Source organism: Flavobacterium gyeonganense, assembly GCF_029625295.1.
Lineage (GTDB): Bacteria > Bacteroidota > Bacteroidia > Flavobacteriales > Flavobacteriaceae > Flavobacterium > Flavobacterium gyeonganense.
This window is the reverse complement of the sequence record NZ_CP121112.1, coordinates 2,537,542-2,595,212: the sequence shown is the minus strand read 5'-3', so window position 1 is coordinate 2,595,212 and position 57,671 is coordinate 2,537,542. Positions and strand designations below refer to the sequence as shown.

Sequence of the window (57,671 nt, the reverse complement as noted above, 5' to 3'; positions counted from 1 at the left end):
AAAAACGTAACCAATTTTTGTAGATACATCAAAACGTTCTGTATTGATTTCTGAACCCCAGTGATTCGTTGTTCCACGATCGGTATCTTTATCAAAATCTACTTCACCCGTTTGTTTTTTATCATTCATATACCTGAAATTGATAAAACTCACCAAACCGCTTTCAGGATTATAATATTGATAACGGTTCAAAAGATTGATTTGTTTGCCTAGCGGATTATCTAAGAATCCGTCATCGTTCATGTCATTTTTTGCTACACGCGTATTTCCGTGCAGAAATAAACTTGTCGCCCATTTGTCAGATAATTTTTTATTGAAATGGGTATTCAATTCAAAACGGGCATCAGTAGAGCCATAAGCATTCAGAAAAAACGGAATGTCACTTAAAGGCTTTAAAAGTTCCGTATTGATTTGTCCCGAAATACTTTCGTATCCGTTAATTACACTTCCGGCACCTTTCGTAATCTGGACGCTTTCAATCCAGGTTCCCGGTGTAAAAGACAATCCATAAGCCTGGGAAGCACCACGAACCGAAGGTATATTTTCTTCAGTAATCATTAAATACGGACTCGTTAAACCCAGCATTTTTATTTGTTTGGTTCCCGTTAAGGCATCAGAAAAATTCACATCGATTGATGGGTTCGTTTCAAAACTTTCTGCCAGATTGCAGCAGGCTGCTTTAAGCAATTCCTTGCTCGTGATCACGGTTGTATTAGCAGTAACCGTATAGGATTTTTTAAGTGATTTTTGCTTTTTGGTAACTTTTACTTCCTCTAAATCTTCCTGTGAAAACACAGAAACGGAAAGCAAAATCATCATAAAAAGCATGATATTTTTTTGCATAAAAAAAGATTTTAATGTTAATCAGAAACTGTCTTTTAATTTCCTGAATACAGAAGGAAAAACCAAAACAGTATAGTACAAACCAAATATGGCTTGATTCTAAACATTAAAATCAGGCGTAAAAAATATATTGATGATAGAGTTGATATAAAGGAGGAGCATTCGCATCAGCATAATACGAAATGACTTCTTTACTTTTAAAATTTGGAACTGATAAAAAACCAAGCGTTTTAAAATCCTGAATTACTGCCAGAAAAGCAATCTGAAAAAAGAAAACTTTAAAAGTAGCATCATCTGATTTTTTTTCAAATTTAACCACCTTGTCTTTACAGCAGGAAGATTTTTTTCTTTGTCTCCACAGCACTTTTTTTCAGGAGAAATCTTACTTAAGGAAACCGAAGCGATTTTTCCTCCGCAATAATGCACATCAAAAGCAAACCCAATGTTGGATACCAACAATAGGAACGCTAAAAATACTCCCGTGCACTTCTTTAAATTCATAGTGCAAAATTATTTAAAAAGTCCGGATAAAAAGCTAAATGAAATGTTATTTTTTAAGATTTTGCTTCTGATAGTAAAAAGCAGCCACAAACAATAGCAAAAAAATTGGCTGAATAATAAATCTTCTTACATAAAAAAGCAGCCAGTTTGCATTGGGGAAAAATTCGAGAATGATAAAAAAAGCAGTCAAAAGAAGTACTAAAAAAAACATATATAAAAATGCACTAAACTTGAAGATTTCTTTATCCCTGAACAAGGTATAAATAAGCACTAATGACAAAATAGTATTCAAAGCATAACGAAACAAAAGTCCTGCAAAAAGTTTTAAATTGTCAACCTGAGGAAATGGAAATCCTTTAAAATCAGACTCAAAATAAACCAGAAAAGGATCATAAAACAATTTATTTTCGAAAGCTCTGACGATCCCTAAACACAAAACAACCAGAATAGTAATTATGATTTTGAATTTATTTTCGGAAAGTTTATTTAGCATATTTTGAAAATTTATTTACCCAGAAAACCCATAAAGCGAAAACAAGTCCATAAATAATTAACGGAAAAAGAACACCGTGCAAAAGATGTACTTTTTCAGGATAGCGAAATAACAAAACAGCCAATAACGCAATTCTGATCACATTTAAAATATAAATAAAAAGAGTTCCTGATAAGATAAACAATACAGTCATTTTAAGTTTTCCGGAAAAAGCCAGCACAAATGAAACAAACAAAATCATTACGCTTACTGCATTACACCCTTCTACAATTCGAATAACATAATGCTTATTGTACCAAACTTCTAAATAAGCTCCCGATAAACTTTTCTGAATCAGAACATCATAATTAAAAACATCCATTAACCAATAGACATTAGAGCCAACAACAGCAGTTATTCCGTCAATATTATCTGACTCAAAACTATTCAGATAACTTTTATAAACTAAGGTAAGTAAAATATAAGCAGCAAAAAAAGTCCCTATGAAAATTAGGAATGGTTTAAATTGTACTAAATATTTTTTCAAAAGATTTTTTTTTCAAATTTATGTATTTTTTGAGTTCAGCTTTAAATACTTTTGTATAAAATTTTCACATCATGACATTTCAGGAATTACAGCCAAAAATTTCAGCTATTGCAGCTGAGACAAATACAACCAGAGACGAGAAATTACTTGCAGTCTGTCAGCTATTAAGCGAAAGTATAGACTATTATAATTGGGTTGGTTTTTATTTTGCTAATCATGATAACAAAACTTTACATTTAGGACCTTATGTAGGTGCAGAAACAGATCATACCGTTATTCCATTCGGAAAAGGTATTTGTGGACAGGTCGCTGAAAGCAATGCCAATTTTGTTGTACCGGATGTTAAGGCTCAGGATAATTATATCGCCTGCAGTTTTACTGTAAAATCAGAAATTGTTGTACCTTTATTTGTAAACGGAGTAAACATTGGACAAATTGATATTGACAGTCACGTAATAGACCCTTTTACAGAAGCTGACGAACGATTTTTAGAATTTGTAAATCAGGAAGTTGCCAAATTATTTTAGAAGTCCTATTTTTATTACAAAAAATAGATCTAAATGAAAAAAAGCCTTTTCATATTATTCTTTCTTTTAATTTCAGTTACTCTATCTGCACAAATTAACATGGTCTCGAAAAAAATTTTTCTTGACTCATTGTATCGTGAAACTACACCCGAAAACCAAATCTACACACGTGTCATTACAAACTATTCCCAAAAAAGCGTACGCTATGTGGTTACTGATTTTTATAAAAACGGAAGAAAGAAAATGACAGGCGCCACTCTAGACAGAGATATCCTGAAAAAAGATGGTGAATTTATCTATTACTACAAAAATGGCGCAAAGGAATCTGTTATAAATTATACTGACAATCATAAATCCGGAAAAGAAATCACCTGGTACGAAAATCAAAGCAAAAAGTGCGAGAAGCAGAATTCCTGGGATCCTAAAACAAAAACAGCTCAAACTTTAACCCTTAATTTTTGGAATGAAAACAAAGAACAAACCGTAGTTGATGGAAATGGAGAATATGAAAATACAGATAACTTTATAACAGAAAAAGGAACTATTAAAAATGGTTTAAAGCAAGGCATCTGGCAGGGAAGTGATGCCGAACGTAAAATTACATTTACTGAAAATTATGATAAAGGAATTTTAGTTTCAGGTGTAAGTGTAGATCAAAACAATGTCAAACTCTCTTATTCCACTTTGGCTGAAAAGCAATTTGGTAAAAAAACAACTCCAAAATCAATCAAATAATTCGCTCAATAATCTATTAAACAAGTTGTTAAATTGTATTAAAAATAATACATTCGCTTTTTAAATAACCCAAAAATTTATGAAATCGATTTTGTATTCTTTGTTATTTCTTATTATTCCAAAAATAGTTTTTTCGCAAGTTCCACAAAACAATGAATTAATCCTTTCTCCAGACGATAGTTTTATTTATTTAGACTCAACCGCCTCAGAAACCAAATCAAAAGATTACATGTATGTAAGAGTCGTGAAAGATGCTAAATTAAAAAAAGAAAATTATATTGTTCAGGAATATTATCGCTCAGGATCTTTACGAATGCAAGGAATTTCAACAACTTATACCGGAACCCCGAAAGAGGGCGAAGTAACCTATTATTATAAAAATGGCACAAAAAAATCAGTTACAAATTACATTAAAGGGCGAACTAATGGCAGAAGTACTGAATGGTACGAAGATGGAAACAAAAAACTTGAAGGAGAATATATTGAAGATAACAAAAAACGCACAACGAATTTTAAAATAAATGAATTTTGGGATAAAAATGGTGTCCAAAAAGTAACAAATGGAAACGGATTTTTCGAAGATACAGACGAAAATCAATCTTCAAAAGGAGCAGTAAAAAATGGATTTAAAGACGGAAATTGGGAAGGTTCGTCCCTAAACCCCAGACTTACTTATAAAGAAAAATATAATGAAGAAAAATTAATTTCTGGCGAAAGCTGGGACAGATACAATGTGTCTTACAAGTACACCGAAACTGAAATCAGACCGACACCAAAAGGAGGTATGTCAAGTTTTTATCAGTATGTTGGAAAAAACTATAAACTACCCAATATGCCTCAGGGTACTAAAGGAAAAATCTATGTTACATTTGTAGTTGACAAAGAGGGAAAAGTAACAGAGCCGAGAATTATTAAAGATATCGGTTACGGCACTGGAGAGGAAGCTTTACGAATTTTAAATAATTACGATGGTTTCAACCCGGGAGAACAAAGAGGACAAAAAATGAAATGCTTATACTCATTGCCCATTACTATTCAATCTGCAAATTAAAATAATTCATAATTTATAATTCATAATTCATAATTATTATTTATTTTTGCACCCGTCTTACAAAAGATGTACGACATACATAAAAATCATTAAATAATATTGGAATGTATTTAACTAAAGAAAAGAAAGAAGAAATTTTCGCACAACACGGTGGTGCAACAAACACTGGAAGCGCTGAAGGTCAAATTGCATTGTTCACTTACAGAATTTCACACTTAACTGAACACTTGAAAAAAAATCGTCACGATTATAACACTGAGCGTTCTCTTGTCCTATTAGTAGGTAAAAGAAGAGCTTTGTTGGATTACTTGAAAAAGAAAGATATCAACAGATATCGTGAGATTATCAAAGTATTGAATATCAGAAAATAATCAATATAGAAAAGAGGTGCGAGAGTGCCTCTTTTTGTTTTTACAAAATACAAGTCTTACAGGACTTTATACAAGAAAAAAAGTTTGGTTTTTCATTGGGTTTTAGATAACAACAACTACACACAACAACAACCACAACACAACTAAAACCCATTGTATAATCAAAAGGAAAAAATTTATGATTCCACAATTATTTGTAGAAAAAATCGATTTGGGTGATGGCAGAAGCATCACAATCGAGACAGGACGTTTAGCAAAACAAGCTGACGGCTCTGTAGTAGTAAGAATGGGAGATACGATGATACTTGCAACAGCAGTTTCGGCTCGTACCTCAAACCCAGGCGTTGACTTTTTACCATTAACGGTAGATTATCGCGAAAAATTTGCAGCAGCTGGTCGTTTCCCAGGAGGTTTCTTTAAGAGAGAGGCTCGTCCAAGCGACAGTGAAGTATTAACAATGAGATTAGTAGACCGTGTATTACGTCCGCTTTTCCCAGACGATTACCATGCTGAAACTCAGGTTATGATTCAATTAATGTCTCATGACGAAGAAGTTATGCCAGATGCTTTAGCTGGTTTAGCTGCTTCTGCGGCATTAGCAGTTTCAGATATTCCATTTTACAACTTAATTTCTGAAGTACGTGTTGCACGTATCGACGGAAAATTAGTGATCAACCCAAGCAGAGAAGATTTAGAAAGATCAGACATCGACATGATGATTGGTGCTTCTATGGATTCTGTTGCCATGGTCGAAGGTGAGATGAAAGAAATTTCAGAAGCTGAAATGATCGAAGCAATTAAATTTGCTCACGAAGCTATCAAAGTTCAAATTCAGGCTCAATACCGTTTGCAGGAAGCTTTTGGTAAAAAAGAAATTCGTACTTACGAAGGTGAGAAAGAAAACGAAGAAATTTACAAGAAAGTAAAAGCTGCTGCATACGATAAAATTTATGCTATTGCAAAAGTTGGATCGGCTAAACATGAAAGAGGAGCTGCATTTGCTGAAGTAAAAGAAGAAGTAAAAGCTTTATTTACCGAAGAAGAATTAGCTGCTGACGGAGATTTAGTTTCTAAATATTTCTACAAAACAAACAAAGAAGCTGTTCGTAATGTGGTTTTAGAATTAGGAGTTCGTCTTGATGGTAGAAAAACTACAGACATCAGACCAATCTGGTGTGAAACTGATTATTTACCAAGAGTACACGGTTCGTCTTTATTTACACGTGGAGAAACTCAGGCTTTGGCCACAGTAACTCTTGGAACTTCAAGAGAAGCTAACCAAATCGATTCTCCATCTGAACAAGGTGAAGAGAAATTCTACTTACACTACAACTTCCCTCCTTTCTCTACTGGTGAAGCAAAACCACTAAGAGGAACTTCAAGAAGAGAAGTTGGTCACGGTAACTTAGCTCAAAGAGCATTAAAAAATATGATTCCTGCAGATTGTCCTTATACAATTCGTGTTGTTTCTGAAGTTTTAGAATCTAACGGTTCTTCTTCTATGGCAACAGTTTGTGCCGGAACAATGGCATTATTGGATGCCGGAGTTCAAATGGTAAAACCAGTTTCTGGTATTGCTATGGGATTAATTACTGACGGTGACAAATTTGCTGTATTGTCTGATATTTTAGGTGATGAAGATCACTTAGGAGATATGGACTTTAAAGTAACGGGGACTGCTGACGGTATCACGGCTTGCCAAATGGATATCAAAATTGATGGTTTACGCTACGACATTATGGAGCAGGCTTTGGCTCAGGCACGTGACGGACGTTTGCATATTTTAGGAAAAATAACGGAAACTATTGCAGCTCCAAGAGCTGATGTAAAAGCACACGCGCCAAAAATCATTACCAGAACTATTCCTGGAAACTTTATTGGAGCATTGATTGGACCTGGTGGAAAAGTAATTCAGGAATTACAAAAAGCTACCGGAACTACAATTGTGATCAACGAAGTGGATGAACAAGGTGTTATCGAAATTTTAGGTACAGATCCTGTTGGAATTGAAGCAGTATTAGCAAAAATTGCTTCTATTACTTTCAAACCACAAATGGGAGAAGCTTATGAAGTGAAAGTAATCAAAATGCTTGATTTTGGAGCTGTTGTAGAATATACTGCCGCGCCAGGAAATGAAGTATTACTTCACGTATCTGAACTAGCCTGGGAACGTACTGAAAACGTTGCAGACGTAGTTAAAATGGGAGATGTTTTCCAAGTGAAATACTTAGGAGTTGATCCTAAAACCAAAAAAGAAAAAGTGTCTAAAAAAGCACTTGTTCCTAGACCTCCGCGTGAGGAGAAAAAAGAGTAATCAGATCTTAGTTTACTAAAGGTTTATTCATAGAAAACCCCAAATTCATTTATCTGAATTTGGGGTTTTTCGATTCAATACGTTTCTTTTTATTTCTTAAACTGCCAGTTAAAAAAAGGAAGTTTACGCTTTCCATTTGTATTCCAAAGCCCAAATTGCACTCCTCGCAATTCTTTAGAATTATTAAACAGACCAATCTGAATTCCATTATGTCTTCGTGAAACATTCGAAAGCCCAATCTGAATTCCATTCCCAAAATCAGATAAATTAGCTAAACCTGAAATACTTAACCCGTTGAAATTTTTAGTATTTAATATCCCGCCAACAGAAAAACCATTCATTTTATTCATCCCTGAAAATATTGAAATATTGATTCCTCTCACTTCTGCCCCTCCCATAAAACCACCCGAACTCACATTTAATCCATTTACTTTTATATAACTTTTTATGTTGTCATCAAAAAAAGCGACATTGCTTATAACATTGTCATTAATCCCCACAAATAATGACTCAAATGGAACATTTATAGAAAAAGAAATGAGAGCTAATGATATAGGACTGGCCTCAATATTTAGCCCATTAATTACCTGGAGTGTAATATTTTGATTTTCAAAATGACCAGCACCCAGAGCAAAACCATTTACTTTATTAACTCTTTTAGAAATTGGCGACAAACTGAAAATTTTAATACTGTCATTTCTTAAATTATTATCAGATTTCCATCTGAAATAATCCAGCTTTATTTCTTTTACATCTAATATTACAGAAGAATCTAAAGCAATATTGTTTACCTGTGTATGATCTGTCACTTTTGAAAAATTATGCTGTCCAAAACTCAACACACTGAACATTATTATAATTAAGGTATATTGAGATCTTCCTGGTTTTAAAACTCCTTTTTTATTTAATGTTTTCATGATTTTTTATTTTAATCAAACATTAAAACCTTTTCTTATTATAAAATTAACGCTTGCCCATTTTGTGTAAATGCTTAAAATGCGAAAACATCATTTCAAATAAAGTCTTATGGTGATACGGCTGTTTGAATTCTTTTGTCGTATGTTCAATTATTTTATTTATTTCACTGTAGTTCGTGTGGCAGATATTAGGAAAGAGATGATGTGCCGCATGGCAATTTGACCCACCGCTTAAAAACCTTGCCCAGCCTTTATCGGCATCCCAATCACAACTAGTGTATAATTGATGAACCGCCCAGGTATGCTCAAGAAATTCTCCTTCAGGCTGTGGATAATCTGCTCCATCAAAAAAATGCGTCCCCACAAGCATTATAATAAACACCATCGATGTAAAAGCACTAGCGGTTAGAAAAGTCAGCACAATAAAAGTCCAGGAAAAGTCAGCGTACAATAACGGAAGTACTAACACTAAAGAAAAATAAAACACTTTATACAGTAAAAATCTAAAGTATAATTCAGCCTTTGAAACTCCTCGTTTCATCCAGTCGTATTCATCTGAAAACAAATACACCCAATCGCTCATAAAAACAGAATGTAGTAAAGTAAACATATAAACAAATGGCGCATAATATGCCTGATATTTATGCTTTGGTTTCCAGGGATGCGTTGGGCTCAGCCTCAAAAATGGATTTTTATCTATATCAATATCACTCCCTTCAACATTTGCATACAAATGATGGGATCGAATATGTCTTAATCCCCAAAGTAAAGGATCAATTCCTACTGTCAGAAAACTAAAAAAGTGTAAAACTGAATTTGCTCTTTTATTTCGGAAAGCTGTGTTATGAGAAGCATCATGACCAAAACTAAATCCGATCAATAATCCTGACAATTGAAAAACTACATATAAAAGCCAAAAAATAGTTTTATTACTATTCAGGAATAACAACGAATACGACGAGTAGCAGATTAGAGTCCAAAACAACCCTTTAAACCAAAATCCTGCATCTCCATGCGAAACGGTTTTATCTTTGAGTTTATCATTAACTTTTTCTTTTAAAGCAAGAAAAAATAGCTTTTCATCTGCCGATTTATTGAAATATTTAGCTTTCATAATTATTGATTATTTTAAATTACAGAGCAAACCTATTGCAATTATCACATCTGTATTTGCAAAAACTAATAAAAGTATTTTCTATATTTGTGATTATCACAAATTATGAAGCATCAGGAATCTTTTTTAAAAGCAATTAGAAGTAAAGTTTCTAAGTCTGATTCGTTAATAGACGAAATCGCCGCTATCCTGGAAATCAGTTACGATGCATCACACCGAAGAATCTCCCAAAAGAGTAAATTCTCTATCGACGAAACCATCAAACTAGCTAGTCATTACAATATTTCTTTGGACAATTTATTTTCGAAAAAAGAAAAGGTCATTGTCGAAAAAACAATTGAGATTGAAACCTTAAAGGACATGCTGCAGTATTTCAAATCATCTGCTGAACAGATAGCATTTTTAACCAAAAATCCAAAAACAACCTTGTTTTATTCCGCGAAAGACATTCCGCTATTTTATTTTATGGACGGTACAATTTTATCAAAATTTAAAGCTTTTGTATGGTTAAATCTTTTAAACACAAGCCAAAAGAAAGTTACTTTTGAAAATTTCGTAATCGATGAATCTTTTTCGGAATACATGCAAACACTAAAAAAAACGTATGAAAATGCTAGCGTAAATGAAGTTTGGAATGACACTACCATTAACAGCAGTTTACAGCAAATTTTATACTTTTATGAATCAGGATTACTGAATCTGAAAAGTGCAAATGCATTATGCAAAGACTTAAAAAGGATTGTAAATTTAATTCAGGAAAAATGCAATGCTTCTAATGCTAATTTTGCCCTCTATTATAATGAACTCATATTGTTAAATAACAATATGATGATAGAAACTCCTGAAAAACTTACCATGTTTGTTCCATATACCCTGCTGGGATATTTCATTACTGATAATGAAGAAAGCTGCAAGAATGTACATCAGTTTTTCAAACAACAAATCATTAATTCAAAACCGTTAGGGCAATCCGGTATTAAAGAGCAAAACTTATTTTTTAACCGGGCAATCCGAAAAATAGATTATTATCTGGAAAGAATAAATTCTCAGGTAGATTTATTATTTTAAAAAATATTTTTATTTATTGTAACTTTTTTGATACTCCTTACGTATAATCATTTGTACACTTTAAAAAATAGGGAGACAACAACATGAGACAACTTAAAATCACCAAGCAGGTAACCAATCGTGAAACTGCATCGTTAGACAAATATCTACAAGAAATTGGAAAAGTTGACCTAATTACCGCTGATGAAGAGGTAGAATTAGCACAAAGAATAAAGGCCGGTGATCAAAGAGCATTAGAAAAACTAACAAAAGCCAATCTACGTTTCGTAGTATCTGTGGCCAAACAATATCAAAATCAAGGATTAACACTTCCTGACTTAATTAATGAAGGAAACTTAGGTCTTATTAAAGCCGCTCAACGTTTCGATGAAACTCGTGGTTTCAAATTTATCTCTTATGCAGTTTGGTGGATTCGTCAATCGATTCTTCAGGCATTGGCTGAACAATCCCGTATTGTTCGTTTACCATTAAACAAAATTGGTTCTATCAATAAAATCAACAAAATGTATGCTTTATTAGAGCAATCTAACGAGCGCCCGCCTTCTGCTGAAGAAATTGCAAAGGAACTTGATATGACTGTAAACGATGTAAAAGAGTCTATGAAAAACTCTGGACGTCACCTATCAATGGATGCCCCTCTTGTTGAAGGAGAAGATTCTAACCTTTATGACGTATTACGTTCTGGAGAATCTCCAAATCCGGATAGAGAATTAATTCACGAATCTCTTCGTACTGAAATCGAGCGTTCCTTAGAAACATTAACTCCAAGAGAAGCTGATGTTGTTCGTTTGTATTTTGGACTTGGTGATCAGCATCCGATGACTTTGGAAGAAATCGGAGAAACTTTTGACTTAACCCGTGAGCGTGTGCGTCAGATTAAAGAGAAAGCAATTCGTAGATTGAAACACACTTCGAGAAGTAAAATCCTTAAAACCTATTTAGGTTAAACAATATTTGTTTCAGGTTAAAGTTTCAGGTTACTTTTTGTAACTTGACACATGAAATATGAAACCTTTGTAACGCAAACAACAGTTTGATTGACTGTTCGTTTTTTGATTGATGATTGAAACTCCGGCTGATTACCGGAGTTTTTTATTTTTTATAATTACCTTTGCAAAAAATAACGCATCACAACTAACAACAATGAAAAACACTCTTATTGCTCCTTCTGTTCTTGCAGCTGATTTTGCCAATTTACAACGTGATATTGAAATGATTAATAATAGCCAGGCTGACTGGTTTCATATTGATATTATGGATGGAGTTTTTGTTCCTAACATTTCTTTTGGAATGCCTGTTTTAGAAGCAATCTCAAAACATGCAAACAAAACAATCGATGTACACCTAATGATTGTCGATCCTGACCGTTACATCAAAACTTTTGCAGATCTCGGAGCCAATAATTTAACAGTACATTACGAAGCCTGTACCCACTTACACAGAACTTTACAAGCTATTAAAGCCGAAGGAATGAAAGCGGGTGTTGCAATCAATCCTCACACAAATATAGATTTATTAGAAGATGTAATAAATGACATTGACTTAGTTTGTATTATGAGTGTAAATCCTGGTTTTGGAGGCCAGTCGTTCATAGAAAACACTTATGACAAAGTAAAAAAACTAAAAGCATTAATTAATCGTAAAAACGCTTCAACACTAATCGAAATTGACGGCGGTGTAACCAATAAAAATGCAAAACAATTAACAGAAGCAGGAGCTGATGTATTAGTTGCAGGAAGCTTTGTTTTTAAAGCAGAAAACCCAATAGCAACTATTGCCGATTTAAAAGTCCTTACCGCTTTTTAAGTTTTTTAAATTAGGGAAGAAATCAATTCCGGTCATTTTTTCTAAAGTTTCAACGGGAACTACAAACTCGTAAATTCCCTTTTGGCTTTTTTCATTCGGAATCAAAAAAGCAATTGCCTTGTGTTCCTTTCCTGATTTAGCCAAAACAATTTTATAAAAATATTTAGGAACAGAAACCTTTTCTGTTCCTATTTTTTTATCAGAATCCCTTAAAATTCCTCCGGTAACTACATAAATAGCATTATACTTTCCAGCCCAATAACGAACTTTATTTTCTAGACGATTCCAGATTCCGCTATTAAATTCATGGTTCTGAGGTGAAATATTCGAAGTATAAAATGTATCGTCGTATGCTTTTTTATCAAACTCCATATCTCCTGCAGGGCAAAGATGCCCTTTATCGTATCCGGATTTTTTGTAATTCCTCCAGTCTGCCGATCTGGTGGTCACCTTCGGGTCTTCAATAAAATAAGGCCTTTTAAAATCATTATCTTTCAAATACTCTTTCTTTAATTCATATGCCACCCATTCTGCCTGTTCAAATTTTTCATTGTATGACAAAGTATAATAATCATGTTTTACAATTTGCTTTGTTGTAGAAGTTGGAAGATAATCAACAGTATAACCTGATTGAGAAATATTTTGTTTGTAATCAACCAATATATTTTGAGCCATCAATACTTTATTTTCATCTTTTTTACAAGAGATTACACAAAATGTAATTAAAAATAAACCGAGTATTTTTTTCATGTATGTAATTAAATATGTTTTCAAAAAAAGCTCCATAAATCAAGAAATATGGAGCTTTAACTTTTTATGTAAGTACAATTAATATTAAGACTTAACAACTTTGTCTTTTTTTAATTTAGAGGAATTGGTTTGCTTATTAACATTACCTTTAGGCTGTAGATCGTCTAATACATTTAAAGCCTCCTCAACATATATGTCTTTTGACAAAGCCTTATGCCATGCTTCTCTTTTTTCTTTTAAAGAAGCATCTTTAGCTATTTCAAGATTTTCATAAGGCAATGATTTAAAAACCAGATTATTTTTATAATCAGCAATTGGTTTGTATTTTTTGCCTTCGCTTTCAACTTGCTCCTGTGTGGCTTTGAAATTTTTAATATTTAAGCTGTATGTGTTTTCTTTGTTTTTAACATCAATCCATTTCGCATTATCCTCTATTAATTTAAACTGAGGATTTTGAGCAATTCTAATTTTACTATTGGATATCGCCTGACTAAAGTTTTCATTTGAATTCCATACATTATAGTTTGCAGGATCAATTTTATCCCAAGGCATTGCATTATCCATATCGCGCTCACCCATTTTTAAATAAGCGTAACGATCCGGCATGACAACATCGCTTTTTACTCCTTCAAGTTGAGTTGAACCTCCATTGATTCTATAAAACTTTTGAGCAGTTGCTTTCAAGGCTCCAAAATCACCAAAATCACTATTACGAACAAACTGATTCAAATCGATAACAGTCTGAACAGTACCTTTTCCATACGTTTGTTTACTACCAATGATTACACCTCGTTTGTAATCCTGAATTGCTGCTGCCAATATTTCAGATGCTGAGGCAGAAAAACTGTTTACCATTATTACCAATGGTCCATCCCACTCAATTTTTTTATCTTTATCGTATAAAACCTCTTTCTTTTTGCCCGCTGATTTTACCTGAACAATTGGACCTTCTTCGATAAAAAGCCCTGCAATATCAACTACAGTCGAAAGTGATCCGCCACCATCATCACGCACATCAAGTACAATTCCGCTAATATTTTCTTTTTTAAGTCTTTCAACTTCCAGCGCAATATCTTTACCCGCATCGCGGCCGTCTTTGTTTTCAAAATCGATATAAAATTTAGGTAAATAAATTACACCATATTTCAATCCGTTTTTTTCAACAATACTTGACTTAGCGTATGTTTCTTCTATCTCAACTACATCTCTGATAATTGAAATAACTTTGATACTTCCGTCTACCTTTTTAACAGTAAGTCTTACTTCTGTACCTTTATGCCCTTTGATTTTTTTCACAACATCATCCAGACGCATACCTACTACATCTACAGGCTCTTCCTTTCCTTGTCCTACCTTCAGTATCAAATCGCCTGATTCAAGCTCCTTTCCTTTCCAGGCCGGACCACCGGAAATCAATTCATCAATTTGTGTGAAATCGTTTTTCTTAGTCAAACGGGCTCCAATTCCTTCTAATTTTCCACTAATATTTACATCAAAACGATCTTTTTCTTCTGGTGCAAAATAGCTGGTGTGCGGATCAAAACGAGTCATTATTGAGTTTACATAAACAGAAAACCAATCTTGCTTATCTAGATCTTTTATTAAACTAAAATTATCATCCAATGATTTAAGAGAACTTTCACGTGTTTCTTTCTCTAAAGCTTCAAAAGATTTTACTTTATATGACGGATCTGTTTTCTTTTTATCTTCTTCTAACTTTTGCTTTGTTACCAAAGAAGAAAGAGTTGATAATTTAATCTGCATTCTCCATCTTTCATTAATTTCAGTAGTACTTTTTGCATATGGGATTTTTTCATAATCTGCATTAAAAGTTTCATCAATATTATAATTGAATGGCTGTGCTAAAATCGTTTTATATCTTTTTTTGCTTTCTTCCATACGTTTCATTAATCTGGCATAAGTAAGATTAAAAAACGTCAAATCCTTGTTGATGAACTGATCATCCAGCATTAATTCATACTGTCTGAATTCATCAATATCAGACTGCAGAAAAAATCTTTTTGAGGGATCCAGCGCATCAATATAATCTTTGAAAATTCCTTTTGAAAATTCATCATCAATTGGCGGCGGATTATAATGCCCTTTTTCTATAACAAATGCCAATATTTCTAAAAGCATTTTATCTTTATTAGGATCCGGATCTACAGTTTTATCTGCATTAACCTTGAAAGCAAACAAGGTTACAGACAAGCATAATACGGCTATAAGGATTTTATAATTTCTTTTCATAAATTTAATAATAGCATTCATCAATTTTTTTCTCTAAGTTATAGTAAAAATCAAGCCAATAAAGCCAACCCTTCTATAATTTTTTGTTAAAGATATAAAAATCTTTCAATCACTAAAAACATTGATAATTTAGTTGACAAATTTTAATTTATTTGTTGGTATTCTATGAAAATCTGTACCTACATTTGTGTTAAATCTTTATTTATGAAAACTAAAAAGCCTTTAATATTAGTTACCAACGATGATGGCATTACTGCTCCTGGTATAAGAAGTTTAATAGAAATTATGAAAACTATTGGAGAGGTAATTGTTGTTGCCCCCGATAAACCTCAAAGCGCAACCGGGCACGCTATTACTATAAACAATACTTTATACCTTAACAAAATATCTAAAGAAAATGATCCGATTACAGAATATAGTTGCTCAGGAACTCCTGTAGATTGCGTAAAATTAGCCGTAAATGAAATTTTGAAAATGAAACCTGATTTATGTGTATCCGGAATCAATCACGGTTCAAATTCTTCTATAAATGTAATTTATTCCGGAACCATGAGTGCGGCTGTTGAAGCAGGTATTGAAGGAATCCCTGCTATAGGCTTTTCATTATTGGATTATAACTGGAACGCAAATTTTGAGCCCGCCAAAACATTTATAAAAAAAATAGTTTTGGAAACTCTTGAAAAAAAATTACCACAAGGCGTGGTTCTAAATGTTAATATTCCAAACCTGAAAGAAAAAGAAATCAAAGGCATTAAGGTCTGCAGACAGGCAAAAGCAATGTGGGTAGAAAAATTTGATAAAAGACAAACGCCTTTTGGAAAGGACTATTACTGGCTTTCTGGCGAATTTGTAAATCAGGATAAAGGAGATGACACAGATGAATGGGCGTTAGAAAATGGCTATGTTTCTGTAGTTCCTGTTCAGTTTGATTTGACTGCCCATCATGCGATTCAACAACTAAATACATGGAATTTAAATGAATAAAAAAGACATACTAATTGGCTTCATTGTCGGAATTTTGACTTCTTTAATTGGAACTTGTTTGTTCATTACTTTTTTTACAGATTTTGATATTCTATATGCAATCAAGACCATTAAAGAGAATGGCTATTTAGGAAAAGTAATTACATTAGGTACCACTTTAGATCTTGCTGTTTTTGCAATTTTGTTAAAAAGGAATAAAGAATCTATGGCAGGAGGCGTCATCTTTGCAGTGATTGTTTTGGCATTCTCAACTTTACTGATTTAAGTTACTATCTTTGTGTTCCTTTAAAAAAATACTAAAAGTATGAAATACTACATTATTGCAGGCGAAGCTTCTGGTGATTTACACGGTTCTAATTTAATGAAAGCCTTATATCAAGAGGATCCTGAAGCTGAAATTAGATTTTGGGGAGGGGATTTAATGCAAAAAGCAGGCGGAACTTTAGTAAAACACTATCGTGAATTGGCTTTTATGGGCTTTGTTGAAGTCGTTTTTAATTTAAAAACGATATTAAACAATATTAAATTCTGCAAAAAAGATATTTCAGAATTTCATCCTGACGTTATCATTTTTATTGATTACCCGGGATTTAATATGCGAATTGCTAAATGGGCAAAAACATTGCATTATAAAACACATTATTACATTTCACCTCAAATTTGGGCCTGGAAAGAAAGCCGGATTACAGCAATAAAAAATGATGTAGATAAAATGTTCGTAATTTTACCTTTCGAGAAAGGCTTTTACGAAGACAAACATGGTTTTCCGGTAGAATTTGTCGGACATCCTTTAATTGATGCTATTCATAATCAGCCTGCTTTCGATGAAGTTATTTTTAGAAAAGAAAATCAATTAAGTGATAAGCCAATTATTGCGGTCTTACCTGGCAGCCGAAAACAGGAAATCACAAAAATGCTAGCCGTGATGTTAAGCGTTGTTGATGATTTTAAAGATTATCAATTTGTCATTGCCGGTGCTCCCAGTCAGGATTTTGAATTCTACCAGCAATTTATTTCAAGTAAAAACATCAAATTCATTTCGAATAAAACGTATGATTTATTACGTTCTTCAAGAGCCGCTTTAGTTACTTCAGGAACTGCAACTTTAGAAACTGCACTTTTTAAAGTTCCTGAAGTAGTTTGTTATAAAGGAAGCTGGGCATCGTATCAAATCGCGAAAAGAATTATTACTTTAAAATATATCTCACTGGTTAATTTGATTATGGATGAAGAAGTCGTAACCGAATTAATTCAAAATGAATGTAACACAAAAAGAATCAAAGAAGAATTACAAAAATTATTAGATCCGGATTATCGTAAGGAAATATTAAAAAAATATAATCTTTTAGAACAAAAGCTTGGAGGAATTGGAGCCAGTAAAAAAACAGCCAGTCTTATTGTCGCTGATTTAAAAAAACAATAAAAATTTTCATTTTGAAAAAGGCATTTTTACTAATACTGTTTCCTATTTTGTTGATATCATGTAAAACAGGTTCAATCTCAAATAAAGAATCTAAAAAAGACACAAAATATGTAGTAAATAAATTAATTGAAACTGCAACTAATAATATTGGAGTTGTTTATAAACCTGCTGGCACTACAAAAGCTGGTTTTGATTGCTCAGGTTTAGTCTTTTCTACTTTCAAAACAGAAAATATTGAACTTCCCAGAAGTTCTTACGAACAATCGAAAATTGGAAGAGTAATAAAATTCGATGATGCAAAAAAAGGGGATTTAATTTTCTTTAAAACCAACAAAAGCAAGCAAATTAATCATGTTGGGCTTATAACAGAGGCAAGTCGTGATGAAATAAAATTTGTCCACTCCTCAACTTCAAAAGGAGTAATTATTTCGTCAACAAAAGAGAATTATTATAAAACTTCATTTGTTCAGATCAACAGAATACTCGAATAGTTTTAATTAAAAAAAATGATAATTTTCTTACATTTTTTAATACTTTTACATTATGAAAGTATTAAATTACCCTTTGAGTAAAATCACCATTTTTTTTATAATTGGCATTCTAGCTGGTTATTATTTAAATCCTGATTTACTTTATATAAGTTTTGCTCTTTTTTCAGCCTTACTATCTCTTATAACTTCTTACTTCTTATCACAAAAGAAAAAGAAACTTGTAACGTTTTATACCCTGAATACTTACTTGGCAGCATTTTTTATTGGCTGCCTCACCTTGTTATTTCATACGGAGTCTTTACAAAAAACAAATTACACAAATTGCAAAAATGTTTTTGAAAAGCCACAACAAATAACATTCTGCCTGCGTGAGAAATTAAAAGGCAATGACTATAACGACAGATACATAGCGATCATTAGCCGAATTGAAAATCAAAATTACACAGGAAGAATTATTGTAAATATCCAAAAAGACACCTTACCTAACTCACTTTTAATTGGGAACACAATTCGTTTAAAAACTACATTACAGCAAAATAGCAGTCCCAAAAATCCGAACCAGTTCGACTATGCCCGGTATCTGAAAGACAAACAAATTTATGCGCAGGTTTTTGCTACTAAATCGGAAATAAAAATTAATAAAACAATAAAAAAAGACATTTGGTATTACACGGCAAAATTACACTCTAGGATTGTAAATAACCTTAATAAGCAACATTTTGCTCCTACTGAAATGAATGTTGCTTTAGCTCTTATCCTGGGTCAAAGACAAGAAATATCTTCTGAAATTATTCAGGATTATCAATTTTCTGGTGCTACACATATCCTTTCGGTTTCAGGGTTGCATGTCGGTTTTATAATGTTACTGATTGGTTTTGTTCTAAAGCCAATTGGAAATACACGAAAAGGCTCTTTTATAAAACTAATTGCCATTCTGACGGCTCTATTTATCTTTGCAATAATTTCAGGTTTATCCCCTTCTGTACTGCGTTCAGTAGTCATGTTTTCATTTCTTGCGATTGGCAATCATCTTCGAAGAAGCGACAATACTTATCATACTTTATTAGTTTCCCTTTTTTTGATATTACTTTTTGAACCCTATTTTTTATTTGATGTAGGTTTCCAACTAAGTTATCTGGCATTATTTTTTATTATTTGGCTCCAGCCTGTATTAAAAAATATATGGAACCCTAAAAACAAAATTGTAATGAACATCTGGAATGTTTTGACGGTTTCGTTTGCAGCACAAATTGGCACTTTGCCACTCTGTTTATATTATTTTCATCAGTTTCCCGGATTATTTTTTGTGACCAATATTGTTATTATCCCGATTTTATCTGTCGTAATGATTGTTGGGATATTGGTAATGATTTTAGCCGTTTTTAATGCCACTCCGGAATTTCTGATTCAAATTTTAGAAAAAAGCATTTACCTCTTAAATAAGGTTATTCATATTGTAGCTTCATTTGATTCTTTTGTAATAAAGGACATTAGTTTTAACAATTACTATTTATTTTCATTTTACTTATTTATAACGTTTGCCATTATTTGGATAAAAAAACCAACCTATTTAAAACTATGTTGGACATTATCAGCTGTAATTATTTTACAAATCTCATTTATAATGACTAAAAAAGATATCCAGAGCCAACAGGAAATTATTATTTATAACATGAAAAAAGAAACAATCATTTCTGTAAAAAAAGGAGAAAACATTACTTTGATGGGTAATAAAGATTTTTTGAAGAAAACATCAAAAAACGGTATTTTGAATTCCTATCTGGTTGGCAATTTTAGCTCTTTAAAAAAGAAAATACAAATCAAAAACACACTATATTTTAATAACAATAAGATTTATATTATTGATAGTACAGGAATTTATCAGGATAAAATACAACCTGACATTTTACTTTTAATTCAGTCACCAAAAATTAATCTGGATCGGATTTTAAAAACATTACATCCTAAGATAATAATTGCTGATGCATCAAATTCATATACTATTCAAAAACATTGGAAAGAGAGTTGTTTAAAACAAAAAATCCCTTTCCATCCAACGAATGAAAAGGGATTCTACAAAATATTGAATTAAATTTTATTCGCTTGGATGTAAAATTGCATCCGATTCAGAAATCCATGCTTTTGCACCTCCGGGCTTATATCCAATTTTGCCCAGTGCCTGAAATGTTGTCTTACTTTTTCTAATAGAAGCGTTTGCAAAACAAACTTCTGGCAAATCCTGAACACCAAATGCATTTTTAAGTTTTACATTTTGTTCTTTATCAGCATCCGATGCATTGATGTCAGATAAATCTAATTTAACCAAAATGACATTATCTCTTGACCATACTGCAAAGTCAGGAGTTTTAAAAACTTCATTCTGAAGATTCGTTGGTGCACTTGAAGAAGTAAAAAAGATCAACATTGGTTTATTTTCTTCGTTGCTTGCAGTTATTGCAGCTTCCATAGTTGTCTTCCAAACTATATTTTGGGCTTGGAAAGTTAGTGACCCTAAAAACAAAATTAGCAGGAGTATTTTTTTTATCATAGTATAAAGATTTGGTTTGTTAGCAAAACGAAATTAACATTATATTTTAATTCTGCAAGGTTTTTTAGCATTAAAATTATATAATATGTTTTTTTAAATACAATATTTTATTAAAATCAAATACAACCTAAAAGAATTAAAAAAATGAGATAATTTTTCCTACTAAACAAAAAAAATCCTCTCGCTTTATTTATGCGAGAGGATTCATAATATTGTGAGAAATATATTTTTTACATTTTTTGTGATTTAAGTATTCCGTCAGCAACTGCCAGCCAGGCTGTTGGGCCACCAGCAACATAACCTGTATTGCCAAGACCTTTGAAGTTTACTTTTCCATCTTTGCTTTCGGCATTTGTGAAATATACGGTTGGAAAACCCTGTATGCCAAACGCTTGTTGTAATTCGGCATTTTGATTTTTAATTTCCGGGGTTTGGGCTGTTCTTCTAGGATAATCCAACTCTACCAAAATTACATTTTCCTTCGCCCATTTTTGAAATTCGGGTGTTTTCAGCACTTCATTTTGCAAACGGATACACCAGCCACACCAGTCACTTCCCGTAAAAAACATCATCAAAGGTTTTTTTCTTTATTGCTGATTGCTATTGCTTCCCTAACATCTGTGTGCCAGTTTAAATCCTGAGCTTGTAAAGCAAGAGATCCTATTATAAAGAAAGCTAGTATAAATATTTTTCTCATTTGGTTTTTAATTTTTTTCAAATTTAAACAAAATAATAAACTTGGTTATCGCACACCATGCATTAATTTCTTAATCACAGGAGTCATTAAAATTGAAAATAAAGCAACCAAAATTGATATAATAGTGAGCATCCAAAAGAAATAACTTAATCCATGCTCATTGGCTATTTTATCAATATTCTCTCCGAACATACCGGCACCTTTCATACCTATCGCTACTGCTAAATACCAAACACCAAACATAAAAGCAATCATACGGGCAGGAACCAATTTACTCACATATGACAGCCCTACAGGAGAAATGCAAAGCTCTCCCATAGTGTGAAAAAGATAAACCAGAATCAGCCAAATCATACTTACTGAAGCCGTTTTTGCACCCGGTTCTATACCATTGGCACCAAATGCAACACAAGCCATTCCTAATGCCAGTAAACCCATTCCGATTCCATATTTTAAATTCGCTGAAGGGTTGTATTTACTCTCCCACCATTTAGAAAATAATGGTGCTAATGAAATAATAAATAGCGAGTTTAGAGTTGAAAACCAAGTTGCAGGAACTTCTGTTAAGGGAACTGTTACCTTATCAATTTTTAACGCCAGTAATGTCTCATCTGATAATGTCAGAAATCCAGCTGTGTAATAATCTTTAACTAGCATCCAGATTGCTATTGCCCAAATGATTACAAAACTAATACTCAAAATAATATTAGCGATAGCATATAATTTAAAAGTCTGCTTAAACAATAAAATCAGAACCCAGGTTATAATCATCAAAGGCAAAACCGTTATTAATGAATTCACAACTAAAAATATAACGCTCCAGTTGCCAACCAAAACACGGTCTGTGTAATCACTGGCAAAAATGGTCAAACTGTTTGGAGATTGTTCAAAAATTGCCCAAAAGAAAATAGTCAGAAAAGCAAAGAAAGTAACTGCTATCAATTTTTCCTTCGTAATTTTAGAATATTGAGTAAATCTGTAAACCAGCAAGAAGATAAAAACAATTAAGGCAGAAAGTATCGCAATTGAATTTCCGTTATCACCCAAAAAAGAAAAAATGTTTATTTTACCTCCTGATATTTTTGCTGCAGGATCACTTACAAGCCATAATAAAGCTACAATTGAAGAGAAGGCTATTGCTGCTAATTGTAATGGCGAAAAAGGATTTCTTTTATCTGTATCCAAAGCTTCAGCTTTTGCCTTACTTTCTTTGCTTGGTTTTAAGCCAATATCTCCAAAAATATTTTGAGAAAGCCAAAACTGAAGCATTCCAAAGAACATAAATATCCCCGCCAGTCCGAAACCATAACTCCAACCCACTTTTTCTCCCAGATATCCACAAAGCAAAATTCCAAAAAAGGCACCTGCATTTACACCCATATAAAATAATGTATACGCTCCGTCTTTCTTTTCAGGACGGTCTTTATACATTTCTGAAACTATTGAAGTCATATTTGGTTTAAAAAAACCATTCCCAAAAACAAGTAATACTAATCCCAGATAAATTGAAAATTCAGTTTCAACAGCCATCGAAGCATGTCCTAAGGTCATTAGTACTGCTCCTACGACTACGGCCCATCGAAAACCTATTACTTTATCTGCGAAATATCCTCCAAGCATGGTAGACAGATAAACTAATCCTACATATGAACCAAAAAGAGCAGAAGCATTTTCACGAGTCCATGCCCAACCGCCATCAATAAACGAAGTGGTTAAAAATAAGATCAGTAATGAGCGCATTCCGTAAAACGAAAAACGTTCCCACATCTCTGTAAAAAATAAAACGAATAAACCCGCAGGATGTCCTAAAACGGTACTTTTAAAAAATTGATCTGTATTGTTCTGACTCATTTAATTAATTATTTAATTCCTTATCAACTCCGTGCATTAACTTTTTAATTAGTGGAGAAAGTGCTAATAAAGCAATTCCGAAACCTAACCCTGTGTAAAAAAGATATTCAAAAAGCACCAGATAACTCTGTTTGGCCAGATTTAAGTCAGGAGCTGTACCATTAGACGTATCAACTGAAGCAATATTTGCCAAAATAGAGGCAATAAATTCTGAACTGGCAGTTGCTAAGAACCAGACTCCCATCATGAACCCTACAATTTTTGCCGGAGATAATTTTGTAACAGCAGAAAGTCCAACTGGAGACAAACATAATTCACCACAAGTATGCAAAAAGTAAGTAAGTATTAACCAAATCATAGCTACTTTTCCGAGTCCGGATAAACTAATCCCTAAAACCAAAGAACCAAAACCTAATCCCACCAGTAGTAATGCCATAGAAAATTTCACTGCTGTATTTGGATTATATTTTCCAAGTTTTACCCATAACCATGCAAAAACAGGAGCTAATAATATAATAAACAAGGCATTAAAACTTAAAAACTGTCCTGCAGAAATAGTGTGCTCAAAAAAGTCTCTATCCAAAATCCTGTCTGCAAATAAATTTAATGATGTGTAAGCCTGTTCAAACAGTGCCCAGAAAATCACTGTAAAAACAATCAAAATTGTCAAAGCGATCAATTGTTCCCTGGCTTTTTTATCTAATTGTGTAATGCTATAATAAACAATATAAACAAACGAAGCAGCCCCGGCAATCATTAAAGAATATGAGACAACTTCATGTCGTTGTACCATTTGCCAAAAAACTAATGCTGATAAAACGCTCACAGCATAAATAATCCATTCGTTTTTTAATCCAAAGGATTTCTTTTCTAATAATTCCGGTACTTTTGATTCTCCTTTTCCTTTCAACAATTTCCTTCCTGAAATAAAAGTCAACAAACCGAAAAACATCCCTACACCAGCAGCACCAAATCCGTAACTCCACCCATATTTTTCTCCAAGCCATACACAAATTAAAGTAGCTAAGAAAGAACCCAGATTTATCCCCATATAAAACAAAGTAAATCCTGAATCTCTTCTTTTATCACCTACTTCATAAAGTTCTCCTACCAATGAAGATATATTCGCTTTAAGAAAACCGACACCAACAATTATAAGAGACAGTGAGAAATAAAATATCTGTAATGCCACATCGTCTCTTGTAATTTCTCCTGTAACTGATTGTGTAGCAGCATTACCCTCATAAGCCATTCCAAGATGTCCTAATACCAACATTATTCCTCCAAAAACAATAGCCTTACGAAAACCTAAATACCGGTCCGCAATAAAACCTCCAATTACAGGGACAGCATATACAAGTGCTGCATAACTTCCAATTAACAGATTCCCGTTTACATCAGTAAAAAGATGGTAACGTGTCAGATAAAAAATCAACAAAGCCTTCATTCCATAAAATGAAAAACGTTCCCACATTTCTGTAAAAAATAATATAAAAAGCGCCTTTGGATGTCCAAAAAATTCTTCCTTTTTTATTGAGTTATTTGCCATAAAGCGATCTATTATAAATTTTCTTTAATAAAGTTAGTCATTTTATTATAAAGCTGAATTCTGGTTTTTCCGCCATAAATACCATGATTTTTGTCCGGATATATCTGAGAATCGAATTGCTTATTTGCCTGAATTAACGCTTCCATCATTTGCATTGAATTTTGCACATGAACGTTATCATCACCAGAACCGTGAATCAAAAGGAATTTTCCTTTTAATTTATTTACGTGGTTGATTGGAGAATTATTATCATATCCGCTTGCATTTTCCTGGGGTGTCTGCATATATCTTTCGGTATAAACGCTGTCATAAAAACGCCAGTTGGTTACCGGAGCAACGGCGATTGCCATTTTGAAAACATCGGCTCCCTGAAAAATACAGTTTGAAGCCATAAACCCGCCATAACTCCATCCAAAAATTCCAATTCTCGAAGCATCTACATATGGATAAGCACCTATTACTTTCGCAGCATCAATTTGATCTTCTACCTCAAATTTCCCTAATTCTTTTTGTGTTACTTTTTTAAAATCAGCACCTTTAAAACCTGTCCCTCTTCCATCAACACAAGCTACAATATAACCTTGCTGTGTAAGCGAAAGAAACCAGTAATCATCAGTATTGTTCCAGTCATTATTTACCTGTTGAGATCCAGGACCAGAATATTGGTACATAAAAACAGGATATTTTTTAGAAGGATCAAAATCTTTTGGTTTTAAAATCCAGGCATTTAATTCATTTCCTTTAGCTGTTTTTAAAACAAAGAATTCTTTTTTGGGCAGATTGTAAGCTTCCAATTTAGCAGCCAGAACCTTATTATCTTCAATTACCTGAATTTCTTTTCCGGTTTTCGCTTCATTTAAAGTATAAGTTGTAGGCTGTAAATTACTTGAAAAAGTAGTAATAAAATATTGGAAATTTGGACTGAAAGTCGCTGCACTTGTACCTGTTTTAGCAGCAAGAGCAATTTTATTTTTTCCATCTAATGAAATACGATAAACGGCTCTGTTGATAGAACCATTTTCTGTAGACTGGTAGAAAATAGTTTTTGTTTTTTCATCGAAACCGTAGTATGAAGTAACTTCCCAGTTTCCTTTTGTAACCTGATTTTTAAGTTTCCCGGCTTTATCATAAACATAAATATGATTAAATCCGTCTTTTTCGCTGGTCCAGATAAAACCATTATCTTTTAAGAATGTCAAATTATCTGTAACATCAACATAAGCCTTGTCTTTTTCATTTAGAACTACTTTTGCGGCAGCTGTGTTTCCATCAATAAATAGCAAATCAAGATTATCCTGGTGTCGGTTTAAAACCTGAGCTGATAAAACATTGTTATCATTTGTCCATTGCAGCCTTGCGATGTAAAAATCATTATACTTTGTTAAATCAACTTTCTTAGTGCCATTTGCGGCTATATCAAAAATATGCAAAGAAACTTCTGAATTTTTTTCTCCTGCCTTAGGATATTTAAATGTTTCGATTGTTGGATATAAATCTTTATGAAACATAGACATCGAAAATTCCGGAACCTGACTTTCATCAAAACGAATGTAGGCTACTTTTTTACTGTCTTTACTCCAGTCAAACGCCCGGACAAAAGCAAACTCTTCTTCATAAACCCAATCCGTAATACCGTTTATAATTTTGTTTTTCATGCCATCAGTAGTAATTGCTGTCGATTTTTTTGAAGCTACATCATATACATAAAGATTATTTTCTTTAGCATAAGCAATTTTAGTACCATCCGGCGAAAAAGTGGGTTCCTGAATCTGAAAGTCGAAAAGTTTCGTTAAAGATTTAGAAGCGATATCATATAAAAAATAATCTGCTGTAAATGAATGACGAAATATCTGATTGGAATTACAGGCAATTAAAATCTTTTTTTCAGAAGCATCAAATGTATAGCTGTCAATTCCGTCTGCAAGTTCAGTATGATTTTTTGTATCTATTAAATTGGATACTTTTTTAAGAGTGGCAAAATCATATAAATCAATCTGCATACTTCTGCTCGCCTGATCAACATTTAAAACCGTATATTGATCTGATTTTTTTAAAGACTGCAATTCGTCCATCCCTTTGGCCCGAAAAGCTCCACTGTAAATATTTTCTATAGTTATTTTTTGTTGTCCAAAAGCGGCAGCAATTAAAAATAAAAGCATTACAGTAATTTTACCTGAATTCATCTAGTAGTATTTAAATATAAAAAGAGCCCAATTTTAGTAAAAAAAACGAACATAATACACATTTTAATTGTTAAATGTTAAAAAAATAAAGTTTGGACTTATTTCACATTTTAAAAAACATTTCAAATAAAAGTCTTAAAATGGTATCTTTGCTCCTATATACTACTTAATATACTGAGAATGAATAACGCTGTTGCCGGATTTTCTAAATTATCCAAAAAAGAAAAAATTAACTGGATTGCAAAAGAATTTTTTTCAAATCCTGAAGAGGCACAAAATATAATAAGAAATTACTGGAATTCAGATGAAAAGCTTCAACAGCTGCATGATGAATTTATTGAAAACACCATTACAAATTTATACATTCCGCTTGGAGTTGCCCCAAATTTTCTGATTAATGGCAAATACAAAACGATTCCAATGGCAATTGAAGAAAGTTCTGTTGTTGCTGCGGCATCAAAATCTGCAAAATACTGGGCAACACGTGGCGGCTTCAAAGCAACGGTAATCGATACTGAAAAAATTGGACAGGTTCATTTTACTTTTAGCGGAGATGCTCAAAAACTAGAAGAATTATTTAACCAAATAAAGCCAAAATTCTTTTCTGACACCCAAAGCATTACTAAAAACATGCAGCAGCGTGGCGGGGGAATTCTGGATATCCAATTAAAAGACAAGAGAAATTTGCTTGAGAATTATTTTCAGCTACACGCCACTTTTGAAACGAAAGACAGCATGGGAGCAAATTTTATCAACTCTTGTCTGGAACAATTTGCCACTACTCTAAAAGAAGAAGCTCAAAACGCAGATATGGATGTTAGGGTTATTATGAGTATTTTGTCCAATTATGTCCCAAACTGTATTGTGAGAGCAGAGGTTTCCTGTCCGGTCGAAGATTTAACAGAAAAACATATTAGCAATCCACGGGATTTTGCCGAACGTTTTGTACAGGCTGTACAAATCGCCGAAGCAGAGCCGTTCAGAGCCGTAACACATAATAAAGGTATTATGAATGGTGTCGATGCTGTAGTTTTGGCAACAGGAAATGACTTCAGGGCAGTTGAAGCTGCTGTTCATGCGTATGCTTCAAAAAATGGACAATATTCAAGTTTATCCCACGCTAAAATAGAAAAAGGAATTTTTACTTTCTGGCTCGAAATTCCTCTGGCTCTGGGAACAGTTGGCGGATTGACTTCATTACATCCATTAGTAAAATTGTGTTTAGAAATTTTGCAGAAGCCCTCTTCCAAAGAATTAATGGAGATTGTTGCCGTAGCAGGTTTGGCGCAAAATTTTGCTGCTTTGCGTTCCCTTACTACAACCGGCATTCAGGAAGGCCATATGAAAATGCACCTTAATAATATAATTAACCAATTTGAAGCCACTGAAGAAGAGCGTCATTTAATTAAGGCACATTTTAAAAAAACTGCCATATCTCATAGTGCTGTAGTAGAATTTATTGAAAATTTACGAAAGTAATAGAAGCTATTCCCGCTATTCGTTTCAATCTTTTGCGCCGAACCCCGGCACAAAAGGATTTACACTACTATCGGGGCTAAAAAACACAGAATGAAAACAACCTTTTACAGCAACGGAAAACTTTTAATTACAGGAGAATATTTAGTTCTTGACGGGGCAAAAGCTTTGGCATTGCCCACAAAATTTGGTCAAAACCTGATTATAGAAAATAGCTCAGACAAGAAAATTCAATGGAAAAGTTACAATGTTGACGGAAAAATCTGGTTTGAAGATATTATTTCGTTCGATGAAATAATTAATAATATAAATGCAGCAACTGAATCTGTAAAAACAACGTTGGTTACTATTTTACACGAAGCCTATCTTTTAAATCCTGTTTTCATAGAGAATGCCAACGGATACAAAGTCACTACAGAACTTACCTTTCCAAAAAACTGGGGACTTGGTACATCTTCTACCTTATTAAACAATATTGCGCAGTGGACACAAATTGATGCTTTTACTTTGCTTAAAAATAGTTTTGGAGGCAGCGGCTATGATATTGCCTGTGCACAAAATGACACACCTATTATCTATCACCTGGAAAACAACTTACCAATTGTAGAACCCATAAACTTTTATCCTGATTATACTCAAAACATCTATTTTGTTTATCTAAATAAAAAACAAAGCAGTAAAAGAGCCATTAACGCGTACTACAATAATAAAAACAATCATTTAGCCAAAAATATAATCGACAATAACAGAATTACAAATGCAGTCATCGAAGCAAAAACAATAAGAGAATTTGCTCATGCATTGGAAAATCACGAAATACATTTGAGTGATATACTAGAAGTGCAGACTATTAAAGAAAAAACTTTTCCCGATTTTAACGGAGTAGTTAAAAGTCTTGGTGCCTGGGGCGGTGATTTTGTGATGGTCGTTTCTAAAGAAAATCCCAAAGCTTATTTTAACTCTAGAGGTTATGAAACTATCCTTACTTATGACGAAATGATATTGTAATAACTGTATTAATAATTTACCTTTTTATCGTTTTCTTTTGTAATTTTTGTTTTAAGCTGCCGAACTTTTTGACTCTCCTGTTCATTAGATTCAATGAGAGTGTTGTGTAAACGTTCTGCCATTTTTTCTATACTGTTCGTAATAGAATCATATACAAGCTCCATTCTGCGGTGTTTTTCTTCCTTTACAGCCCTTAAAACATCTTCTACAAAAACTTTGTCATATTTCTCAGCAACAGAATCCCGGGTATTGGTTAGCCTGATAACATAATCGTTACTTAGAATAGTAACTTTAAAATGTTGTTCTTCATTACTTAAGTAGTATTTACCTCCTAATTCGTCAACATTTATGTCAGTACTGCTAACTTTTAAAAGTTCTGTTATGATTCCAAAAATATGATTTTCAATTTTGGAATACACTTTAGCTTTTTTTCTAAAAAACTTAAACATAAAACAAATTAAATATCTGATTATTAATATAATTATCTATCATATTTCTCGTAATTTACTTTTGTTAAAACAAAAATTCTGACAAATTAAATGCAATAATTTGAATATCCCAAATTTTTTAAATCATATTTCTATTACCTCTATATAACATTAGAAAAACACTTTTAAATACTACAATAAAATCTTACAAAGTAGTTTTAAAACAAAGAAAAACCCGAAATGTATTAATACATTTCGGGTTTTTCTTTGTTTTTATTACTATTAGTAATTAAACTGCAATCTGTTGTCTTCGATTTTAGCGTTATTTTTTAAAGCTAGTAAAATTCTGCTTGCATCAGATGCGCTTTGAGCTTTCACCTTAGATACATACTCAGCATGATTTGGCAATGCTGGTGCTTTAATTGTTTTAATATTTTTCACAACATATACACCTGTATTTCCTTCAATTGGAGCAGATACTTTATTAGCAGCTAATGCAAATGCATTACCTACTACTTTAGGCTCCTGACCCACACCTCCAGGCAATACCGGATTATCTAAAGTAACATTTGTTGCTTGTTGCACTTTTACTCCTGCACTCTTAGCGATAGCTTCAATACTTGAACCTGTCATTTTAGCTTTTAAGATTTCTGCTTTTTTCTTGTTTTTAAGGATTGGCTCTACATAAGGTCTTGCCAGTGTAACAGATACTAAACCTGATTTGTTTTCGCTTTTGTATTGTGCAATTACGTGGCCAATATTTGCTATTTCAAAACGTTTAACATCTCCTTCTTTTGTTTCTTTATCAAATGCCCATCTTACAATAGCACGCTGGTTTCCTAATGGCCCAAAAGATTCATCCATAGCTTTAGCCGTTACAGGAGCTTCAACTTTTAATCCTAATTGTTTAGCAGTAGCATTAAAATCTTTATCAGCAGCATCCATTTCAAATTTAGTTGCCAGTGTAAATACTTTATCAGATGTTGCTTCAGAAGGCTGAATTTTTTGAGCAATTGTAGCTAAACGAATTCCGTCTTGTTTATCTGTAATTTTGATAACGTGGAATCCGAAAGGAGTTTCAACCAAACCAACTTTTCCAATTCCGTTACTGAATACAAAATCATTAAATGGTTTTACCATCTGGTTTGGACCAAAATATCCTAAATCACCACCTTGCTGTGCAGATGAGTCATCAGAGCTTGTAAAAGCAAGCATCATAAAACTATCAGGATTAGCCTGAACTTGTTTTAAAATATCTTCAGCTTTAGCTTTAGCTTCTTCTTTTGTTCTCTTTTCTTTCTGGTTTGGAGTCTGAGATCCTTCATATCCAATTAAGATATGACTTGCTTTTGCGTTAACACCTGCTTTAAATCCTAAAGATTTAGAAATAGCATAGTATTTTCCAAAAACATATGGTCCATAAATCTGACCTGGAGCTAAACTGAATAATTTATCAGCGTCAACTGCAGGTAAAGAATTTTTAGCGATATACGTTGAATCGTAAGGCACGTCTGAATTAGCATTTACAAATTCAGCAATGTTTTTAGCATTTCTAAATCCAGGTAATGTATCATTTTTACCAGTTTTAGCATTGTACTCTACTCTTCCGTTTAATAATGATGTAATTTTAGCTTTAATTTCAGCTTCATCTTCTTTAGAAGGTTTATCTTCTACTAATACATACTGAATTTCACGAGTAGCATCTGCTTTAAATTTTTTCTCGTTTTTCTTCATGTAATCCACAATCTCTGAGTCAGAAATTTTTACTTCACTATCTTTAATAGAAGAATATAAGGCAGCAGCATATGAAAAATCTACTTTATTAGCTTCCATTTCATATTTCAGCTTTCCTTCGCTTGCTGTAGTATAAAGACCTGATTTTACAAGTGTATTGTAGATTTGGAATTTCGCATTTAAGGTAGCATCTTTTTCTTTTTCAGTAATAAACTGAGCTGCTTCAGGATTTGCTTTAAAGTATTCTTTGAATTTTGCAATATCAAACATACCTGCAGCATTCAGGAATATTGGATTTTTACCAATATTAGGATCCGATTTTAAAACTTCCAAAAGGTGTTTCTCTCCTACTCTCAATCCTAATTTATCAAATTGGGCTGACAATAAAGCGATTGAAACTTCCTGATCCCATACTCTGTTTGCAGCTTCAGTAGAAGTAATCCCTTGTCCACTTTTTTCAACATTACTAACTTTAACTCTAAAGTCTTCAAATGAAATATCCTTTCCATCGATGCTTCCAACATCTTTTGAACTTTGACCAAAAGTACCGCTATTGAAAAGATCCTGTATTATAAATGCAAATAATGCAAGTGCAATAACTCCTATCAATAATGCGGAACGCTGTCTAATTTTTGCTAAAACTGCCATTTTTATTATCGTTAATTTTATATTCAGTTTGCGAAAATACAATTATCTGGTTAATAACAATACAACTAGTGTTTTATTTTCGACTTTTTTTAAAATTCTTAAAATAATTATTCTTTTACAGTCATTTTTACTAATTCGATTTTCTTGTTAGAACATTCTTCTATCACGAAGAAATAGTTTCCAATGCTGATTTTTTCGCCTTTTTCAGGAATATCCTTCGCAAAATCTACAATAAACCCTCCTAAAGTCCCATAAGAATCACTTTCGGGAATTTCTAATTTGTATGTTTCATTAAGATAAGCCACATCAAGCCTGGCAGAAAAAAGATATTTCCCTCCCTCTAATTCCTCTTCTATCAATTCTTCATCCAGATCATGTTCATCTTCAATTTCGCCAAAAAGTTCCTCAACAATATCTTCAATGGTAATAATGCCTGAAGTCCCTCCATATTCATCTAAAACAACAGCAACATTTTTTCTTTTTTTGATAAGCAGGCTTAAGGCATCTTTTATCAAAATTGTTTCAGGCACAAACTCAACTGCCATTAAAACTGATTTTATTGATTTTGGTTTCTTAAACAAATCGAAAGAATGCACATAACCTACAATATCATCAAGAGAATTTTGACTTACAATAATCTTAGAATAGCCTGTTTCTATAAATAACGCCTTGAGATCGGACACACTATCGAATAAATCAATGTCCGCAATTTCTGTTCTGGGAGTCATTATATCACGCGCTTTCAAACCTGAAAATTCTAATGCGTTTTGGAAAATCTGAATTTCAGAATCTACTTCTTCATTGTCTTCAACAGCATTCATCTGCTCAGTAATATAATTCCCGAGTTCCGTTTTACTAAAAAACAGCTGTACCTGATCGCCTTCAGTCTTAAAAAATTTTCTTAGAATTAAATCTGAAATCCAGATAAAAAAAGTGGAGACATAATAGAATAACCGATAAAAAATATAAGCAGGAACAGCAAAAATCCGAATTAAGGAATTAGCATAAATCTGAAAAAAAACCTTTGGAAAAAACTCCGCAGTAATTAGAATAATAAACGTAGCTATTAAAGTGAGAAGAAACAAATTTGTGTAACCAGAAAACTGATATCCTAAATTTGTGATGCATTTCAGAATCAAATCTGCGGTAAAAAAACCATAAACAACCAACGCTACATTATTGCCAATAAGCATTGCTGCAATAAACTTAGATGGTTTTTCGGTAAGTTTCGTTAATATTCGGGAAATAAAATTATCCTGTTTTTTTTCTATCTCTAGATAAATCTTATTAGAGGAAACAAAAGCTATTTCCATTCCCGAAAAAAAGGCTGATAGTATTAAACATAGTATTATAATACTAATTTCCATTCTCTACTTTTTTTTATAATGATCATCGAATTTCTTAGAAAATTTTCTTCTGAAGAAAAACATAAACACGCTCACGCCAGCAATTAAGAAACTTAGCCAGTAAGTCCCCTCAGGCTCACTAAGCTTAGTAATGCCATCATAAATAAAAGCAACTGCAATTAACAAGTAAACGTATTGTGTATATTTTAAATAATTCATAATCTATATTTTAATCTTCGTCGGCTTCAATTTCCCCGCTTACTCTTTGTGAATTTATCACTTTAAAATCCTTGCTAAAATCGATTCCCTGACCATACGAGACTCCTTTTGCATCTGTCAGTTTAAATTTTCTTTCCGTATAAAACCATTCATTTTTCTGATCAAAATACAATTGCTCTGTTTCAAGTACCTGCCCGGCTTCAGAAGTAATTTTTACTTTTCCCTGTAAATCAATTATTCCTGTCTCTTTATATGAAACAGCATAATTAGCTAAAATAAAAGTGCGCTTTTGTTTTTTATCATATAATGTAACATCAATTCCTTTAGGAAATTCTGTAAAAGGAAAATCAACGCTTGCATAATCCAGCATTTTGCGACTTTTGAGAACGCCGGTGATGCGCCCTGAATCTGTATATTTTATATTGATTGTATCAGCATCTGTAGCCGGAAAAAATTCTGAATAATTAATTTTCTGGACTTCTTTAAAATTACTTTCACACCCAAAAAACAGTGTCACAGTAAAAACTGTGACAACGGTTATAATAGTATATCTTTTTGGTAAATTCATTCGCCAAATGTAGTAAATTGTATTGAGCTTATGAAAACATAAGTTTACACATTAGTTGAATTTATTTTTCACAAACCATTTGTCATTGAAAGAGAAACTAAGGCTGAAATTTATATAATTTTCCTGAACTAAATTTGCAGAAACCGTTCCTTTTTTACCATATTCAATTCCAAAATTGACACTGGAAAAACTTCCTGTAATAGGAAAGCCCGCTCCTACTGAAACACCAACATCTTTTATAGATTCATTATTAACTACAAGACCAATTTTTTCATATTTAAAACCTGCCCTGTACGTTATCCTGCTAAAATAACTTGTGAATGAGGTATAATTTGGAAGATAATACCCCCCGATAGCATATTTAGTATATTTTTCATAACGTACATTGTCAGTAGTATTGTAAGAATTCTTAAAATCTCCAGCACCCTGAAAAGCTAATGAACTCCCTACCAGCCATTTTCTTGCTTCTCCAATACCTGCACCTATAGTTACTTTATTCGACATTTTTAAAACACTATCAGGCGTATCTGTCACTATTGCAGCATCTCCATCTACCTGAATGGTTCTTTCAGTTTCTGAATTCAAATTACTTCCAAATGTATAGGCTAAACTCGTAAACAACTCCGTTTTTTTATAAATCTTAGTCTGATACATTGTACCAATATTGAAATTAGTCCCGGATAATGTTGAAGTATTAATTTCTCTTGTACCACTTTCAACTCCTGTAATAGCTTTAATACCAGTTGTTTCGATCTTTCCAAAATTATATTGCATATCAGCACCTATATTCCAATTTGGCTTTATTTTATAGGCTAATGCTAAAAAAACTTTGTTCACACCACCTTTTCCTTCATATTGACTGCTTTTTCCATTGATGTCATCAGACTGATCATTCCTGATTTTATATCCAACTGATGAAACCGGGATCAATCCAAATCCAACGCCAAATTTTCCCATTGGTATCCCTAAAAGTAAATAATCAAAAGTCGATCTTGTAGTGCTGGCCTGCGCATTTTCAGATTTTAATTTTGAAGTCCCATAAGTCCCACCAACAGTAAAAGTTGTTTGTATAAGACTGGCATAACTTGCTGGGTTTTCCACATTCAGATGTATACTGTCCTGCTCTACTGAAACACCTGCCATCGACCTGTTTTCTATGGTTCCCTTAAATTTCACATCACCAATTCCGTAAAAAGAATATGGTGAGGCAGTACCTTGCTGAGCGAATGAAACGAACGAGATAAGCAAACAAGCGCTTAGTATAATTTTTTTAATCATTGTTGATTTTATATTGAAATGTTTGGTTCAAACTCTCAAGCAAGAAATTTGAATTGGCAAATATGGTATTTTTTAATCGTTTAGCCAAAAAATCTGTATCGCCTCCCGTTAAAATTATTATAAAATTTGGAAAATTTGTACGATATTCATCGATAAAACCGTCAATCTCATAGACGAAACCATTTACAACACCTGAATGTATCGCCTGTGCAGTAGTATTACCGATATAGGATTCCGGAACTTCTAAAGACAGCAAAGGCAGTCTTGCAGTATAATTATGCAATGCTTCATACCGTAATCGTAAGCCGGGCGAAATGGCACCGCCCCAATAATGATCCGATTCGTCGATAAAATCATAGGTAATACAAGTGCCGGCATCAATAACCAATCTGTTTTGTTTTGGGAACTGCAAAGTTGCACCGGCGGCTAAAACCATCCTGTCTATCCCTAAGGTTTTTGGTGTTGCATATTTATTTATGAAAGGGAATGGATCTTCGTGCGTCAAAAAATGAATGGCAAGCTGTTTTTCGAAAGCCAGAAAAGACTGTTTTTCGATATTTCCGACTGATGCCACTACCAAATCTGAGCAGTTTTGAAATTTTTTTAAAATTTTTTTAATTTCTTTTTCAAGCTGGTCTTTCTCAAAAACAAAACTACCAAGAACAGTACTTCCCTCAAAGACAGCAGCTTTAATTCGGGTATTACCAACATCAACTGTTAAAACCATATTTATTTATTTACCTCAGCGAAGGTACGAATTGATTTTTTTAAAAAAATGTTTTGGATAAACGAAAAATGATTCTATCTTTGCACCCGCAAACACGTTCACAGAAACAAACGGAAACAGAAACAAAGTGAATTAATAAGCAAGGTACCTTAGCTCAGATGGTAGAGCAATGGACTGAAAATCCATGTGTCCCTGGTTCGATCCCTGGAGGTACCACAAAACCCGAATAGCAATATTCGGGTTTTTTGTTTTTATAATTTTCGTGCTAACTTTTATCCTTTATCTACAAAAGATATAAACTAACTAATAACACAGTTAAAAGCAGATTACCTATTACATTAGCACTGTCTTATCGGATTACAAATTACTTTTTCATCTTTCTACTACAATAGAAATCAACTGATTAAAATTTTAACGCTTTTTATTTGTTTAAAAAACACAAAAAACCTTGTAAAATCAAAGTTCTATTGTATTTTTGCAGGGTAATAGCGCAGTAGGTTTGGTAGTTCAGTTGGTTAGAATACATGCCTGTCACGCATGGGGTCGCGGGTTCGAGTCCCGTCCAGACCGCAATATTGGAGAAGCCTTTCTTAACGGAAAGGCTTTTTTGTTTTTAGTTCGATTCTTTGTTCTAAATCAAAATCACCTCGCAGATTAATCCCGTAACCCAGATAGCTATCATAGAAGAAGAAACAAGTGAATTTTAAAATATTTTCACGCAGATTATGCAAATTTTAGCAGACTTAATTTTAGAAATAAAAATCTCCTGCATCTGCTTACATCTTTTTTTAAATCTGTGAGAAAAAAAACTTTGAGACTCTGCGAATTTGCGAGATTCAAAAAAAACTTCACATATCTCCAAGAAAAACCTCCGTGCATCTCTGTAGAAAAACCTATCTTGCAGCTGTTAAACACAAAATAAATGTATGAGCCAGCAATGTGTAATTTTTGATATGGATGGCGTGATATGCCACACTAATCCACATCATGTAGTCGCCTTCGAAGCCTTTTTCGATAAATACCAAATTCAATATACACAGGAAGAATTTGAAGAACATATGTACGGAAAACATAACGGATACATCATGACACATTTCTTCAAACGTACCGTTGCGGGAGAAGAATTAGCCAGTCTTGAATTTGAAAAAGAAGCTATCTTCCGTGAAATATATAAAGACAAAGTAGAAACAATTCCGCATTATCTGAAGTTTTTAGAAGAACTAAAATCTCGCGGATTCAAAACAGCTGTCGCAACCTCTGCACCGCGTGCTAACCTGGATTTAATAATAACCGCTTTACAGATAAAAGACAAAATGGACTCGATGTTGTCCAGTGAAGATGTAAAACATCATAAACCTGATCCGGAAGTATATTTAGAATCAGCAGCGCGTGTAGGCCTTTCTCCGGCTGATTGTGTCGTTTTTGAGGATTCTTTTTCGGGAGTTTCAGCTGCAATCAATGCAGGAATGAAGGTAGTTGGCGTTTTGAGTACCCATACTAAAGAACAATTGCCACCATGTGATTTTTATATTAATGATTATAGTGAAATTAATGTGGATAAGATTTTAGAATTGTTGGAGAAATAAATTCCAATTTTTTAAAGTACCAAATTCCAAATGATATGAGAGACCTTTATCAAATTTTAAAACTTTGATAAAGGTTTTTTTTCGCAATTCTTTAACCACAAACTTGTCATTTCTCGTTCTTCGAAATAAACAAACTAGATGAATTTCTTCATTTTAAAGAATAATATAACTCAATCAATAACTGGAGAATTTTTTATGCTTGAAAGAAAAAGACTTCTACAAAATTTTATCTGTTTTTGATCTTCAAAAAATACTTCATTTCTAAACCAATTTTCATCTTCCGGTGTTTCAAAAATTCGTTTTGGAAAAAACAATGTCTGACCTTTTGATAGATATAAAAGATAAATATCTTTTAATTCAAAAACTTTTATAAAGTTGTTTATATAAATGTACTCTCAGATATTTCTCCCATATGAGAAACAATTTTATCAAGAAAGACTTCATGTTGTCTTTCGTTAAAAATAATCTTGTTTTCCTTTGAATTTGCAAATCTCCAAAATTGAAATATGTAATTAGCGAATAGGCTTGCAAGCTGAAATTAACAATCTTCAAAACAGATTTTATTGCATGAACAGATTCGCTGAATCTTTAGGTCCTTATTTGTATTTAAAATGAGAAAAGCTAATTAATAAGTCGTGAAGTTTGTTAAGAAATGAGGCAAAAATTATGATCTGAATAATTTTATTAGTCGTATAGCCAGTAAAATCAAGCATTGAAAGTTTTTTTTAAAAAAAGTAGATTTTTTGATGTAACAAATAATATAGTGCTGCATCAAAAGGTAAATTTTAAAAAAAAGAAACATTATGAAAACAAAATCAATCTTAATTATCGTATTTATGCTTATCGTTTCAAGACCTGTTTTTTCTCAAACTGCCTTTAAGGTAGAGGTGAAAGGAAAAGGTAATCCTGTTTTATTATTCCCTGGCTTTGGCTGTACAGGAGAAGTATGGAATGAAACGATAGCCGAATTGTCTAAAAACTACGAATGCCACGTTTTTACTTTTGCAGGATTTGGAAATGTTCCTCCAATTGAAGACCCTTGGTTGTCTACTATAAAGGATCAGGTTATTAATTATGTAAAAACTAAAAAATTAAAGAAAGCCACATTAATTGGTCATAGTTTGGGAGGAACTTTGAGTTTATGGTTGGCATCTACAGAAACTGATTTGTTCAAAAAAGCAATTATTGTTGATGCATTACCTGCAAATGCAGTTTTAATGATCCCTAATTACAAAGGAGATATTATTCCTTATGACAACCCGCAGAGCAAGATGATCCTTGCTATGGATGCAAACGCATTCAATGCTATGAATACCCAGTCGGTTTCTTACATGTGTTTTAATAAAGAAAAGCAAAAAATAATTGCAGAATGGATGAAAACTGCGGATAGAAAAACCTATGTTTATGGTTATATTGACATGCTTAATTTAGATTTACGAAAAGAAATTGCTAAAATTAAAATTCCGGTAGTGATTCTCGCAGCGACAAATCCAGATATTAATACCGTACAAAATACCTATAAGAGTCAATACGAAAATTTACCTTCCGCTAAAATTTATTACGCAGAAAAAGCGGCTCATTTTGTAATGTATGATCAGCCGGAGTGGTTTATGGAAAAAATAAAATCAGAAATAAAATAAGGTGAGTATCAAAGAACAATTTAACAACATATACAACAGCCATTATCCTAAGGTGTTTCGTTTGTGTAAAGGTTATTTTTGTGGAGATACAGCATTGGCTTCGGATGCGACTCAGGAAATCTTCATTAAGATATGGGAGAAATTAGACACTTTCCGTAATGAATCAAGTGTTAGTACATGGATTTACAGAATCACTGTAAATACCTGTCTGCTTTACTTGCGAAAATCATCTTCTAAAAAAGAAATAAGGACTCACATTCAGCCTCAGGTTGTTTCAGAATCGTATTCGAATGAAAAAGAAGAACAACTTCAACAAATGTATGAGTGCATACAAAAACTTGAAGAAACAAATAAAATGATAATTCTAATGACTTTAGACAGCGTAGAATATTCTGAAATAGCAGAGGTAATTGGTATAACCGAGGAAGCACTTCGCGTTAGAATTCATCGAATAAAAAAAAGTTTAACTCAATGCGTACAAAATGAAAACATTTGAAGACTTGCAGACTATTTGGAACCAGCAAACCGGTCCAGATTCAAAACCAGCAGTCGCTGATATTGTTAAAAAAGCAGAGGAATATACCAAAAAAATTAAACGCAATCATTTTTGGACCAGAGTAATTTTAAGCGTTACCTCAGTGATATTAATCTTTTATTACGTTTGGGCAAGTGCTTATAAACAAACGTTATTTAGTTTAGGATTAAGCATTATGATTACGATGCTTGTATTGCGTATAATTTTAGAGTGGGTTAGTATGGAAAAATTAAAGACCCTGAAATCAGATGTTTCTTTGATCGAATACAGTAAGCTGGCAGAACAGTTTTATCAATGGAGAAAAAAATTCATTATGTTTTTACACCGGTAGTTTATGTGATATACATTGCAGGTTTTGCGCTCCTCTTGCCTGTTTTTAAAGAAAGTTTTTCCGCTGGGTTTTATCTTTATATACTAGTGAGTGGGTTTGGTTTTTTACTGTTTTTTGGATTGCTTTTGATTAAAATGATTAAAAAAGAGATAGGGCTTTTAAGGTTTTTAAAAAATATCTCCTAAAATAAGGTGATTAAACATATAGAGTTAAGAAAAGATTCCATGTTTCTAGCCCTCTGATTAATTCTAAAACCGCGCAGCGCATTATAAGGTTTATAATGCTTATTACAACTTTTATGAACCTTTAATGTTCTTTGCGTCATTTGCGGTCAACATTTTCTTTTCATTTACCACAACTTTCTCATTGCTTAAAAATGTAAAATAAACAATTAATCTGCTTTTGTTAAAAAAGTATCAGTCGAATAAATAAATATCTTTTATATTCGTAAAAAAATATTTTAATTATTTATTTATTATCAATTACATTATTTGCACTTTATGAGTAATACATCTACAAAAGGCATTTGGAAAGTGATTTCGGCCTCTTCTATGGGAACTATGATTGAATGGTATGATTTTTATATTTTTGGAAGTTTAGCCGTTGTAATTTCAACCAAATTTTTTCCCAGTGACAATCCTACCGCAGCATTTCTGTCAACATTAGCGACTTTTGCAGCAGGATTTGTGGTTCGTCCTTTTGGAGCTTTATTTTTTGGAAGACTTGGAGATATAATTGGCCGTAAATATACTTTTATGGCTACCCTGTTATTAATGGGTGGTTCTACTTTTTTGATAGGCTGTATTCCGAGTTATGAAACGATTGGCTTTTTAGCACCTTTATTGGTTTTGATTTTACGTTTGCTCCAAGGACTTGCTTTAGGCGGAGAATATGGCGGAGCAGCAACCTACGTTGCAGAACATGCCCCGAAAGGACAACGAGGTTATTGGACCTCATGGATTCAGACCACAGCAACAGTTGGATTATTTATTTCACTGATGGTAATCCTGGCAACAAAAACAGTCCTTTCTGCTGAGAATTTTGATAACTGGGGATGGCGTGTTCCGTTTTGGGTATCGATTGTCATGGTTGGCGTTTCTTACCTCATCCGAAAAAATATGGACGAGTCTCCTGAATTCGCGAAAGCAAAAAAAGAAGGAACTACAAGTGCCAGTCCGCTAAAAGAAAGTTTTGGAAACCGCTATAATTTAAAGTTTGTATTGCTTGCTTTATTTGGTGCCACAATGGGACAGGGCGTTGTCTGGTATACCGGACAATTTTACGCCATGAGTTTCATGAAAACGGTGATGAACATAGATTCTTCGCAGGTTGATACTTTATTGGGAATTGCACTTTTACTGGGAACGCCGTTTTTTATTGTATTTGGATGGCTGAGTGACAAAGTGGGAAGAAAATATATTATGATGGGCGGAATGCTGCTTGCTATTTTGCTGTACAGACCAATTTATAAGGCAATGTACACCACAACAGATACAGCTCTTAAAACCGAAATTACAGAAAAAACAAAAACAACGGTTGAACTAACGGATGCAAAAGATTCTGTTTACACGACTCATAAAGAGTTTACTGATGGAACTGTTTCAATAGAAAAGAAAACCGTGTTTGCGACTAAAAAAGAGGCTCAGGTCAGTACATCTGTGATGATTAATTCGAGTGATGAGTGGAATTTGATTTTCTTAGTGTTTATACAGGTTATATTTGTTACCATGGTCTATGGGCCAATTGCAGCCTTTTTGGTCGAAATGTTTCCGGTTAAAATTCGATATACTTCCATGTCGTTGCCTTATCATGTTGGAAATGGAATTTTCGGAGGTTTGCTTCCTGCAATTTCGACTTATTTTGTTACTCATTCAAAAGCAGCAGGAAAACAGGACTTTTATCTGGACGGACTTTGGTATCCTATTGTGATTGCCTCTATCTGTTTTGTAATTGGAATGATTTACATTGATAATAAAAATAAAAACTCTCACCTTTAATCTACTGAAAATGAATTTTATAAAAAGAGCCTTAGGAATTGTGTGGATCATATTAGCAATTGCTGCTGCCTATTTTTGCATTTTTGAATTTGGTCTGCCAAAATTTTTATCGGATCAACAAGAGGATTTGGTATTTGGAATTATCATTCTGTTTATTCTGACTCCATTGATCGTTTTGGGGCTTGGGGTTTTTGGCTACTTCTCTTTAACTGGAGAATACGACAAAGAGAATTAATTTCTATCATATAAAAAACAAAAGGCTGCCCACACGGACAGCCTTTTCGCATTACCAAACCAAACAAAAATTTATTCTTTAATAAACTTTATTACTTCTGCTTCATTATTCTCATTAAGTGCTTTTACAATATATAAGCCCGGTTTTAAATCGCTTACCTCAAATTGAAAATCTGCATTTTCATTGTGTGTAAAACTTTTTACCAATTGACCAGTAATAGCATAAACTTCAACTTTTACAGCAGCAAAATTCAATGTGAAGTAATTCGAAACAGGATTTGGATACAAACTCAATGCGTTTCCTTTTTCGAAATCTTCAATAGCCAGACTCGCTTGTTTGTTCCCGTAAATTCTGAATTCTCCTGGTGGAATACTCATTACAGCGTTTACATCTGTAACAGTTATTGTAGAGTTGTCCAGCAGATTATACCATGTTCCCGGATATGAAAAACCTGTAGCAACGTTTTGAGTGGTAACATTAAAATTTGCCAAAATCAACACATCTTTAAGTTGTCCTGAAGATAGAGCTGAGTTTGTAATTTTAATGTTCGGATACAATGAACTGGTATTTGCCATGGTTGCTGTTCCGGAAAATACAGGTTCCGCAATTTTCATGGTGATCATTTTTGACCAGTCGTTATAAATTTTGCTTCGCCCGGCATTACCAAACCAGTTTCCTGTCCATTGTGGCTGTGGTTTTGTGTCTAATTTACAGTCTCCTGAAATCGTCGCCGAAGCATCATTTACAGTTCCATTGTTACAAGTAAAAATAGATGAATCCCAACCTAAATCTCCAAAATGCCAAATCATTTTTGGTCCCGGAACCAATAATGAAACTGCTCCTATTGCTGACATTCTTGACAAAGCTGTGCTTAATGTTTTTACATTGTGTGCTGGATTTGATGAATTTCCGTATTGTATATTTTTATACATCAGTCGCTCTTCGTCATGGCTTTCTGCGTAACCTATTAATCGATTTGCAGTAAAACCGCGGCTTGAACTTGTCATTCTTGAAATATTACCTGTGTATCCCATGGATAATTCATTATAAGCACCATTCAGATTACCCCACATCATGATTCCTTTGCTTGGCGATTCTGCAATTTTATAATTTGCCCATTGCTGTTCTTCCAGATCGGTTCCTAAGTGTTCGAAAATAGTATAATGCGTAGGATCCAGACTCCATGAATAATCTGCGTAGGATTTTAGAACATCAACTCTGTCCTGCTGATAGGCATTTGTACAAGTTTCATCTGAAGCCGTACAATTTTGAGTAAACCCTTTGGTTAAATCCCAACGCAGACCATCAATTTTGTATTCCTCAACCCATTGTTTGATGACACGTTTTACATAATGCTGAGTTCTGATGGACTGGTGATTAAAATCTTCTCCAACACTGTAACTGTGTTTGGCAGCAGTATTAAAATAAGGGTTTTCTGCGGTTGGTGATCCGAAACCGTCTCCATCAGGATCATTCATCCACATTCTGACCATCGGATTTCTTCCGAAAGCGTGATTTAAAGCCACATCCAGAATCACGGCGATGCCGTTTTGGTGGCATAAATCGATTAGTTCTTTTAATTTGTCTGAAGTTCCGTAGAATTTATCCAGCGCCATGTGGAAAGAAGTGTTGTAGCCCCAGCTTTCATTGCCTTCAAATTCCATTACCGGCATTAATTGAATAGCGTTTATTTTCAGATTTTTAAAATAATCAATTCTATCAATCAGGCTTTGATAGTTTCTGTTGGCATCAAAATCGCGAACCAAAACTTCATAAACGACTAATTTATCTTTTTCAGGTTTTGTAAAATTGGTTACCTGCCAGTTGTATGGCGTTTGTCCGGTTTTTAAAACCGTTACTTCGAATTGCTGTCCTGATGGGTAAACCGGCATGTTTGGATAATTGGTGGCAGGAATCGAGGGATCATCATAAGGAGACAAAACCAAGGTAGAATATGGGTCAGCTGTTTTTACCAATGAAGGTGAATTGGCCAAAGGAGTAGCATCTCCCACCCAATATTGGAAAGTATTATTTGCTCCCGAAATCAAACCAGATAACTCCAACCAGAATTTTCCTGAAACCGGATCTTTTTTCATGGCATACGCCGATGAAGGCTGCCAGTTATTAAAACTTCCGGCCACGTAAACAAAATCTTTTAAAGGGGCATCCAGAACTAAAGTTGCTTTTGTGGCATCAGCTGTGTTGTAATTGATTCCGTCAACTAAACCGGCTGGCATAGCTTCTGAAACGGTATTAGGGTTTACAATAACTGAGAACTTTTTTGAAATTGTTGTTGCGCCCTGAGTTACCAGCATTTCATAACTCTGATTCGCTGTAATGTTAGTTTGGCTAAAGGAATAACTTGCAGTACTTGCGTTTGTATTGAGAGTGTTTCCGTTTGATTTTAACACATAACTTGCAACACCATTGGTATTTGCAGCTGTAATATTAAAAGTAGCTCCCGATGTTAAAATCGCTGAACTGTTTTCTGCAGGTGCAGTAAGGGTAACCTGAAAAGTACCTACTTCAGCTAAGATGTCCTGCGATTTTTTGTCTCCGGTTCCGTCTTTGGCTTTGATCAAAAAACCGATTCTCCCAATTCCGGTAGCATTGTAATAAGTAGCAGGTGTAATGGTTTTGGTATAAGTATCTGTTCCGGCATTATACGTAAACATACTCGCTGCGCTTGAAGCAGTCCAGGAACCGTTATTTGGTGTTCCCTTTGAAGTAGTGTCATTGATATCAAAAGCCCATGCCCACATATACAATTCATGAGTCCCGGCAATGCCCCATGTGGTCTCATTGATGCTGCTTCCGTTTATGGTAATGGTAATAGAATTGGTCTCTTCAAAAGTAGCAGGACTTATGGAATACGTTACGTTTTGCTGCTGCGAAAAGACACTTATTGTCAGTAAAAGAACTAATAAAAGTATAATTTTTTTCATAAGAGTGGTTGGTTTTGGTTAGTATGATAAAAAAAGGCTACCATTACAGATAGCCTTTTGAATATTGAGACTAAAAAATTAGTCTAATGTTATTTTTTTTGCAGCGTTGTCAATTGTTAAAACCCTGGATCCTGTTGGCCCGGTATATTTAAAATTGGCATCTCCATCACCCGCATTTACTAACTCTGAATCAATAGCAAAACTCAAACTGCTATAGTAAGTGTAGTTACGGCTGGAATCCCAGTTGCCGTCATTTGTAAAGTTGTTACCTAAAAACTCCCTAAAAGCTTCTCCGTTTTTAAGGACAACTGTTACCTGATAAACATTTGTTTTTCCAGTAACTAATGGGAATTCAGTTTCTGAATCTCCTTCCCATGACCATCCGCCTGGTGTTGCTGCACCAACTAACCAATGAGAGGAAGCCAATGGCACTCGATACGGAGTTGCTTTGAATGTATTGACATTCGAATATTGTGGTATTCCTGATGTTCCTACCACAGATTTTATGCGAATCTCTACGTCGTTCACTTGTTTTTCAACAAAACCTCCATTTACAAGTGCCGGATTTAATTCTGAGACTTTTAAACTTTTGGAAAGCTCAGTTGTAGTTGTTACAGTGATAGGATTAGCAAAATTAGTCCCAGCTTTTGCAATCTCAATGGTATAATTTACCACAGTTTGCGAACCTGTGTATTTTGCAGCATCCCATTTTACTTCTGCTGCAACGTTATTTTCAGTTTCTTTCGACAATACAATACTAAACCCTGCCGCAGGTGTCAGTAATTTAGGCGCCTCTGATGGTGTTACCATTATATGGTCATCCGGATTACAGGACAATATTGTAGCAAACAACATTGAAAATATGCTTACTTTTACTATATTTTTCATCTTTTTCGTATTTAAGATTGAGGATAACCCGGATTTTGGGTTAAATTTGAATTTGACTGTAAAGCACTTGTTGGAATAGGATACAAATTGTAAGTATCAGGAATCGAAGTTCCATTTTTTACCCCACCTTTCCACGGCCATAAATAAGATCCTCCGGTAAATTTTCCAAAACGGATCAAATCTTGTCTTCTGTGGCCTTCCAGGTTCAGTTCTCTGGCTCTTTCATCCAAGATAAAATCCAATGTAAGTTGTCCTGGCGTAATCGCTCCGGCGTTTGACCTGTTTCTCACCGCATTGACATAATCCAAAGCTTTTTGAGCGGTACCGCCAGAAGCTCCCCTAACGACACACTCCGCGTACATCAGGTAAGCATCTGCCAGCCTGAATAAAGGGAAATCGGTATTAGAAAAACTGGTTGCATTAGAAGTGCCAACAAAGTTTTTGTTTCTGAATTTTACACTAGGATAACCGTCTGTCCATAATTTATAGTCATTCATTTCATAAGAATGTCCGGTTGTCCAGAACAGTTTTGCTCTGTCATCTGGAGAATTGGCTAAGTCACCGTTATTAAACAATCCATACCAGGCTTTGGTTGCTCTGTGTCCACCCCAGTTATCAGTCGATCCAAAATCATTTGGATTCATGGTTTCTGTGCTTAAATTTCCATTTACGATATAAGTTGTATTTCCGTAACCCTGACTTACAACGGCATCCGCAATTAAGGTGTAGATAATTTCAGGAGAAGTATTATTATCCCCAGAAAAAATACTCACAAATTTTGGGGCAATTGTATAACCACCTTCGTCAATTACCTTTTTAGTATATGTTAAAGCGTCATCATATCTTGGAGTTCCTGAATACACTTCGGCATTTAAATATAATTTTGCCAACAACATTCTTACTACATGTTTATCGGCTTTACCGTACGATTTGGTTGCTGTAATGGTGCCTTCAATATCTTTTAGTTCTGATTCAACAAAGTCAAAAAGTTCTTTTCTTGTTGATTCTTTTTTAGGCGTCGAGGTGTTAATGTCATCTTCAGTAGTGATAACTCCTTTACCAAAACAATCAATCACATAATAGTAAGCTAGTGCTCTTAAAAAACGAAGTTCTGCTATATGGTTTTCTTTTTCAGGAATTGCAACAGAAGTTGATTTCAGAATTTTAATCAGATTACTGGCCTGAGGAATTGTATAGTAAGCCCTGTCATATAAGTATCGGAAAAATTTATTGTTTGGATTCCAGTTACTTGTAGTTGTCAACTGATCCAGACCATCATCCCCCCAACGGTTTTTCATACCATCGGCAGAGAACTCCTGCAAATTGATGATACTTCTTAAAAATGCAGCTTCACCGGCATCTTTTGTAACTACATCTGTAGATGTTGGACCATCTGGTCCTGAAAGAGCGAAAGTTCCGTAAATTTTAGAAACCAAACCGTCTACTGCATTTGGATCCTGCTCTAAAAGCTTATCCAAAGTCAACTCTACTTTTGGCTCTGTATTCAGGTCATCCACACAGGAAGCGAATAAAAAAAGTACAAAAGCAGCTCCTATTATTTTAAATTTAAATTGATTCATTTGTATATTTTTTTTAATTAAAAATCTAAATTCAGACCCAAACTGAACGTTCTGGATCGTGGATAGAAATTATTATCAATTCCATTAAAGTTTTCCGGATCTACACCAGTGTAATCTGTTACGATAAATAAGTTATTGGCAGAAGCATATAATCTTAAAACCGTGCCTTTTAATATAGTATCAAAATTATACCCGAGAGTAATATTCTGACAACGTAAAAAACTTGCATCTTCTAAATAATAATTAGAAAAAGGAATGTTACCGTTAATATTCTGAAAAGCATAATCAGTGTCTAAAATATTAGATAAATTCGTAGAGTTAACCGGAATTGCTTTATCTAAATAACCGGATTGAAGTTTTCGTGCATTATATACTTTTCCGCCTATCTGGCCATTGAAAGTAGTGGACAGGTCGAATTTTTTATAATTAGCCGTTAAACCAAAACCATAAGTCCAGTTTGGTCTTAAAGCGATATAGCTTCTGTCATTATCATCAATAGTACCGTCTCCGTTTTTATCAACAAAAGCGTTTTGAATTGGTTTGTTGTTCGAATCATAAATTTGTTCAAAAACCCATGCAGAATAAGGTTGTTCGCCAACAGTGTTGTAAGCTATCTTTTGACCTGTTCCAACAGGAATCGTAGATGCGTTATCAACATTGGTAATTCTATTGTTCAAGTCCGTAATTTCGCCTATGTTATAAGCAATGTTTCCATTTACAGCTAAATTGAAATCGTTGCTGCTTATTACTTTAACGTTCAGGTTTCCTTCGACACCTTTATTTTCCATCTTACCAACATTCGAAACAAATTCATTTGTTAATGCCTGTCCCGGAGGAGCTGAAACCACTGAAAGCAAGTCATTTGTGTATTTTTGATACGCATCAATGCTACCCGTAACTATACTATTTTCAAATAATTCAAAATCAACTCCTATATTATAAGTTGTTGTTTTTTCCCAGGTCAAATCTTCGTTATAAGGTTTTGCAAAATATCCGTTTACCCCCGGAATATATGTACTTGAAGCACTCGTAGAACCAAATAACGGACTATAAGGATAAGAGCCTGCAACACCTGTAATATCCTGCTGACCAGTTATACCATATCCTAATCTTAATTTTAATTCTTTGAAAGTTCCAGAATCTTTTAAGAAAGTTTCATCCTTGATTCTCCAGGCAAAACCTGCTGCGGGAAAATAACCCCATCTGCTGTCTTCTTTAAATAAAGAGGAACCGTCAGCTCTTAAAGTTAAAGTAAATAAATACTTATTCACTAAATCAAAATTAGCTCTTCCGAAAAAAGACTGTAAGTTTCTTTCGTTAAAATATCTATTGTTTGGATTAGACGGGTTTGGAGTTAATTCTCTTAAACCATTAACCGTGCTGTATCTGTAAATTTCTTTATTACCATCCGTTACAAAGTTCTGATACGAATACCCTGCCTGAGCATCTACTCTTGAGACAAATCCATCTAAATTTTTAGTATAAGCAAAGTAAGCGTCTAATGTTTTATTGGTTACGGTTTGATTTTCTAAATAATTCAGTCCCGGATTAAAAACATACGTTGGAGGCGTTGTTGCGGTTGAATTATCCAGTTGATAAGTCTGAATAGAATTATCTGTATATGTTTCCTCAATTTTAGTTTTAGATGCTTCGATACCTACATTTGCTACAGCTCTTAAAGCTTCCAAAAATGGCATTTTATAATCTAATTCGATGTTTCCTAATAATTTCTGAACTTCCTCAGGACGGGATCTTTGGTTTATAATAGCCAAAGGATTTTGCTGTCCGCTTAAAGAATTATTGGTATTTAATAATTGATAATATCCTCCGAATTTATTATTGGCACTATTGTCATAAGCCGGTTTTGTTGGATCCATACCCAAAGCGTTACCAATAACAGCATCTCCATCAATAGCATTTTTCTTAACCGAAATTCCTTTAGCATTTATATCAATTTTCAAGTGATTATCCAAAAGGGACGGGGAAAGCTTAATAGAAGCAGAGTACCTGTCCAAATCATTCGTTTTTACAACGCCTTCATTTTTTGCATAGCCAACAGAAGCTCTGAACGGAATTTTTCCAAACAAATTCGCTCTGGCACTGAAGTTATTGTCTGTAGAAATAGATTGTCTGTAAATCAAATCCTGCCAATTGGTATCATACAATATCCTTCCTTCTATTTGTGGAGTACCTGCAATATCAGTTGCCCCTGAGCCATCAGGAATCCCCAGTAGATTTGTATAAGAAGGATGGTATTTTTGTATGAAAGAAGTAAATTCAGTTCCGCTTAGCATATCAACAGGATTGTTTACTTTTCCAATGGTTACATTAGATGAAAAATTGAATTTAGGAGCACCTGAAACACCTTTTTTAGTAGTAATAATGATAACACCATTTGATGCTCTCGATCCGTAAATAGCGGTTGCAGAAGCGTCTTTTAAAATTGCAAATGTATCTACGTCATTAGGATTAATTAAGGTTAGTGGATTAGAAATTCCGGCAGGATTGGTGTTGTCAATTGGCACACCATCAATAATTATAAGCGGACTGTTGTTTCCTGATAAAGAACTTCCTCCTCTAATTCTAATGTTTGGATTAGAATCTGGTGCACCGCCATCAGAAGTGATTCTGACACCCGCAGCTCTACCAACTAAAAGCTGATCTGCAGATCCAACCGGTCCTTTGTTAAGCTGGGCAGCAGATAATACCGAAACCGCACCAGTTGCATCTTTTTTCTTAACAGTACCGTAACCTACCTGTACAACTACCTCTTTAAGCTGATTTGTATCTTCTTCTAATAAAATATTTAGAGTTTTTTGTCCGTTATAGTCAACAGTTTGTGTTTTGTATCCAATAAAAGAGATCGTGATTTTGTTTCCGTTCTTTACATTAGATAATTCAAAATTACCGTCAAATCCGGTCGATGTTCCTCCCGGAGCACCCTGTACATTTACATTTACTCCCGGGATTGGCTGTCCTGTCGCTTTATCGACAACTGTACCTTTTAAAGTGCTTTGAGCGAGCATAGTAAACGGTAGCAGCAGGAATAAAAATAACAACTTTTTCGAAATTGTTTTCATACTTTTTGTTTAAATTAGTTTGAGTTAGTGATTGTTAGTTAAGCTTTTAATTTTACTTCGAATTTCAAAATTAGGAATTAATTAACATGCTCAACGCCAGTCATTTTTTATTGGCTTACGCAAACGTGGTAGTGTTGAAAACTTTATATATTATTGCGTTTTTTTAGGAATAAAATTATGATTTGTGGAAATTAAACATACCTTTATTGTCAATAACATTTTTTTCAAATTAGTATCATGAAGCGAAAAGTGACCCTAAAACAGATAGCAAAAGAGCTCGATGTATCTATTTCAACTGTTTCAAAATCATTGCGAAACAGTCCTGAAATTGGTGAAGAAACCCGGTTAAAAGTTCAGGCTTTTGCAAAATTTTACAACTATAAACCGAACAACATTGCCCTTAGTTTAAAAAACCGAAAAACCAAAAGTATTGGTATTATTATTCCGGAAATTGTACATTATTTTTTCTCTACTGTAATTGACGGAATTGAGCAGGTTGCTAATGAAAACGGCTATAGTGTTGTAATCTGTTTATCCGATGATTCTTTTGATAAAGAAGTATTAAATATGGAAATGCTGGCCAACGGAAGCATCGACGGTTTTATCATGTCGCTCTCGAAAGAAACACAATTTAAAGGCGATTTTCATCATATTACCGAAGTGATCAATCAGGGAATGCCGGTTGTAATGTTTGATCGTGTCACCAATGATATATTATGCGATAAAGTAATTATTGATGATAAGGCGGCAGCATACGAAGCAGTTCAGAGTCTGATTGACAGCGGAAGAAAAAAAATAGCGCTTGTTACTACTGTTGATTATGTAAGCGTTGGTAAACTAAGAACAGATGGTTACGAAAAAGCATTATTGGACAATGGACTACCGTTCAACGAAGATTTAATCATAAAAATTGAAGACGTAGATACCTGCGAAATTACGATTAGCCAGCTTTTACATGACAGGGCTTTTGATGCTGTTTTTGCCGTAAATGAGCTTTTTGCCGTAACCATTATTAAAACAGCAAACAAAATGGGGCTTAAAGTTCCGGAAGATCTGGCTGTAATTGCTTTTACTGACGGTATTATTTCTAAATATTCAACGCCAAGTATTACAACTGTGAGTCAAAGCGGAAAAAAAATGGGTAATAAAGCCGCTAAAATGCTTATTGAAAGACTGGAAGCTGAACATGAAGATGATGAAGAAAATGAAAATTACAGAACAGAGGTTATCGAAACGCATCTTATAAAAAGAGAATCTACCGACTAATTTTTCAATCGTAAAAATAGTGATGCAACTGTTTAAACTGAATTTGTCTTATACTTGATCATTTTCAATTTTAGTGGTACTTTTTTCTTATTTAATTCATTACTACAACCTTGTAGTAAAAAATGTTTGCTCTTATTTGCCTTTATCAAACAAAAAACTGAAATATATTTCTATATTTACAGCCTGGCTCAAAGCTTTTACTTTTACTTCGAAATAATAGTAAGTTTTGATAAGCAAAGCGCTTATCGTATAATTTTCACAAATTACGATAATGGAAAAGCGTAAATTAAGTTTCTGGGAAATTTGGAATATGAGTTTTGGTTTCCTGGGGATACAAATGGGATTTGCACTTCAGAATGCAAACGCCAGCAGAATTCTACAGATCTTTGGTGCCGACGTTCATGAGCTTTCATGGTTCTGGATTATTGCTCCCCTAATGGGATTGATAGTACAGCCGATTATTGGTCATTACAGTGACAGGACATGGGGAAGGTTTGGCAGAAGAAAACCTTTCTTTTTAGTTGGGGCAATTTTAGCCTCCGTTGGATTAATCCTGATGCCACAGGCTAATATTTTCATTTCAGTATTGCCCGCTTTGTGGGTTGGAGCCGGAATGTTAATGATTATGGACGCCTCTTTTAACATTGCTATGGAGCCTTTTCGTGCACTTGTTGGAGATAATTTGCGTACAGATCAGCGTACAGCAGGATTTAGTATTCAGACATCCTTAATTGGTTTTGGGGCCGTAATTGGTTCAGCACTTCCTTACGTTTTAACAAAATGGTTTGATGTGCCAAACAGCACCGTTCCCGGAAGTGTCCCATTAAATCTGATGCTCTCCTTTATCATTGGGGCAGCAATTTTAGTTGGTTCAATTTTAGTGACTCTCTTCACAACAAAAGAATATTCTCCTGAAGAACTGGCCAAATTTGAAGATCCGCAAAATGAAGTGATTCCTGATTATGAAGAAAAATCAAAAATCACAGATATTTTCACAGATTTTACAAAAATGCCTGCCACCATGCGGCAGCTCAGCTGGGTGCAGTTTTTCTCATGGTTTGGATTATTCGGTATGTGGGTTTTTACAACTCCTGCTATTGCCCACCACATTTACAAATTACCGCTTAGTGACACTTCAAGCCAGCAATATCAAAACGCCGGTGACTGGGTCGGAATTCTATTTGGTGTTTACAATTTAGTTTCTGCTATAGTCGCTTTGTTTTTCTTACCCTACATTGCTAAAAAAATCGGCCGAAAAGCAACCCATTCACTTTCATTAATAATTGGAGGAATTGGTTTAATCTCCATTTATTTCATGCCAGATGAAAACTGGGTCGTTTTGCCAATGATTTTAATTGGAGTAGCCTGGGCAAGCATTCTGGCAATGCCTTATGCAATCCTTGCCGGTTCGATTACGCCTAAAAAAATGGGGGTCTACATGGGAATTTTCAACTTCTTTGTTGTAATTCCGCAAATTGTAAACGCATTAATTGGCGGTCCAATTGTAAAATATCTTTATGATGGCGATGCAATTTATGCCCTAATCACAAGTGGCATAAGTTTCTTAATTGCTGCACTTTTAGTCTACAAAGTAAAAGATGTAGACGACGATATTCTAAAATCATAAATTAAAGAATTCTCCTTTTTAATGAAAAAAGCATTCCTCTTCGACCTTGACGGAGTCATTGTCGATACCGCCAAATATCATTTTTTGGCCTGGCAAAAAATCGCGCAAGCGTTACATATAAATTTTATACACGAACATAACGAATTACTTAAAGGTGTTAGCCGTGTTAGGTCCTTGGATATCATTTTAGAATTAGGTAATGTCCAGGTTTCTCAGGCAGATAAGGACAAAATGCTAATTCAGAAAAATGAGGATTACTTATCGTATTTAGTTGGTATGGACGAAAGCGAAATTCTTCCGGGGGTTTTTAAAATTCTGCAATTATTAAAAGATAAAAATCAGGGAATCGCACTGGGTTCTGCCAGTAAAAACGCAAGACCAATTCTGGAAAAAACCGGAATCATTTCGTATTTCGATGTTATTGTTGACGGAAATGACGTTACCAATGCAAAACCAGACCCTGAAGTTTTCTTAAAAGCGGCTCAATTATTAAACATTGATCCAAAAAATTCAATTGTATTTGAAGATTCTGTTGCCGGAATTCAGGCAGCAAATATTGCAGAAATGGTAAGTGTGGGAATTGGTGAGGAAACAATTTTGCATGAGGCTGATTTCATTTTTAAAGATTTCACTTTCATAGATGAAACCTTTATCGAATCATTAATCACAAAATAAAATCAATCATAAATCAATCAATCACAAAAACACTTTAAAAACAAATGAACCAAGATTATATAAAACCAGACAATTGGTCAATTATAGAAGAAGGATTTGATGCCGAGAGAGTAAAATCGTCTGAAAGTCTTTTTAGTATCGGGAACGGTGCTATGGGACAACGCGCCAATTTTGAAGAAACCTATTCAGCAGAAACTTTTCAGGGAAGTTACATCGCTGGAATTTATTATCCAGATAAAACAAAAGTGGGCTGGTGGAAAAACGGTTATCCAAAATATTTCGCCAAAGTACTAAACGCGCCAAACTGGATTGGAATTGACATTGAAATCAACGAAGAAAATCTTGATTTAAATATTTGTACCGAAGTTAGAAACTTCCGCAGAGAATTGAATATGAAAGAAGGATGGTACAATCGTTCTTTTGAAGCAGTTCTAAAAAACGGAACTGAAATCGCAGTAAACGTTCGTCGTTTTCTTTCCTTAGATTTAGACGAAGCCGGAATCATTAAATACGATATTACACCTTTAAACAAAGATGCTAAAATCGTTTACAAACCTTATGTTGACGCTGGTGTAACCAATGAAGATGCCAACTGGGAAGAAAAATTCTGGGAACCGCTTGAAGTTAAAAAAGGCACAAACGAAGCTTTTGTAACCGCTCAAACGTTTAAAACGCATTTTAAAGTTACGACTTTCATGCACAATACGATTTTGGCAAACGGAGAAAACATCAATGTTTCGCCTTCAACAATCGATTCAACAACAGATAAAGTTCAATACACTTACGGAACTATTATTGCAAAAGGACAAACCTCATCAATCCAGAAAATTGGTGGTTATACGGTTTCTTTAAATCACGAAAACACTTTGGCTGCAGCCGAAAAATGTATCAAAACGGTCGTTTCTTTAGGATATGATACTTTGCTTCAAAACCAAATTGATGCTTGGGAAAAAATCTGGGAAATGTCAGATATTACAATTGAAGGCGATGTTAAGGCACAACAGGGAATTCGCTTCAATATTTTCCAATTAAACCAAACCTATTCCGGAAAAGATTCCCGTTTGAATATTGGACCAAAAGGTTTTACCGGAGAAAAATACGGCGGATCAACGTATTGGGATACTGAGGCGTATTGTATTCCGTTTTACATGGCCACAAAAGACCAACAGGTTGCGAGAAACTTATTGACATATCGCTACAATCAATTGGATAAAGCAATTGAAAATGCTAAAGATAATTTAGGTTTCAAAAACGGCGCGGCATTGTATCCGATGGTGACCATGAATGGTGAAGAATGCCACAACGAATGGGAAATCACGCACGAAGAAATCCACAGAAATGGTGCGATTGCTTTTGCGATTTATAACTATTACCGTTACACGGGCGATTACTCTTATATTCCAGAAAAAGGTTTAGAAGTATTAATCGGGATTGCGCGTTTCTGGCATCAGAGGGCTTCTTTTTCTAATGACAAAAATCAGTATGTTATTTTGGGAGTTACAGGTCCAAATGAATACGAAAACAACATCAACAATAATTTCTACACCAATTATATTGCAAAGTGGTGTATTGATTTTGCTTCGGAACAAATTGAAAAAGTCGCTTCAGAATATCCTGCAGATCACAAAAGAGTGATGGAGAAAGTTACTCTTTCATCAGCAGAAATTCAAGAATGGAAAAAAGTGGCTGATGACATGTATTTCCCTGTTTCAGAAGAATTGGGAATCTATTTACAGCAAGACGGTTTCTTAGACAAAGAATTAGTTCCTGTAAAAGATTTAGATAAATCCCAGCGTCCGATCAATCAAAAATGGTCTTGGGATCGTGTGTTGCGTTCGCCATATATCAAACAAGCAGACGTTTTACAAGGTTTCTATTTCTTCGAAGATCATTTTTCGAAAGAAGAATTAAAACGCAATTTCGAGTTTTATGAGTCGTTTACGGTGCACGAAAGTTCGCTTTCGCCTTGCGTACACTCGATTCAGGCTGCAGTTTTAGATAAAATGGACATGGCATACACCTTTTATTTAAGAACTTCTCGTTTGGATTTAGATGATTATAATAAAGAAGTGGAAGAAGGCTGTCACATTACGTCAATGGCCGGAACATGGATGAGTATTGTAGAAGGTTTTGGCGGAATGCGAGTGAAAAATGATCAATTACATTTCTCTCCAAAAATTCCAAAAGAATGGAAAGGTTATTCTTTTAAAATTAATTTCAGAAACCAAATTTTAAAAGTAGCTGTAAATCATAACGAAACAACATTTACTGTAGACGGCGATCAGGATTTAAACATTATAGTAAATGGCACGACTATAACGGCTGGTAAACTCGCACAAATTAATTAAATTACATTTCTCTAAAAATCTAAAAACATGAAAAACTTATTTTTCGCAAGTTTAATCTTGTTTGCATTCAGCTCAATAGCAAATGCACAGCAATTAAAATCTCCCGAAGGAAAGTTCGTTATGGAATTTTCGCTTCAAAATGACGGAACTCCAGCTTACAATTTGAAATACAAAAACAAAGAAGTTGTAAAAACCAGTAAATTAGGTCTTGAACTTAAAAACGATACCAAATCTTTACTAAATGATTTTACGGTTGTTGATACAAAAACTTCAACTTTTGATGAAACCTGGAAACCGGTTTGGGGAGAAGTTGATCATATTAGAAATCATTATAATGAGTTAGCGGTTACTTTGAACCAAAAAGGTACCGACAGACAAATCATTATCCGTTTCCGTTTATTCGAGGACGGACTTGGATTTAGATATGAATTCCCAGCGCAAAAGAATCTTACTTACTTTGTAATTAAAGAAGAAAGATCTCAATTTGCTATGACTGGCGATCATACTGCTTTCT

The 57,671-nt window shown here is 33.9% G+C and carries 49 protein-coding genes, 2 tRNA genes and 2 pseudogenes (2 of these 53 only partly in view); 28 read left to right on the top strand and 25 right to left on the bottom strand.

Annotation, left to right across the window (positions count from 1 at the left end; genetic code table 11):
- The 4 genes and pseudogenes from P5P89_RS11325 to xrtF form a co-directional block, all read right to left on the bottom strand.
- Positions 1-843, bottom strand: partial view of a TonB-dependent receptor plug domain-containing protein gene (locus P5P89_RS11325; protein ID WP_278008432.1) — the start only. The gene continues 1,164 nt to the left of window position 1, outside the view; only the first 843 of its 2,007 coding nucleotides appear in the window; the start codon lies at positions 841-843; its stop codon lies off the left edge, out of view.
- A gap of 112 nt (positions 844-955) precedes the next feature.
- Positions 956-1,344, bottom strand: a pseudogene (locus tag P5P89_RS21790) (HYC_CC_PP family protein).
- A gap of 46 nt (positions 1,345-1,390) precedes the next feature.
- Complete coding sequence (locus P5P89_RS11315) at positions 1,391-1,837, bottom strand: exosortase F system-associated membrane protein (protein WP_278008430.1); 447 nt, start codon at positions 1,835-1,837, stop codon at positions 1,391-1,393.
- Positions 1,827-2,363, bottom strand: a complete 537-nt coding sequence (gene xrtF / locus P5P89_RS11310; RefSeq protein WP_278008429.1) for an exosortase family protein XrtF — start codon at positions 2,361-2,363, stop codon at positions 1,827-1,829. Before xrtF ends, P5P89_RS11315 begins: the two co-directional genes overlap by 11 nt.
- A gap of 71 nt (positions 2,364-2,434) precedes the next feature.
- Here xrtF and P5P89_RS11305 point away from each other — a divergent pair, with 71 nt between their 5' ends.
- The 5 genes from P5P89_RS11305 to P5P89_RS11285 all read left to right on the top strand — a co-directional run bounded on the left by P5P89_RS11305 (position 2,435) and on the right by P5P89_RS11285 (position 7,361).
- Positions 2,435-2,890, top strand: a complete 456-nt coding sequence (locus tag P5P89_RS11305) for a GAF domain-containing protein (RefSeq protein ID WP_278008428.1) — start codon at positions 2,435-2,437, stop codon at positions 2,888-2,890.
- A 33-nt stretch (positions 2,891-2,923) separates the two neighbouring features.
- The gene (locus P5P89_RS11300) at positions 2,924-3,625 is read left to right on the top strand and encodes a toxin-antitoxin system YwqK family antitoxin (RefSeq protein ID WP_278008427.1); all 702 of its coding nucleotides are present in this window, start codon (positions 2,924-2,926) and stop codon (positions 3,623-3,625) included.
- A gap of 79 nt (positions 3,626-3,704) precedes the next feature.
- Positions 3,705-4,676, top strand: a complete 972-nt coding sequence (locus P5P89_RS11295; RefSeq protein WP_278008426.1) for an energy transducer TonB — start codon at positions 3,705-3,707, stop codon at positions 4,674-4,676.
- Between the two features lie 104 nt (positions 4,677-4,780).
- Complete coding sequence (gene rpsO / locus P5P89_RS11290; RefSeq protein WP_008466503.1) at positions 4,781-5,047, top strand: 30S ribosomal protein S15; 267 nt, start codon at positions 4,781-4,783, stop codon at positions 5,045-5,047.
- Positions 5,048-5,225: 178 nt separating this feature from the next.
- Entirely contained in the window at positions 5,226-7,361 is a 2,136-nt protein-coding gene (locus P5P89_RS11285) for a polyribonucleotide nucleotidyltransferase (protein ID WP_278008425.1), read from the top strand.
- A gap of 89 nt (positions 7,362-7,450) precedes the next feature.
- Here P5P89_RS11285 and P5P89_RS11280 read toward each other — a convergent pair whose 3' ends face one another.
- A complete protein-coding gene (locus P5P89_RS11280) occupies positions 7,451-8,278 on the bottom strand; it encodes an LA_2272 family surface repeat-containing protein (RefSeq protein ID WP_278008424.1) in 828 nt (275 codons plus the stop codon).
- Between the two features lie 46 nt (positions 8,279-8,324).
- Positions 8,325-9,392 (bottom strand): fatty acid desaturase family protein, encoded by a 1,068-nt coding sequence (locus tag P5P89_RS11275; RefSeq protein WP_278008423.1) that lies wholly within the window; start codon positions 9,390-9,392, stop codon positions 8,325-8,327.
- 105 nt (positions 9,393-9,497) lie between these two features.
- Between P5P89_RS11275 and P5P89_RS11270 the strand changes: the two genes are divergently transcribed.
- The 3 genes from P5P89_RS11270 to rpe all read left to right on the top strand — a co-directional run bounded on the left by P5P89_RS11270 (position 9,498) and on the right by rpe (position 12,266).
- On the top strand, positions 9,498-10,460 hold the full coding sequence (locus tag P5P89_RS11270) for a hypothetical protein (RefSeq protein ID WP_278008422.1): 963 nt from the start codon (positions 9,498-9,500) through the stop codon (positions 10,458-10,460).
- A gap of 83 nt (positions 10,461-10,543) precedes the next feature.
- Entirely contained in the window at positions 10,544-11,407 is an 864-nt protein-coding gene (locus tag P5P89_RS11265) for a sigma-70 family RNA polymerase sigma factor (protein WP_007804760.1), read from the top strand.
- Between the two features lie 196 nt (positions 11,408-11,603).
- The gene (rpe, locus tag P5P89_RS11260; RefSeq protein ID WP_278008419.1) at positions 11,604-12,266 is read left to right on the top strand and encodes a ribulose-phosphate 3-epimerase; all 663 of its coding nucleotides are present in this window, start codon (positions 11,604-11,606) and stop codon (positions 12,264-12,266) included.
- Here the strand turns inward: rpe and P5P89_RS11255 are convergent.
- Positions 12,243-12,941 (bottom strand): DNA/RNA non-specific endonuclease, encoded by a 699-nt coding sequence (locus P5P89_RS11255; RefSeq protein ID WP_379680504.1) that lies wholly within the window; start codon positions 12,939-12,941, stop codon positions 12,243-12,245. The genes rpe and P5P89_RS11255 overlap by 24 nt on opposite strands.
- Positions 12,942-13,100: 159 nt before the next feature.
- Positions 13,101-15,287: a carboxy terminal-processing peptidase gene (locus P5P89_RS11250; protein ID WP_278008417.1), complete on the bottom strand. Its 2,187-nt coding sequence runs from the start codon at positions 15,285-15,287 to the stop codon at positions 13,101-13,103.
- Positions 15,288-15,470: 183 nt separating this feature from the next.
- Between P5P89_RS11250 and surE the strand changes: the two genes are divergently transcribed.
- The 5 genes from surE to P5P89_RS11225 are packed head-to-tail and all read left to right on the top strand — an operon-like array spanning position 15,471 to position 20,256.
- Entirely contained in the window at positions 15,471-16,250 is a 780-nt protein-coding gene (gene surE / locus P5P89_RS11245) for a 5'/3'-nucleotidase SurE (RefSeq protein ID WP_278008416.1), read from the top strand.
- On the top strand, positions 16,243-16,515 hold the full coding sequence (locus tag P5P89_RS11240; protein WP_278008415.1) for a hypothetical protein: 273 nt from the start codon (positions 16,243-16,245) through the stop codon (positions 16,513-16,515). Before surE ends, P5P89_RS11240 begins: the two co-directional genes overlap by 8 nt.
- 39 nt (positions 16,516-16,554) lie before the next feature.
- Positions 16,555-17,673 (top strand): lipid-A-disaccharide synthase, encoded by a 1,119-nt coding sequence (lpxB, locus tag P5P89_RS11235; RefSeq protein WP_278008414.1) that lies wholly within the window; start codon positions 16,555-16,557, stop codon positions 17,671-17,673.
- An 11-nt stretch (positions 17,674-17,684) separates the two neighbouring features.
- Positions 17,685-18,164 (top strand): C40 family peptidase, encoded by a 480-nt coding sequence (locus tag P5P89_RS11230; RefSeq protein WP_278008413.1) that lies wholly within the window; start codon positions 17,685-17,687, stop codon positions 18,162-18,164.
- 52 nt (positions 18,165-18,216) lie between these two features.
- Positions 18,217-20,256: a ComEC/Rec2 family competence protein gene (locus P5P89_RS11225; protein ID WP_278008412.1), complete on the top strand. Its 2,040-nt coding sequence runs from the start codon at positions 18,217-18,219 to the stop codon at positions 20,254-20,256.
- 3 nt (positions 20,257-20,259) lie between these two features.
- On the opposite strand, the gene P5P89_RS11220 is transcribed toward P5P89_RS11225, so the two are convergent.
- From P5P89_RS11220 to P5P89_RS11200, 5 genes and pseudogenes are all read right to left on the bottom strand, one after another.
- The gene (locus tag P5P89_RS11220) at positions 20,260-20,712 is read right to left on the bottom strand and encodes a thioredoxin family protein (protein WP_223679160.1); all 453 of its coding nucleotides are present in this window, start codon (positions 20,710-20,712) and stop codon (positions 20,260-20,262) included.
- Positions 20,713-20,942: 230 nt separating this feature from the next.
- Positions 20,943-21,409, bottom strand: a pseudogene (locus P5P89_RS11215) (thioredoxin family protein).
- A gap of 45 nt (positions 21,410-21,454) precedes the next feature.
- Complete coding sequence (locus P5P89_RS11210) at positions 21,455-23,260, bottom strand: peptide MFS transporter (protein ID WP_278008411.1); 1,806 nt, start codon at positions 23,258-23,260, stop codon at positions 21,455-21,457.
- Positions 23,261-23,264: 4 nt separating this feature from the next.
- A complete protein-coding gene (locus P5P89_RS11205) occupies positions 23,265-24,809 on the bottom strand; it encodes a peptide MFS transporter (protein ID WP_278008410.1) in 1,545 nt (514 codons plus the stop codon).
- Between the two features lie 11 nt (positions 24,810-24,820).
- Complete coding sequence (locus P5P89_RS11200; protein WP_278008409.1) at positions 24,821-26,992, bottom strand: S9 family peptidase; 2,172 nt, start codon at positions 26,990-26,992, stop codon at positions 24,821-24,823.
- 180 nt (positions 26,993-27,172) lie between these two features.
- On the opposite strand from P5P89_RS11200, the gene P5P89_RS11195 reads away from it, so the two are divergent.
- Together P5P89_RS11195 and P5P89_RS11190 are read left to right on the top strand one after the other, a co-directional pair.
- Complete coding sequence (locus P5P89_RS11195; protein WP_278008408.1) at positions 27,173-28,471, top strand: hydroxymethylglutaryl-CoA reductase, degradative; 1,299 nt, start codon at positions 27,173-27,175, stop codon at positions 28,469-28,471.
- Positions 28,472-28,561: 90 nt separating this feature from the next.
- Positions 28,562-29,476, top strand: a complete 915-nt coding sequence (locus tag P5P89_RS11190; protein WP_278008407.1) for a GYDIA family GHMP kinase — start codon at positions 28,562-28,564, stop codon at positions 29,474-29,476.
- An 8-nt stretch (positions 29,477-29,484) separates the two neighbouring features.
- Here the strand turns inward: P5P89_RS11190 and P5P89_RS11185 are convergent, their stop codons facing one another.
- From P5P89_RS11185 to P5P89_RS11155, 7 genes are all read right to left on the bottom strand, one after another.
- Complete coding sequence (locus P5P89_RS11185; RefSeq protein ID WP_278008406.1) at positions 29,485-29,925, bottom strand: hypothetical protein; 441 nt, start codon at positions 29,923-29,925, stop codon at positions 29,485-29,487.
- Positions 29,926-30,186: 261 nt separating this feature from the next.
- The gene (locus P5P89_RS11180; protein ID WP_278008404.1) at positions 30,187-32,286 is read right to left on the bottom strand and encodes a peptidylprolyl isomerase; all 2,100 of its coding nucleotides are present in this window, start codon (positions 32,284-32,286) and stop codon (positions 30,187-30,189) included.
- A gap of 107 nt (positions 32,287-32,393) precedes the next feature.
- Positions 32,394-33,653, bottom strand: a complete 1,260-nt coding sequence (locus P5P89_RS11175; RefSeq protein ID WP_278008403.1) for a hemolysin family protein — start codon at positions 33,651-33,653, stop codon at positions 32,394-32,396.
- Positions 33,654-33,656: 3 nt separating this feature from the next.
- Positions 33,657-33,851, bottom strand: a complete 195-nt coding sequence (locus P5P89_RS11170; protein WP_025572049.1) for a hypothetical protein — start codon at positions 33,849-33,851, stop codon at positions 33,657-33,659.
- A 10-nt stretch (positions 33,852-33,861) separates the two neighbouring features.
- Entirely contained in the window at positions 33,862-34,419 is a 558-nt protein-coding gene (gene lptC / locus P5P89_RS11165) for an LPS export ABC transporter periplasmic protein LptC (protein ID WP_025572051.1), read from the bottom strand.
- A gap of 51 nt (positions 34,420-34,470) precedes the next feature.
- The gene (bamG, locus tag P5P89_RS11160; protein WP_278008401.1) at positions 34,471-35,697 is read right to left on the bottom strand and encodes a BamG family beta-barrel-assembly machinery protein; all 1,227 of its coding nucleotides are present in this window, start codon (positions 35,695-35,697) and stop codon (positions 34,471-34,473) included.
- A complete protein-coding gene (locus P5P89_RS11155) occupies positions 35,690-36,424 on the bottom strand; it encodes a type III pantothenate kinase (RefSeq protein ID WP_278008400.1) in 735 nt (244 codons plus the stop codon). Before P5P89_RS11155 ends, bamG begins: the two co-directional genes overlap by 8 nt.
- A gap of 143 nt (positions 36,425-36,567) precedes the next feature.
- On the opposite strand from P5P89_RS11155, the gene P5P89_RS11150 reads away from it, so the two are divergent.
- The 3 genes from P5P89_RS11150 to P5P89_RS11140 all read left to right on the top strand — a co-directional run bounded on the left by P5P89_RS11150 (position 36,568) and on the right by P5P89_RS11140 (position 38,010).
- Positions 36,568-36,640: transfer RNA gene (locus P5P89_RS11150), tRNA-Phe, on the top strand.
- Positions 36,641-36,920: 280 nt separating this feature from the next.
- Positions 36,921-36,994, top strand: a tRNA-Asp gene (locus P5P89_RS11145).
- A 356-nt stretch (positions 36,995-37,350) separates the two neighbouring features.
- Positions 37,351-38,010, top strand: a complete 660-nt coding sequence (locus P5P89_RS11140) for an HAD family hydrolase (protein WP_278008399.1) — start codon at positions 37,351-37,353, stop codon at positions 38,008-38,010.
- A gap of 170 nt (positions 38,011-38,180) precedes the next feature.
- Here the strand turns inward: P5P89_RS11140 and P5P89_RS21785 are convergent, their stop codons facing one another.
- Entirely contained in the window at positions 38,181-38,357 is a 177-nt protein-coding gene (locus P5P89_RS21785) for a YcxB family protein (RefSeq protein WP_422851766.1), read from the bottom strand.
- A 456-nt stretch (positions 38,358-38,813) separates the two neighbouring features.
- On the opposite strand from P5P89_RS21785, the gene P5P89_RS11135 reads away from it, so the two are divergent.
- From P5P89_RS11135 to P5P89_RS11115, 5 genes are all read left to right on the top strand, one after another.
- Positions 38,814-39,650: an alpha/beta fold hydrolase gene (locus P5P89_RS11135; protein ID WP_278008398.1), complete on the top strand. Its 837-nt coding sequence runs from the start codon at positions 38,814-38,816 to the stop codon at positions 39,648-39,650.
- 1 nt (position 39,651) lies between these two features.
- The gene (locus tag P5P89_RS11130) at positions 39,652-40,146 is read left to right on the top strand and encodes an RNA polymerase sigma factor (RefSeq protein WP_278008397.1); all 495 of its coding nucleotides are present in this window, start codon (positions 39,652-39,654) and stop codon (positions 40,144-40,146) included.
- Entirely contained in the window at positions 40,133-40,516 is a 384-nt protein-coding gene (locus P5P89_RS11125; protein ID WP_278008396.1) for a hypothetical protein, read from the top strand. The genes P5P89_RS11130 and P5P89_RS11125 overlap by 14 nt, the downstream gene beginning before the upstream one ends.
- A gap of 500 nt (positions 40,517-41,016) precedes the next feature.
- On the top strand, positions 41,017-42,513 hold the full coding sequence (locus P5P89_RS11120) for an MFS transporter (protein WP_278008395.1): 1,497 nt from the start codon (positions 41,017-41,019) through the stop codon (positions 42,511-42,513).
- 10 nt (positions 42,514-42,523) lie between these two features.
- Complete coding sequence (locus tag P5P89_RS11115; protein WP_223683347.1) at positions 42,524-42,748, top strand: DUF6814 family protein; 225 nt, start codon at positions 42,524-42,526, stop codon at positions 42,746-42,748.
- 71 nt (positions 42,749-42,819) lie between these two features.
- Here P5P89_RS11115 and P5P89_RS11110 read toward each other — a convergent pair whose 3' ends face one another.
- The 4 genes from P5P89_RS11110 to P5P89_RS11095 all read right to left on the bottom strand — a co-directional run bounded on the left by P5P89_RS11110 (position 42,820) and on the right by P5P89_RS11095 (position 51,241).
- Complete coding sequence (locus P5P89_RS11110; RefSeq protein WP_278008394.1) at positions 42,820-45,693, bottom strand: alpha-amylase family glycosyl hydrolase; 2,874 nt, start codon at positions 45,691-45,693, stop codon at positions 42,820-42,822.
- Positions 45,694-45,771: 78 nt separating this feature from the next.
- Positions 45,772-46,581 carry a SusE domain-containing protein gene (locus P5P89_RS11105; RefSeq protein WP_278008393.1) on the bottom strand — a complete coding sequence of 270 codons (810 nt, stop codon included), beginning with the start codon at positions 46,579-46,581 and terminating at the stop codon, positions 45,772-45,774.
- A gap of 11 nt (positions 46,582-46,592) precedes the next feature.
- Positions 46,593-48,161: a RagB/SusD family nutrient uptake outer membrane protein gene (locus P5P89_RS11100; RefSeq protein ID WP_278011964.1), complete on the bottom strand. Its 1,569-nt coding sequence runs from the start codon at positions 48,159-48,161 to the stop codon at positions 46,593-46,595.
- A 17-nt stretch (positions 48,162-48,178) separates the two neighbouring features.
- The gene (locus P5P89_RS11095; protein WP_278011963.1) at positions 48,179-51,241 is read right to left on the bottom strand and encodes a SusC/RagA family TonB-linked outer membrane protein; all 3,063 of its coding nucleotides are present in this window, start codon (positions 51,239-51,241) and stop codon (positions 48,179-48,181) included.
- Positions 51,242-51,478: 237 nt separating this feature from the next.
- On the opposite strand from P5P89_RS11095, the gene P5P89_RS11090 reads away from it, so the two are divergent.
- From P5P89_RS11090 to P5P89_RS11070, 5 genes are all read left to right on the top strand, one after another.
- Positions 51,479-52,507, top strand: a complete 1,029-nt coding sequence (locus P5P89_RS11090; RefSeq protein WP_278011962.1) for a LacI family DNA-binding transcriptional regulator — start codon at positions 51,479-51,481, stop codon at positions 52,505-52,507.
- Positions 52,508-52,778: 271 nt separating this feature from the next.
- A complete protein-coding gene (locus P5P89_RS11085; RefSeq protein ID WP_278011961.1) occupies positions 52,779-54,134 on the top strand; it encodes an MFS transporter in 1,356 nt (451 codons plus the stop codon).
- Between the two features lie 21 nt (positions 54,135-54,155).
- On the top strand, positions 54,156-54,809 hold the full coding sequence (pgmB, locus tag P5P89_RS11080) for a beta-phosphoglucomutase (protein WP_278011960.1): 654 nt from the start codon (positions 54,156-54,158) through the stop codon (positions 54,807-54,809).
- A gap of 44 nt (positions 54,810-54,853) precedes the next feature.
- Positions 54,854-57,157 carry a glycoside hydrolase family 65 protein gene (locus P5P89_RS11075; RefSeq protein WP_278011959.1) on the top strand — a complete coding sequence of 768 codons (2,304 nt, stop codon included), beginning with the start codon at positions 54,854-54,856 and terminating at the stop codon, positions 57,155-57,157.
- A 27-nt stretch (positions 57,158-57,184) separates the two neighbouring features.
- On the top strand, positions 57,185-57,671 hold the start of the coding sequence (locus P5P89_RS11070; RefSeq protein WP_278011958.1) for a glycoside hydrolase family 97 protein. The gene runs 1,628 nt beyond the window's last position; the window shows 487 of its 2,115 coding nt (coding positions 1-487); the start codon lies at positions 57,185-57,187; its stop codon lies off the right edge, out of view.

Excerpts from the sequence above, each read along its gene's own strand:
- P5P89_RS11315 (WP_278008430.1), bottom strand. The coding sequence starts at position 1,837 with ATGCTAAATAAACTTTCCGAAAATAAATTCAAAATCATAATTACTATT.
- P5P89_RS11305 (WP_278008428.1), top strand. The coding sequence starts at position 2,435 with ATGACATTTCAGGAATTACAGCCAAAAATTTCAGCTATTGCAGCTGAG.
- P5P89_RS11300 (WP_278008427.1), top strand. The coding sequence starts at position 2,924 with ATGAAAAAAAGCCTTTTCATATTATTCTTTCTTTTAATTTCAGTTACT.
- P5P89_RS11295 (WP_278008426.1), top strand. The coding sequence starts at position 3,705 with ATGAAATCGATTTTGTATTCTTTGTTATTTCTTATTATTCCAAAAATA.
- rpsO (WP_008466503.1), top strand. The coding sequence starts at position 4,781 with ATGTATTTAACTAAAGAAAAGAAAGAAGAAATTTTCGCACAACACGGT.
- P5P89_RS11285 (WP_278008425.1), top strand. The coding sequence starts at position 5,226 with ATGATTCCACAATTATTTGTAGAAAAAATCGATTTGGGTGATGGCAGA.
- P5P89_RS11280 (WP_278008424.1), bottom strand. The coding sequence starts at position 8,278 with ATGAAAACATTAAATAAAAAAGGAGTTTTAAAACCAGGAAGATCTCAA.
- P5P89_RS11275 (WP_278008423.1), bottom strand. The coding sequence starts at position 9,392 with ATGAAAGCTAAATATTTCAATAAATCGGCAGATGAAAAGCTATTTTTT.
- P5P89_RS11270 (WP_278008422.1), top strand. The coding sequence starts at position 9,498 with ATGAAGCATCAGGAATCTTTTTTAAAAGCAATTAGAAGTAAAGTTTCT.
- P5P89_RS11265 (WP_007804760.1), top strand. The coding sequence starts at position 10,544 with ATGAGACAACTTAAAATCACCAAGCAGGTAACCAATCGTGAAACTGCA.
- rpe (WP_278008419.1), top strand. The coding sequence starts at position 11,604 with ATGAAAAACACTCTTATTGCTCCTTCTGTTCTTGCAGCTGATTTTGCC.
- P5P89_RS11255 (WP_379680504.1), bottom strand. The coding sequence starts at position 12,941 with ATGGCTCAAAATATATTGGTTGATTACAAACAAAATATTTCTCAATCA.
- P5P89_RS11250 (WP_278008417.1), bottom strand. The coding sequence starts at position 15,287 with ATGAATGCTATTATTAAATTTATGAAAAGAAATTATAAAATCCTTATA.
- surE (WP_278008416.1), top strand. The coding sequence starts at position 15,471 with ATGAAAACTAAAAAGCCTTTAATATTAGTTACCAACGATGATGGCATT.
- P5P89_RS11240 (WP_278008415.1), top strand. The coding sequence starts at position 16,243 with ATGAATAAAAAAGACATACTAATTGGCTTCATTGTCGGAATTTTGACT.
- lpxB (WP_278008414.1), top strand. The coding sequence starts at position 16,555 with ATGAAATACTACATTATTGCAGGCGAAGCTTCTGGTGATTTACACGGT.
- P5P89_RS11225 (WP_278008412.1), top strand. The coding sequence starts at position 18,217 with ATGAAAGTATTAAATTACCCTTTGAGTAAAATCACCATTTTTTTTATA.
- P5P89_RS11220 (WP_223679160.1), bottom strand. The coding sequence starts at position 20,712 with ATGATAAAAAAAATACTCCTGCTAATTTTGTTTTTAGGGTCACTAACT.
- P5P89_RS11210 (WP_278008411.1), bottom strand. The coding sequence starts at position 23,260 with ATGAGTCAGAACAATACAGATCAATTTTTTAAAAGTACCGTTTTAGGA.
- P5P89_RS11205 (WP_278008410.1), bottom strand. The coding sequence starts at position 24,809 with ATGGCAAATAACTCAATAAAAAAGGAAGAATTTTTTGGACATCCAAAG.
- P5P89_RS11200 (WP_278008409.1), bottom strand. The coding sequence starts at position 26,992 with ATGAATTCAGGTAAAATTACTGTAATGCTTTTATTTTTAATTGCTGCC.
- P5P89_RS11195 (WP_278008408.1), top strand. The coding sequence starts at position 27,173 with ATGAATAACGCTGTTGCCGGATTTTCTAAATTATCCAAAAAAGAAAAA.
- P5P89_RS11190 (WP_278008407.1), top strand. The coding sequence starts at position 28,562 with ATGAAAACAACCTTTTACAGCAACGGAAAACTTTTAATTACAGGAGAA.
- P5P89_RS11185 (WP_278008406.1), bottom strand. The coding sequence starts at position 29,925 with ATGTTTAAGTTTTTTAGAAAAAAAGCTAAAGTGTATTCCAAAATTGAA.
- P5P89_RS11180 (WP_278008404.1), bottom strand. The coding sequence starts at position 32,286 with ATGGCAGTTTTAGCAAAAATTAGACAGCGTTCCGCATTATTGATAGGA.
- P5P89_RS11175 (WP_278008403.1), bottom strand. The coding sequence starts at position 33,653 with ATGGAAATTAGTATTATAATACTATGTTTAATACTATCAGCCTTTTTT.
- P5P89_RS11170 (WP_025572049.1), bottom strand. The coding sequence starts at position 33,851 with ATGAATTATTTAAAATATACACAATACGTTTACTTGTTAATTGCAGTT.
- lptC (WP_025572051.1), bottom strand. The coding sequence starts at position 34,419 with ATGAATTTACCAAAAAGATATACTATTATAACCGTTGTCACAGTTTTT.
- bamG (WP_278008401.1), bottom strand. The coding sequence starts at position 35,697 with ATGATTAAAAAAATTATACTAAGCGCTTGTTTGCTTATCTCGTTCGTT.
- P5P89_RS11155 (WP_278008400.1), bottom strand. The coding sequence starts at position 36,424 with ATGGTTTTAACAGTTGATGTTGGTAATACCCGAATTAAAGCTGCTGTC.
- P5P89_RS11140 (WP_278008399.1), top strand. The coding sequence starts at position 37,351 with ATGAGCCAGCAATGTGTAATTTTTGATATGGATGGCGTGATATGCCAC.
- P5P89_RS11135 (WP_278008398.1), top strand. The coding sequence starts at position 38,814 with ATGAAAACAAAATCAATCTTAATTATCGTATTTATGCTTATCGTTTCA.
- P5P89_RS11125 (WP_278008396.1), top strand. The coding sequence starts at position 40,133 with ATGAAAACATTTGAAGACTTGCAGACTATTTGGAACCAGCAAACCGGT.
- P5P89_RS11120 (WP_278008395.1), top strand. The coding sequence starts at position 41,017 with ATGAGTAATACATCTACAAAAGGCATTTGGAAAGTGATTTCGGCCTCT.
- P5P89_RS11115 (WP_223683347.1), top strand. The coding sequence starts at position 42,524 with ATGAATTTTATAAAAAGAGCCTTAGGAATTGTGTGGATCATATTAGCA.
- P5P89_RS11110 (WP_278008394.1), bottom strand. The coding sequence starts at position 45,693 with ATGAAAAAAATTATACTTTTATTAGTTCTTTTACTGACAATAAGTGTC.
- P5P89_RS11105 (WP_278008393.1), bottom strand. The coding sequence starts at position 46,581 with ATGAAAAATATAGTAAAAGTAAGCATATTTTCAATGTTGTTTGCTACA.
- P5P89_RS11100 (WP_278011964.1), bottom strand. The coding sequence starts at position 48,161 with ATGAATCAATTTAAATTTAAAATAATAGGAGCTGCTTTTGTACTTTTT.
- P5P89_RS11095 (WP_278011963.1), bottom strand. The coding sequence starts at position 51,241 with ATGAAAACAATTTCGAAAAAGTTGTTATTTTTATTCCTGCTGCTACCG.
- P5P89_RS11090 (WP_278011962.1), top strand. The coding sequence starts at position 51,479 with ATGAAGCGAAAAGTGACCCTAAAACAGATAGCAAAAGAGCTCGATGTA.
- P5P89_RS11085 (WP_278011961.1), top strand. The coding sequence starts at position 52,779 with ATGGAAAAGCGTAAATTAAGTTTCTGGGAAATTTGGAATATGAGTTTT.
- pgmB (WP_278011960.1), top strand. The coding sequence starts at position 54,156 with ATGAAAAAAGCATTCCTCTTCGACCTTGACGGAGTCATTGTCGATACC.
- P5P89_RS11075 (WP_278011959.1), top strand. The coding sequence starts at position 54,854 with ATGAACCAAGATTATATAAAACCAGACAATTGGTCAATTATAGAAGAA.